40 protein-coding genes are annotated in these 41,901 nt (G+C 66.2%); 15 read left to right on the top strand and 25 right to left on the bottom strand.

Going from position 1 to position 41,901, the window contains the following annotated elements:
* The coding region (locus H289_RS0129065) for a glyceraldehyde 3-phosphate dehydrogenase NAD-binding domain-containing protein (protein WP_020101593.1) at positions 1–461 on the bottom strand (461 nt) is incomplete at its 3' end.
* A gap of 142 nt (positions 462–603) precedes the next feature.
* Between H289_RS0129065 and H289_RS0129060 the strand changes: the two genes are divergently transcribed.
* Positions 604–1,803 carry an ROK family transcriptional regulator gene (locus tag H289_RS0129060; protein WP_029105905.1) on the top strand — a complete coding sequence of 400 codons (1,200 nt, stop codon included), beginning with the start codon at positions 604–606 and terminating at the stop codon, positions 1,801–1,803.
* Here H289_RS0129060 and H289_RS0129055 read toward each other — a convergent pair.
* A complete protein-coding gene (locus H289_RS0129055; protein ID WP_020104383.1) occupies positions 1,792–2,817 on the bottom strand; it encodes a DNA topoisomerase IB in 1,026 nt (341 codons plus the stop codon). The genes H289_RS0129060 and H289_RS0129055 overlap by 12 nt on opposite strands.
* Positions 2,818–3,156: 339 nt before the next feature.
* On the opposite strand from H289_RS0129055, the gene H289_RS0129050 reads away from it, so the two are divergent.
* Positions 3,157–3,390 carry a hypothetical protein gene (locus tag H289_RS0129050; RefSeq protein ID WP_020104382.1) on the top strand — a complete coding sequence of 78 codons (234 nt, stop codon included), beginning with the start codon at positions 3,157–3,159 and terminating at the stop codon, positions 3,388–3,390.
* 75 nt (positions 3,391–3,465) lie between these two features.
* Here the strand turns inward: H289_RS0129050 and H289_RS0129045 are convergent, their stop codons facing one another.
* The 3 genes from H289_RS0129045 to H289_RS0129035 form a co-directional block, all read right to left on the bottom strand.
* Complete coding sequence (locus H289_RS0129045; RefSeq protein WP_020104381.1) at positions 3,466–4,347, bottom strand: universal stress protein; 882 nt, start codon at positions 4,345–4,347, stop codon at positions 3,466–3,468.
* On the bottom strand, positions 4,344–6,170 hold the full coding sequence (locus H289_RS0129040; protein WP_029105903.1) for an amino acid permease: 1,827 nt from the start codon (positions 6,168–6,170) through the stop codon (positions 4,344–4,346). The genes H289_RS0129045 and H289_RS0129040 overlap by 4 nt, the downstream gene beginning before the upstream one ends.
* Before the next feature lie 203 nt (positions 6,171–6,373).
* Positions 6,374–7,606: a PucR family transcriptional regulator gene (locus tag H289_RS0129035; RefSeq protein WP_020104379.1), complete on the bottom strand. Its 1,233-nt coding sequence runs from the start codon at positions 7,604–7,606 to the stop codon at positions 6,374–6,376.
* A gap of 116 nt (positions 7,607–7,722) precedes the next feature.
* Between H289_RS0129035 and H289_RS0129030 the strand changes: the two genes are divergently transcribed.
* Positions 7,723–8,472 (top strand): hypothetical protein, encoded by a 750-nt coding sequence (locus H289_RS0129030; protein WP_020104378.1) that lies wholly within the window; start codon positions 7,723–7,725, stop codon positions 8,470–8,472.
* Positions 8,473–8,475: 3 nt separating this feature from the next.
* Here H289_RS0129030 and H289_RS31630 read toward each other — a convergent pair whose 3' ends face one another.
* The 3 genes from H289_RS31630 to H289_RS31625 all read right to left on the bottom strand — a co-directional run bounded on the left by H289_RS31630 (position 8,476) and on the right by H289_RS31625 (position 10,968).
* Complete coding sequence (locus H289_RS31630; RefSeq protein WP_020104377.1) at positions 8,476–9,297, bottom strand: cutinase family protein; 822 nt, start codon at positions 9,295–9,297, stop codon at positions 8,476–8,478.
* Positions 9,298–9,490: 193 nt separating this feature from the next.
* On the bottom strand, positions 9,491–10,225 hold the full coding sequence (locus tag H289_RS0129020; RefSeq protein ID WP_020104376.1) for a sulfite exporter TauE/SafE family protein: 735 nt from the start codon (positions 10,223–10,225) through the stop codon (positions 9,491–9,493).
* Positions 10,226–10,287: 62 nt separating this feature from the next.
* A complete protein-coding gene (locus H289_RS31625; RefSeq protein WP_020104375.1) occupies positions 10,288–10,968 on the bottom strand; it encodes a cysteine hydrolase family protein in 681 nt (226 codons plus the stop codon).
* A gap of 113 nt (positions 10,969–11,081) precedes the next feature.
* Between H289_RS31625 and H289_RS0129010 the strand changes: the two genes are divergently transcribed.
* The 3 genes from H289_RS0129010 (at position 11,082) to H289_RS0129000 (ending at position 16,350) form a co-directional block, all read left to right on the top strand.
* Positions 11,082–12,536 (top strand): aldehyde dehydrogenase family protein, encoded by a 1,455-nt coding sequence (locus tag H289_RS0129010; RefSeq protein ID WP_020104374.1) that lies wholly within the window; start codon positions 11,082–11,084, stop codon positions 12,534–12,536.
* Between the two features lie 181 nt (positions 12,537–12,717).
* Positions 12,718–14,547 (top strand): acyl-CoA dehydrogenase, encoded by a 1,830-nt coding sequence (locus tag H289_RS0129005; protein WP_020104373.1) that lies wholly within the window; start codon positions 12,718–12,720, stop codon positions 14,545–14,547.
* Positions 14,548–14,736: 189 nt separating this feature from the next.
* Positions 14,737–16,350: a CocE/NonD family hydrolase gene (locus tag H289_RS0129000; protein WP_020104372.1), complete on the top strand. Its 1,614-nt coding sequence runs from the start codon at positions 14,737–14,739 to the stop codon at positions 16,348–16,350.
* On the opposite strand, the gene H289_RS0128995 is transcribed toward H289_RS0129000, so the two are convergent.
* Together H289_RS0128995 and H289_RS0128990 are read right to left on the bottom strand one after the other, a co-directional pair.
* Positions 16,337–17,308 carry an NADPH:quinone oxidoreductase family protein gene (locus H289_RS0128995; protein WP_020104371.1) on the bottom strand — a complete coding sequence of 324 codons (972 nt, stop codon included), beginning with the start codon at positions 17,306–17,308 and terminating at the stop codon, positions 16,337–16,339. The two genes, H289_RS0129000 and H289_RS0128995, sit on opposite strands and share 14 nt — an antisense overlap.
* Before the next feature lie 63 nt (positions 17,309–17,371).
* Positions 17,372–18,226, bottom strand: coding sequence for an EamA family transporter (locus tag H289_RS0128990; protein ID WP_020104370.1), 855 nt, complete (start codon positions 18,224–18,226; stop codon positions 17,372–17,374).
* Positions 18,227–18,295: 69 nt separating this feature from the next.
* Here H289_RS0128990 and H289_RS0128985 point away from each other — a divergent pair, with 69 nt between their 5' ends.
* The 3 genes from H289_RS0128985 to H289_RS0128975 are packed head-to-tail and all read left to right on the top strand — an operon-like array spanning position 18,296 to position 21,928.
* Positions 18,296–19,387 carry an NAD(P)-dependent alcohol dehydrogenase gene (locus H289_RS0128985; protein WP_020104369.1) on the top strand — a complete coding sequence of 364 codons (1,092 nt, stop codon included), beginning with the start codon at positions 18,296–18,298 and terminating at the stop codon, positions 19,385–19,387.
* Between the two features lie 59 nt (positions 19,388–19,446).
* Positions 19,447–20,403 carry an alpha/beta fold hydrolase gene (locus H289_RS0128980; RefSeq protein ID WP_051128631.1) on the top strand — a complete coding sequence of 319 codons (957 nt, stop codon included), beginning with the start codon at positions 19,447–19,449 and terminating at the stop codon, positions 20,401–20,403.
* A gap of 55 nt (positions 20,404–20,458) precedes the next feature.
* Positions 20,459–21,928: a flavin-containing monooxygenase gene (locus H289_RS0128975; protein WP_020104367.1), complete on the top strand. Its 1,470-nt coding sequence runs from the start codon at positions 20,459–20,461 to the stop codon at positions 21,926–21,928.
* Between the two features lie 10 nt (positions 21,929–21,938).
* Here the strand turns inward: H289_RS0128975 and H289_RS0128970 are convergent, their stop codons facing one another.
* The 5 genes from H289_RS0128970 to H289_RS0128950 form a co-directional block, all read right to left on the bottom strand.
* Positions 21,939–22,277, bottom strand: a complete 339-nt coding sequence (locus tag H289_RS0128970) for an MmcQ/YjbR family DNA-binding protein (protein ID WP_020104366.1) — start codon at positions 22,275–22,277, stop codon at positions 21,939–21,941.
* An 89-nt stretch (positions 22,278–22,366) separates the two neighbouring features.
* Positions 22,367–23,278, bottom strand: coding sequence for a LysR family transcriptional regulator (locus H289_RS0128965; RefSeq protein ID WP_020104365.1), 912 nt, complete (start codon positions 23,276–23,278; stop codon positions 22,367–22,369).
* Positions 23,279–23,289: 11 nt separating this feature from the next.
* Positions 23,290–25,674, bottom strand: a complete 2,385-nt coding sequence (locus H289_RS0128960; RefSeq protein WP_020104364.1) for a CaiB/BaiF CoA-transferase family protein — start codon at positions 25,672–25,674, stop codon at positions 23,290–23,292.
* A gap of 5 nt (positions 25,675–25,679) precedes the next feature.
* Positions 25,680–26,873, bottom strand: a complete 1,194-nt coding sequence (locus H289_RS0128955; protein WP_020104363.1) for an acyl-CoA dehydrogenase family protein — start codon at positions 26,871–26,873, stop codon at positions 25,680–25,682.
* Between the two features lies 1 nt (position 26,874).
* A complete protein-coding gene (locus tag H289_RS0128950) occupies positions 26,875–27,978 on the bottom strand; it encodes an acyl-CoA dehydrogenase family protein (protein ID WP_029105900.1) in 1,104 nt (367 codons plus the stop codon).
* Between the two features lie 193 nt (positions 27,979–28,171).
* On the opposite strand from H289_RS0128950, the gene H289_RS0128945 reads away from it, so the two are divergent.
* The 3 genes from H289_RS0128945 (at position 28,172) to H289_RS0128935 (ending at position 30,413) form a co-directional block, all read left to right on the top strand.
* A complete protein-coding gene (locus tag H289_RS0128945; RefSeq protein WP_029105899.1) occupies positions 28,172–29,644 on the top strand; it encodes an acetyl-CoA acetyltransferase in 1,473 nt (490 codons plus the stop codon).
* A 140-nt stretch (positions 29,645–29,784) separates the two neighbouring features.
* Positions 29,785–29,967 carry a hypothetical protein gene (locus H289_RS0128940; protein ID WP_020104360.1) on the top strand — a complete coding sequence of 61 codons (183 nt, stop codon included), beginning with the start codon at positions 29,785–29,787 and terminating at the stop codon, positions 29,965–29,967.
* Positions 29,968–30,044: 77 nt separating this feature from the next.
* Positions 30,045–30,413: a DUF4345 family protein gene (locus H289_RS0128935; RefSeq protein ID WP_020104359.1), complete on the top strand. Its 369-nt coding sequence runs from the start codon at positions 30,045–30,047 to the stop codon at positions 30,411–30,413.
* Between the two features lie 83 nt (positions 30,414–30,496).
* Here H289_RS0128935 and H289_RS0128930 read toward each other — a convergent pair whose 3' ends face one another.
* Positions 30,497–31,612: an Rv3169 family protein gene (locus H289_RS0128930; protein WP_020104358.1), complete on the bottom strand. Its 1,116-nt coding sequence runs from the start codon at positions 31,610–31,612 to the stop codon at positions 30,497–30,499.
* Positions 31,612–32,769: a phosphotransferase family protein gene (locus H289_RS0128925; protein ID WP_020104357.1), complete on the bottom strand. Its 1,158-nt coding sequence runs from the start codon at positions 32,767–32,769 to the stop codon at positions 31,612–31,614. The genes H289_RS0128930 and H289_RS0128925 overlap by 1 nt, the downstream gene beginning before the upstream one ends.
* Before the next feature lie 44 nt (positions 32,770–32,813).
* Between H289_RS0128925 and H289_RS0128920 the strand changes: the two genes are divergently transcribed.
* On the top strand, positions 32,814–33,422 hold the full coding sequence (locus H289_RS0128920; protein WP_020104356.1) for a TetR/AcrR family transcriptional regulator: 609 nt from the start codon (positions 32,814–32,816) through the stop codon (positions 33,420–33,422).
* Positions 33,423–33,799: 377 nt separating this feature from the next.
* Here H289_RS0128920 and H289_RS33260 read toward each other — a convergent pair whose 3' ends face one another.
* The 5 genes from H289_RS33260 to H289_RS0128895 all read right to left on the bottom strand — a co-directional run bounded on the left by H289_RS33260 (position 33,800) and on the right by H289_RS0128895 (position 38,005).
* The gene (locus tag H289_RS33260) at positions 33,800–34,672 is read right to left on the bottom strand and encodes an LppU/SCO3897 family protein (protein ID WP_020104355.1); all 873 of its coding nucleotides are present in this window, start codon (positions 34,670–34,672) and stop codon (positions 33,800–33,802) included.
* A gap of 16 nt (positions 34,673–34,688) precedes the next feature.
* Complete coding sequence (locus H289_RS0128910; protein ID WP_020104354.1) at positions 34,689–35,090, bottom strand: hypothetical protein; 402 nt, start codon at positions 35,088–35,090, stop codon at positions 34,689–34,691.
* A gap of 17 nt (positions 35,091–35,107) precedes the next feature.
* The gene (locus tag H289_RS33255; RefSeq protein ID WP_196810104.1) at positions 35,108–36,082 is read right to left on the bottom strand and encodes a hypothetical protein; all 975 of its coding nucleotides are present in this window, start codon (positions 36,080–36,082) and stop codon (positions 35,108–35,110) included.
* Between the two features lie 58 nt (positions 36,083–36,140).
* Positions 36,141–37,295 carry a hypothetical protein gene (locus H289_RS0128900; protein ID WP_231388152.1) on the bottom strand — a complete coding sequence of 385 codons (1,155 nt, stop codon included), beginning with the start codon at positions 37,293–37,295 and terminating at the stop codon, positions 36,141–36,143.
* An 83-nt stretch (positions 37,296–37,378) separates the two neighbouring features.
* Positions 37,379–38,005, bottom strand: coding sequence for an MspA family porin (locus H289_RS0128895; protein WP_225433650.1), 627 nt, complete (start codon positions 38,003–38,005; stop codon positions 37,379–37,381).
* Between the two features lie 353 nt (positions 38,006–38,358).
* Between H289_RS0128895 and H289_RS0128890 the strand changes: the two genes are divergently transcribed.
* Positions 38,359–39,027 carry a Crp/Fnr family transcriptional regulator gene (locus H289_RS0128890; protein WP_036421790.1) on the top strand — a complete coding sequence of 223 codons (669 nt, stop codon included), beginning with the start codon at positions 38,359–38,361 and terminating at the stop codon, positions 39,025–39,027.
* A gap of 120 nt (positions 39,028–39,147) precedes the next feature.
* Here H289_RS0128890 and H289_RS0128885 read toward each other — a convergent pair whose 3' ends face one another.
* The 3 genes from H289_RS0128885 to H289_RS0128875 are packed head-to-tail and all read right to left on the bottom strand — an operon-like array spanning position 39,148 to position 40,651.
* On the bottom strand, positions 39,148–39,555 hold the full coding sequence (locus H289_RS0128885) for an SdpI family protein (protein WP_020104349.1): 408 nt from the start codon (positions 39,553–39,555) through the stop codon (positions 39,148–39,150).
* Positions 39,556–39,589: 34 nt separating this feature from the next.
* Entirely contained in the window at positions 39,590–40,255 is a 666-nt protein-coding gene (locus H289_RS0128880; protein WP_020104348.1) for a hypothetical protein, read from the bottom strand.
* Between the two features lie 60 nt (positions 40,256–40,315).
* Positions 40,316–40,651 (bottom strand): Imm51 family immunity protein, encoded by a 336-nt coding sequence (locus tag H289_RS0128875; protein ID WP_029105895.1) that lies wholly within the window; start codon positions 40,649–40,651, stop codon positions 40,316–40,318.
* Between the two features lie 460 nt (positions 40,652–41,111).
* Here H289_RS0128875 and H289_RS33250 point away from each other — a divergent pair.
* A partial coding sequence (locus H289_RS33250; protein ID WP_051128630.1) for a PLD nuclease N-terminal domain-containing protein occupies positions 41,112–41,901 on the top strand: 790 nt, incomplete at its 3' end.

The raw sequence follows: 41,901 nt of genomic DNA, 5'->3' as shown, positions 1-41,901 counted from the left end.
GAGATGATGTTCTGGCTGCCGTCGTACTTGTCGTCGTTGACACCCATCACGATGGTGATGTCCTCACCGGTCGCCGGCGCCGAGATGACCACCTTCTTGGCCCCGGCCTCCAGATGCCCGCGGGCTTTGGCGGCGTCGGTGAAAATCCCGGTCGACTCCACCACGATGTCCACCCCCAGATCGCCCCAGGGTAGCGCCGCCGGACCCTCCTTGACCGCCAGCGCCTTGATCTTGGTCTCACCCACGATCAGGGTGTCCCCGTCCGCGCGCACGTCATAGGGCAACCGGCCCAGGATCGAATCGAACTTCAACAGATGCGCCAACGCATCGGTGGAAGTCAGGTCGTTGACCGCGACGATCTCCAGATCGGCGTTCTTCCCCGCTGCTTTTTGCGCATCCAGGGCCCGAAAGAAGTTACGCCCGATACGCCCGAAACCGTTGACGCCGATCCGAATAGTCACCGCTGATACTCCTCGCTTGATCGTTTCAGAACGAACCATACACCCATTGGGATTTTCTGCAAGCTAGTTATGTACTTCAAATACCTAACTAACCCTGACTTACGCTTGCGTCGGCGTGTGTCGCCTTGCTTCAATGGCAGCCATGGCGCTCAGCGGCACGTCGGTGTCACCTACTGCCGGCGAAGTGCTCGCCGTGATCAGGGATCACCGGGCTACTACCCGCAGCGAGATCGGCCGAATCACCGGCCTGTCGCGCACCGCGGTGACGGCGCGAATCGCAGCGCTGGAAGCCGACGATCTGGTGATCGAGCCCGAGCACGTGGCGTCGACGGGCGGACGTCCGGCCGCGCAGCTCATGTTCAACGTCGATGCGGGCATCGTGTTCGCGGTGGCCATCGGGCGCAGCCGGACCCAGCTGGCTTTGTGCAACCTCGCCGGCGACGTCCTTGCTACCGCCGACATAGATCAGGAGCCCGGGATGGGCCCGGACGACCTGATGCCCGATCTGGTGAAGCGGCTCGGAGAGCTACTCGACGACTCCGGTCGCGGCGGCGACCGCATTTTCGGCATCGGTCTGAGTCTGCCCGGCACGGTCGATCGGCAGCTCGGAGCGAGTCTGGACTCGCCGAACATGAGCGGTTGGGACGGTGTGCCATTGGCGCCGTACTTCCAGCACCTCGCCGACGCGCCGGTGGTAATGGACAACGACGCCAACGTGATCGCACTGGCCGAACGCCGGTTCGGATTCGCCGATGTGCAGGACATGCTGGTCGTCAAAGCGTCCACCGGACTGGGCGCCGGCATCGTGATGGGCGGCCAACTCCGGCGCGGCGCGGTGCAGGCCGCCGGGGACTTCGGGCACAGCAAGATCGCGGCGGCTGCCGGTATCTCGTGCCGCTGCGGTGACACGGGTTGTGTCGAGGCGGTGGCCGGCGGCTGGGCGATCGTGCGCGATCTGCGGCGTGAAGGGTACGCCGTGGGCCATCTGCGTGACGTCGTGGCATTGGCGCACAGTGGAGATGCCAAGGCCCGCAGCAAGATTCGCGACAGCGGCCGGCATGTTGGCGAAGTGCTCGCGGCTGCGGTCAACCTGATCAACCCTGCGGTGTTGGTCGTGGCGGGCGACATGGTCGGTGCCTACGACGTGTTCGTGGCCGGCCTGCGCGAGACGTTGTACGGCAACGCCAGTACCCTGGCCACCCGCACGCTGCAGGTGGTCCCGTCGGTGCTTCAGGAGCGCGTCGGCATCATCGGCTGCGCGACGACGGCGCTCGATCACATCTTGAGCCCGCGGATGATCGATGCCTCCCTGCAGACCGGGCTTCAGCACTCAGGCGCCTGACGTTCGTGCCATGCGGCGGATGAGTTTTCGGGTGGCTCGTTCCAGGATCTCCTGAGCCGCAGTGTCATTCCGCTGCTTCTCGGCCCGCCCGACGGCCGCGGAAATCGTCAGACCACGTTCGTACGCTGTCGCGACCCTCGGATCGACATACGAACTACGCGCCACGGCAGGGGTGTTGCCGAGTTCTTCGGCAACCTCGCGGAAGACCGAAGTCCGGGCGCGGCGAATAGCTGCCTTCGTATCCGCCGGCGCGACGGCGGCGAAGCTCGCGGCGGCCAGCACGGTGCCGTGCCACGTGCGCAGGTCCTTGACGCTGTACTCCTCGCCGACCAGCTCTTTGAATCGGGCATTGAGGTCGTCGGCATGCAGCTCTACGCACCCCGAACCACTGCGGCAGTACAAGAACCGCTCGGTGGGGCCTCGTCCTCGGCGTAGCGCGCGGACCGCTCGGACCACCTGCTGGTCGGCCAGTTCCAGGTGGCGCTGTACGCCGCTCTTCGCCGGGTAGTCGAATATCACTGTGCCGCTGCGCACCTCGACGTGTTCGCAGCGCAGCGTGGCCAGTCCGCACGAATCGTTGTCCTGCGCGTATTCCTCGCCACCGGCGCGGAAATACCCGAGGTCGATCAGGTGCAGGGCCAACGCGAGTACGCGCTCGCGGTGCAGTCCGCGGCCGGTGAGGTCAGCTGCGATCCGGTCTCGCCAGTCGGGCAGCGCCGTGGAGAGCTGGAGTACGCGGTCGAACTTCTCCTCGGTGCGTTCCTGTTGCCACACGGCGTGATAGAGGTACTGGCGGCGGCCCGCGGCGTCGATCCCCACTGCTTGGATATGCCCGTTGCGGTGGGGGCTGATCCAGACTTTCCGCCACGCCGGTGGTATCACCAGGTCCCGAATCCGTTGCAGCGTCTCTTCGTTGGTGACGGGTGCGCCGGTGGCGTCGTAGTAGGAGAAGCCGTTACCGCGCCGCCTCCGCGTGATCCCGGGCGACGTGATGTCGCTATGCCGCAGCCTCATGGCAGACCTGCGCGGTGTCTGTGTCGCACCGTCGGTCCTTACCCCGGATCGGCTCCGGCGACACCTCTGCGACGCCGGTGTCAACCCCAGCGGTACCGGACAAAATGATGCGTGGGTCACAGTGTCCTGCGTCACACCCTGAGCAGTCTGCTCAACATTTCCGCTGGCTGTTGACGTAGCCCGCACGTCACGGCAGATTCTGCGGCACCGATTGCTTGTGGTTCGGCTTTGCCGTTCCCGGTCTGCCTTGGAGATTGCGGGACACAAGGGTCGGAGGTGCGAGTGGCTCGGGGCTGCGGGCACCAATCCTGCACACGCAACAACACACTGAGGAAATTGATGTCTCGTTCACGTCTGACCAATGCCGCCACCATCCGCCGCATCGCGGCCGCCGTCGGAGCCGGCGCGCTCGTGGCCATGGGCGCCGCGACCACCGTGGCGGGTGCCGAACCGGCGCGGGAGAACCCAGCCGGCGCGAACGGTGCGACGACGACCCAGGCCGCCCCGCCGACCGTGCCACTGACCCCGTCGGCCAGCCCCGTCGTCAAGGCTGCGCCCTACGGCAAGAGCTAGCCCACAGACATCGAAAGGCCAACTATTGCAGGCTTTTTCGTCAAGCGTGCAATAGTTGGCCCTTTGGTCGAGAACTCAGGCGCGCGGCATGATCATCACCGGGACCGGTGAATGGCGCAGGATTTTCGCCGCTGCCGATCCGAGGAACACCCGGGCGGACTGTCCGGCCGCACCCGATCCGAGCAGCAGCACGTCACCTGAGGTCCAGCCCGTGTTCTCCACGGCCTGCTGCCAATCTCGCCCGCTGCTGACGACCATGTCCACGTCGGGCACGGCCAGATCTTCGCGAACTCTGTTGAGCTGCTTGGTGACATCGTCGGCGGTGCGCTTCGACCACTGCGCGACCACCATGTCCTCGGCACCCGCCTCGAGCGAGGGCCCACCGAACGCCCACGCGGGCCGCACGGTGTACGCCACGATCCGCAGCTGGGCATTCCAGTCCTTCGACAGCTCCGCAGCCGCCCGGATCAATCCATTGGTGTCGGCCTCGCCGCCGTAGGCCGCGGTGAGGCGGCGGATCGGCTCGTGACTGAAGGCGTATCCGCGCGGCGCGATCGCAACCGGCACCTGCGCGGTGTGCACCAGCCGCTCCGTCACGCTGCCGAGCGCCACGCGTCCCAGTAGGCCGGACGACGACGACCCGAGCACCACCGCGCGGGCCTCGAACTCCTGCGCGAGCTCGAGCAAACCGGTTGGGATGGAACCAGATTCGTGAACCAGCGTGGGTACGTCCGGTCGCCCGGGGAGGCCGTTGACGACGGCCTGCAAGGACTGGGCCGTCTGCGCCTTCACGTGGCGCAGGTATTCCTCCTCGACGGGGTCGTTGCGCGGCGGCCACGAGCGCTCGAGAACCGCTGCCGCGATGACCTTCTCGCCGGTGGTCCTCGCGATCTGCACGGCGAGGTTGATCGGGGCGCTGCCCTGCCGGGACGCGCTGAACCCGGCGATGATCGTCACGCGACAGGCTCCTCGGCGGGTGTCATCGCGATCACGTTGGTCACCGGGATGTTGTAGTCGGACCGGGCGCGGTCGACCACATCGAAGCGGTGCCAGATCGACTGTTCCGGTGGCTCTGTCGCGATGACGATCTGATCCGGGTGGAATTCTTCGACACCGGCTGCCAGCGCGCGCAGCGGGCGGTAGTCGCCCAGCTTGCCGTCGGCCTCCAGGTTCGCCGAGTGCAGCGCGGCCAGCGTCTGGTCGAGACGTTGCTGGGCAAGGACTTTGGTGGCCTCCCAGACGTCGAGGGGGCTGTGTGAGGCGGCGGCGCCGGTCTCGATCGGGCTGACCGGCACGACGACGTGATAGGTCGTGGCGTTGTCGGCGCCGATGGCGCGAAGTTCGTCGAGCAGTTCCTCGGAGCCGACGGTTTCGTTGGCCAGCACCAGCACTCGGTGCGGCCGCTCGGTCGCGGTGACGGGCTCCGGGACCGGCCGGCGGGAGTTGAACCAGCGGTTGGCGAAGAACAACCCGATCACCACAGCCCAGGACAGCAGGCTCAAGGTCAGGGCCCTGCGGTTGTCTCCGCCTTGGACGTACATCTGCACCAAGATGGCGGTCATCGCCAGCGCCGTGATGATCGACAACACGGGGAACAGCCACATTTTGACTTTGAGCTTGTCGCCGCCATTGCGGTACCGCAGCACGATCTGGGAAATGGCGATCAACAGGTAGACGAAGAGGATGACCGCACCGCTGGAATCCAGCAGGAACTTGAAGATGAAATCGGGCGAGAAGGCCGAGGCTATGACACCCAGGAACCCGATGACCGACGACGTCAGAATGGCGGCTGCCGGAACGCCGCGACGCGTGACGGCGACGAGCTGGGCGGGTGCCTCCCGGCGGGCGGCCAGCACGAACAGCATGCGCGAGGCGGTGTACATGCCCGAGTTCAGGCAGCTCAGGACCGCGGTCAGGACAACCGCGTTCATGATGTGGTCGGCGTAGGGGATACCCATCGCGGTGAAGGCCGAGACGAACGGCGACGCGGCGAGCTGCTTGCCGTTCCACGGCAGGATGGTCACCAGCAGGAACGCCGAGCCGACGAAGAAGACCGCGATGCGCATGATGACCGAGTTGGCGGCCTTGGCGACAGCGCGCTCAGGGTCGGTGGACTCGGCGGCGGCGATGGTCGCGATCTCGGCGCCCACCATCGAGAAGATCACGGTGACGACACCGACGGTGACCGCTGACGGGCCCAGTGGGAAGAACCCGCCGTGTGCGGTCAGGTTGGAGAAATCCATGGATTTGTGCGGCCACAGACCGAGCACGAAACAGGAGCCCAGTCCGATGAACACGATGATGGCCGCGACTTTGATGCTGGCGAACCAGAACTCGAACTCGCCGAACGATGACACCGAGAACAGATTCGTCGCCGTCATCGCGATGAGCAGCAGTAGGGCTGTGAGCCATATCGGTGCCGAGGGCAGCCAGTACCGAATGATCTTGGCGCCGGCGATCGCCTCGAATCCGACGACGATCACCCAGAAGTACCAATACAGCCAGCCGATCGAGAAGCCGGCCCAGTTGCCCAAGGCGTTGCGGGCGTAATCGGCGAACGAGCCGGTCGACGGATTGGCCACCGCCATCTCGGCGAGCATCCGCATGATCATGATGATCAGCACGCCGGCGAGGGCATAGGTGATGAATGTGCCGGGCCCGGTGTCTTTGATGACGACACCTGAGCCGACGAACAGCCCGGCACCGATCACGCCCCCGATCGCGATCATGGACAGTTGGCGTTGGCTGAGTGCCTTGTTGAGGGTCGGTGTCCCGCTCACGTCGTCTCCTTCGCGCTGCCCCGACGGCGTTTGTCAGGGCGTTTTCAGCCCACGCCCAGCGACAGATGTGAGCTGCACCACTATTTGGTGTGTGCGAATACTAAGCCGGTCACGACGGCATGTGGGGGCCAATGCAGGCGCCATCTTGTCGGAACATCCGGCCGTTTTTCCGACAGCAGTCGGAAGGTCGCCGGCGCCCGGCATCAGTGCCGGCGCAGCCGGGCCAGCCGGATGCTGAGCATGAGATCGAAGCGGGCTTCGCCGTCGGTGAGGTCGGTGACGTCGTCACCGAGGGCCTGGGTGATCTTCTCCAAGCGGTAGTACAGCGTCGAGCGATGCAGGTGCATGGTGTCGGCCGCGCGCCGGGCGTCGCCGCCGGAGGACAGATAGGCCTCGAGCGTCTGGATCAGGTCGTCGCGTCCCTCGGCCAAGAGCGCGGTGACGCCCGGATGGATCAGCGCGTCGAGTTCGTCGGGAGCGTCGGCGAGGCTGTCGGTGAGTAGCGCGACCGCCCGCCACGACCCGGCCGCGGTCCAGTCGAGCGCCGCGTCGACCGGGCCGGCGCCCGCGGCGGCCAGCGCGCAGGCCAGCCGGGCATCCCGAAACGACTGGGCGGCCTGGGCGAGGGGCAGCCGGCTACCGGACCAGCCGATGACCGGGGCGTCATCGAAGGTGGCCCGGATCGACGAGGTCACGGTCTCGGCGAGGCGCTGCGGCGGGACCCGCACGTGCGCGGGGCAGAAGGCGAAGACGCTCACGGGACTGCCCGGCAGGACGAACCAGTTGTGCGTTCGCTCGACGGCGGACAGCCGCAGCCGAAGTGCGGTGAGACGCTGCTCGGTCTCCGCGGCGTCCCCGGTCGGGACGAACGCGAAAACGGTGAGCAGGCTGTCCGGCTGCGCCATGTCCTGGGCGCTGAGCTCGAGTTGCACCGCGTTCAGCGGCTCGCCCACATCGGCCGACAACAGGCGGCCCAGCAGAGCCTGACGCGCGGACTCGACGGCACGCTCGGTGGTCTGGCGCCGATCCAGGACCGCCACCAGATCCGCGCCGGCCTGGTTCGCCAGGGCACGCTCGGCCGCGCTCAGTGACTGCTCCGGGTCGATCACCCACAGGTAGCCGAAATGATGGGCGGCCGATCGGACCGGCACGCAGTACCGCGCCACCATGGCGTACTGGGGCAGCGGTGGAATCGCGACGCCCGGGTCGGCGTCGTCGATTCCCAAGGCCTGAAGCTCCGCGATGACTTCGGGTTTCGTGGCCCGCTCGAGGAGGCTGTGCATCCGCACGTCGTCGACGGTCCCCAGCTGGCGGCTGAAGGTCATGGGCGTCATCGCCGTGTCGTCCAGCAGCACCGCGCGATTCAGCGATCGGGCCAGCAGGTCGACGATCAGCTGAATGTGGGCACTGGGATCGGTGCCGTGCGGTTCCGCCATGCGCTCCCATTCAGATCTGTGTCGGCGGCACTGCGCTCACAGGAACCGCAACGATTGTTGCCGGTATCGTCGCACGCACTCCGCGGCGGACGGGGCGTTGACGGTGGAGATGGACGATGTTGCCCGCAGTGTGGTCGGAAGTGCGCTGGGCCTTCACCCCGCCGCGCACCTGGCTGCTGGGCGTGGCGGCCAACGTCGTGCTCGCCGTGCTGTGGCTTGCCGTGCAGCCGTTGACCTCCGGGGGACGGCATCACCACGATTGGGTGATCCTGGTCGGCACGTACTTCTCGTCGTTCGTGCTCGCCGACACCACGACAACCAATGTGCTTGGTGCCGACCATGATCGGGTTCAGCAGCGGCTGGCCGAATCGGTGGCGCCGTGGCGGATCCTGCTGCACAAGAACCTGGCGCTGCTGATTCTCGTCGGACTTCCGACGCTTGCCGCCGCCGCGGTGCTCACCGTCTGGTTCGAAAGCCCGGCCCGGCTCGGTGTGACGATCCCGAATGTCGCGGTGCCGATCGTGTCGTGGCTGGGCGTGGGCAATGCGGTGTCGGTGCTGCTGCCGGTTGCTGAAGTTCGGTTGGTGCAGCGGTGGGGCCAGCGCCACGACCGGCGCCGGATCGCATTCTGGTTGTCGTCGCTGGTGCTGCCGTACGTCCTGTATTTCGTCGCCGACCCGATCGGCGGCGTCGAACACCGTGAATTGTGGCGGACGCTACCGAACGCCGTCGCCCATGTCTTCGGTCCCGTCCTCGGCCGCGACACCAAAAGTGCTGTGCACCTTGGTATCGCGGTCGGCGTGTGGATCGCCGGGACACTGTTTGCCGATTGGTGGGTGCGGCGCCGGGGCGTGCAGTTCCGGTAACGACTACTGGGGTGGCGCTGCGTCCGGTGCCGGTGCCGTCTGCTCCGGTCCCGGGAGCCACGGCGCGCTCGCCGGCATGTGGGCCGGCGCCGCGGTGTTCGGCGGGGTCGCGGCGGGCGCGGACTGACCGCGCCCGGCCTGATCGGCGGCCTGCACCGTCGTCGATGACCACGGCGCGGGTCCGGCCAGTGCATCGGCCGCCCAGCCCGCCTGCAATTGGCTCACCGTGAAGTTGACGCCCTGGGTGATCAATCCGCTGTCGATGTAACTGTTGTGCGCGTCGAAGCTCGACCCGTGCGCGTCGCACACCAGGTCGTTGTTCGCGCAGATGTCGGTGGTCTTGGGCTGGTACACCGGGCCGACCGTGACGGAGGGGGAGCCGATGGCGCGCATGAACCGTGCGGAGGGCTTGCCGAACAAGGCAACGGCCGCAACATGATCCGCGACGTCCGGCGGCATGGGGGCCGGCACCTCGGCGGCGGAGATCCCGTCGGGAATGGTGCCCGCGGTGACGAAGCCCGCAACGGCAGCACCCTGCGAGAACCCGCCGAGCACCATCTTGGTCCGGGGGCAGGCCGCCGCCGTCGTCACGATTTGCCTACGGGCGTCACGGATTCCGTCGACGGCGGTGGGGAAGTCGGTGGTCGCGGGATAGTCGACCGCATATACGTCAAGGGTTTTCGGGCTGATGGCGGTACGCAGTGAATTGATGAACGCCGTCCCGACCCCGCCGGGTCCAGGCGCTTCGTCGGTGCCGCGGGCGAAAATGACTTGGGCATCGGGGCAGTCGGCTGCATGTGCTGCCGGTGGTAGCGCGGCGGACATCAATCCTGGTGGTACCACCAGGATTGCGACCAGGCTTCTGATTCGGCTTCTGCTTTTGCTTGGCCTCACCGGTCCATGCTGACACACCGGCACCCCATCCGCGCGTTAGCTGGGCCCGTCGCGTTCGAATCGTGACATACCAAAAGTCCGCTATTGCGTGTTAGCGGTGACGAATTCGGCAATGGCGGGCCGGCTACCTGAGCATCATGACGGTGAACGCGACGACACTGACGACGACGATGCAGGCGCGTAAGGCGTTGGGTGGCAGGCGGCGTCCGATCCTCGCCCCGATGTAGCCGCCGACTGTGGAGCCGACGGCCAGCAGCAGCGCCGGCAGCCAGGCCACCTGGCCCACGACGATGAAGATGAGGGCCGCGACCGAATTGACCAGTCCCACAGCGATGTTTTTGACGCCGTTGAGGCGCTGCAGATCTTCCGAGACGAACAACCCGAACAACGCCATCATGATGATGCCTTGCGCCGCACCGAAATAGCCGCCGTACACCGCGCATCCGAACACGCCCGCGTACAGCGGCGCGGCATGGTCGGTGGACCGCGGCGCACCGCGGCGCGCATCCAGCGCGCGGCGCAACAAAGGCTGCACCAGCACCAGCGCGCCGGCCAGCAGGATGAGCCACGGCACGACCGCGGTGAACGCGCCGGGTGGCAGTTTGAGCAGCAACACCGCACCGACTATCGCCCCGGCCAGTGAGACCGCACCGAGGCGGAGGATGCGGGGGCCCTGGCCGCCGAGCTCGTGCCGGTAGCCGTAGGCGCCGGTGAAGTTGCCCGGCACCAGTCCCACGGAGTTGGACATGTTGGCGACGAGCGGTGGATAGCCGACGGCCATCAGCACGGGGAAGGTGATCAGGCTGCCGGAGCCGACCACGGCGTTGATGATCCCCGCAGCGACGCCGGCGAGCAGCACCGCGGTGATCGCGAGGGCGGTCAGGAGCGCGGCTTACTGTGCGGTCTCACCCGCTGAATTCTTCACTGGCCTTCCTGTGGACTTGCAGTGGGCTGGAAGAACCGCTCGATGTCCGCGGTGGTCAGTGTCTCGACGCCGATGAGCGCCAGGTCGGCGAGCCGCTCGGGCGTCACCTGGGAGGTGGCGTCGGCGACCAGCGCGGCGCGGTAGTCCCGCTCGGAGGCGTCGAACAGGGTGGCGCGCGGGCAGTTCGGCAGATTGCAGCCGGCCACCACGACGGTGTTCACCGCGAGGTCGCGCAGGTGCTCGTCCAACGCCGTGCGATAGAACGCCGACCACCGTGGTTTGAACATCACGACCTCGCCCGGCGCCACCTGCTGGATACCGCCGGCCAGCAGTGAGTCGTAGTCGAGGGGGTGCGCCAGCAGGTCCGCGGGCACCGCGGCGCCATCGGTGTGCGGGGCGGCGATCTGCCTTCCGGACTCGATGGCGGCCCGGCGCGGTGGGTCGGCGTCGCTGCCGCCGGGGACGTACAGCCGCACGATGTGCACGATCGGCCGGTGCGCCGCGCGGAATGCCGCGAGCAGCCGTGCCATCTCGGGCATTCGTTCGGCGGTGCCGTCGACCTGCGACGGGCCCGAGACGAAATCGTTCTGCACGTCGATCAGCACCAGGGCGCTGCGTGCCAGGTCAGGGGAGGTGTAGTCGTGGCCGGCAGACACGGTCCCGATCTTTCCAGACATCCCGCCGGTGCGAGCCACTCTTGACGACCCGACGACGGCAATGCTAAGCAACTGCACAGCATTTGTTGCGCGTCCACCCCGGGGCGCGAGCTGCTGACGATGAGAGGCACGCGATGACGCTGCAGTCGGTCTTGGAGGACATCCAGAAGCGCCCGGGTACGGGTGAGCTCATCCCGATCATCGATCCGGTGAGCGAGGAGCAGATCGGCGAGTTCACCGATTGCGGCCCCGAGTTCGTCGTCGAGGCCGTCGCGCGCGCCAAGTCGTCCTTCGAATCCGGTGTCTGGTCCGGTCTGCCCGGCCGGGAACGCGCCAAGATCCTGTGGCGCATCGCCGACCTGATCGACGAGCACGCCGCCGAGTTCGCGGCCATCGACTCGGCGAACACCGGCATGATGAAGATGCAGTCCGAGCTCGTCGTCCCGACCTGCGCCGAGTTCTTCCGCTACTACGCCGGCTGGTGTTCCAAGATCAACGGCACCGCCTACGACATCCGCACCAGCGGCATCGCCTCGGATGCCTACGTCGACCAACACGGCTACACGCTGCGTGAGCCCTACGGCGTCGTCGGCCTGATCTTCCCGTGGAACGGCCCCATCTTCAATGCCTGCGCCAAGGTCGCGCCTGCCCTGGCCGCCGGCTGCAGCAGTCTGGTGAAACCCGCTGAGGAGACACCGCTTTCGGCGCTGCTACTGGACCGGCTGATCCACGAGGCCGGCGTCCCCGAGGGCGTCGTCAACCTGATCACCGGGTACGGCCACACCGCGGGCGCCGCCATCAGCGCACATCCCGACGTCGAGAAGGTCGCCTTCACGGGTTCGACCGAAGTCGGCAAGGAGATCGTCAAGGCCTCGGCGGGCAACCTGAAGAAGGTCATGCTGGAACTCGGTGGCAAGTCACCGGTGCTGATCTTCGACGACGCCGAGCTGGACAAGGCCATCTTCGGGGCGGCCATGGGCATCTTCATCCACTCCGGCCAGGGATGTGTCTGCGGCTCAAGGATTTTCGTGCAGCGCGGAGTCTACGACCAGGTGGTCGAGGGCATCGCGAACGTCGCCAATTTCATGAAGTACGGCGGGCCGGAGGAAGAGGGCGTGATGAGTGGCCCGCTGATCAGTGCGAAGCAGCTGAATCGGGTTCTGGGCTTCATCGACGAGGGCAAGAACGACGGCGTCGAGATCGTCGCCGGCGGGTACCGGCTGGATCGCAAGGGCTACTTCGTGCACCCGACGGTGCTGACCAACGTCGACCCCGGCATGCGCCTGTACCAGCAGGAGATCTTCGGGCCGGTGGTCAGCATCCTGCCGTTCGACACCGAGGACGAGGCCGTCGCCATGGCCAACGACACCAGCTACGGCCTGGCGGCCACCGCGTGGACCACCAACGTCAGCCGGGCGCACCGCATCGTCAAACGTCTGCAGGCCGGCAGCGTTCAGGTCAACTGCCAGTTGGTCTTTGACCACGACCTGCCCTTCGGTGGCTACAAGCAGTCCGGCTGGGGCCAGGAGTTCGGCCGGGAAGGGCTCGAGGCCTACCTGAAGAACAAGAGCGTGATCGTCCAGTTGTAGTCCGCCCCGGGATTTGTGCACGTTTTTCCGCGCCGACCGCGAAGAATCGTGCACAAATCCCAGCCAGGCTGCATGTGACGCAGGTCACGGCACGGCGTGACCTCGCACCCTTCGGCTACGCAACCGTAGGTTGGCGCAACCTACGGTTGCGTACGTTCTGGTCGCCGCCAATCCTTGGTGTGTGAGCCACTACATCGCCAATCTGCGCGATATCGAATTCAATCTGTTCGAAGTGCTGCCGGTCGGTGCGGCCCTGGATGCGGGTGGCTACGGCGACCTCGATGCCGATACGGCGCGATCGATCCTCGACGAGATCTCGAAGCTCGCCGAAGGCGTTGTCGCCGAGACGTTTGTCGAAGCCGACCGCAACCCGCCGGTGTTCCTGCCCGACGAGCACCGCATCACGGTGTCCGAGGAGCTGGCCAAGACCGTGCGGGTGGTCAAGGAGGCCGAATGGTGGCGCCTGGGCCTCGATGAGCGCGCCGGTGGGACGCCGGCGCCGGCGGCATTGGTGTGGGCGACGCAGGAAATGCTGATCAGCGCGAACCCGTCGGCGACCTTCCTGTACGGCCTTGGGCCGGCGATGGCGCACACGCTGGCCGAGGTGGGCACCGAGGAGCAGCAGCACTGGGCGCGGACGGCAATGGACAAGGGCTGGGCGGGCACCATGGTGCTGACCGAGCCGGACGCCGGGTCCGATGTCGGGGCGGGACGGGCCAAGGCCATCGAACAGCCCGACGGTACCTGGCACATCGAAGGCGTCAAGCGCTTCATCTCCGGCGGCGATGTCGGTGACACCGCCGAGAACGTCTTCCATCTGGTGCTCGCCCGGCCCGAAGGCGCTGGTCCGGGCACCAAGGGACTCAGCCTGTTCTTCGTGCCCAACTTCCTGTTCGACCCCGAGACCCTCGAGCTGGGCGAGCGCAACGGCGTGTACGTCACCGGCCTGGAACACAAGATGGGCATCAAGTCCTCACCCACGTGTGAGCTGACGTTCGGCGCCCACGGAAAGCCCGCCGTCGGCTACCTCGTCGGTGGCGTGCACAACGGCATCGCGCAGATGTTCAAGGTCATCGAGAACGCCCGGATGACGGTGGGCGTCAAGGCCGCCGGTACCCTGTCCACCGGCTACCTCAACGCGCTGGCCTACGCCAAGGAGCGCATCCAGGGCGCCGACCTCACCCAGATGGCCGACAAGACCGCGCCGCGCGTGGCGATCATCGAGCACCCCGACGTGCGACGCAGTCTGATGACGCAGAAGGCCTATGCCGAAGGTCTGCGCGCGGTCTACCTCTACACCGCCGCCTACCAGAACGCTGATGTCGCGCAACTCGTTTCGGGTGCCGACGCCGATCTGGCGCACCGGGTGAACGATCTGCTGCTGCCCATCGTGAAGGGCGTCGGATCCGAACGCGCCTACGAGATGCTGTCCGAATCGCTGCAGACGCTCGGCGGTTCCGGCTTCCTGCAGGACTACCCGATCGAGCAGTACATCCGCGACGCCCGCATCGACGCACTGTACGAGGGCACCACGGCCATCCAGTCGCTGGACTTCTTCTTCCGCAAGATCATCCGCGACCAGGGTGCGGCGCTGGCCCACGTGTCGAGCCAGATCACGGCAACCATCGACAGCGCCGGGCCGGAGTTGAAGGCTGAAACCGACCGGCTGGCAACGGCTCTGGCCGATGTCCAGGCGATGGCCGCCGCGCTGACCGGTTATCTGATGGCCGCGCAGGGCGATCCCGAGCAGCTGTACAAGGTGGGCCTGGGTTCGGTGCGGTTCCTGCTCGCGGTCGGCGACCTGGTGATCGGCTGGCGGCTGATCCTGGCCGCCCAGATCGCGCACGCGGCGCTCGACGGCGCCACGGAACGCGACCACGCGTTCTACACCGGCAAGGTGGCGGTGGCGAAGTTCTTCGCCAAGAACGTGCTGCCGCTGCTGACCGCGGTGCGTGAGGTGATCGAGACGCTCGACACCGACGTCATGGAGCTGGAGACCTCGGCCTTCTAGGGATTTTTGTGCACGATTTTCCGCGCTTGCCGCGGAAAATCGTGCACAAATCCCCGGCTGGTCGGAGGCGTTGGCGCGCAACACTTCCTTTCCGTCGAACAGATCACAGTTCCGGCCCTCGATTGCTGTGGATCTGGTGCCGCCGTGGAAAATGGTCCAAGGCCCACGACCGGACGAGGAGAGTGTGACGTGCGACGCGACACCCTGGCGTGGCTCGGTGCCCGCGCGCTGACCCGCCGCCTGGGTTTGCCACGGGCCATGAGCTTCCAGGTGGAACGGTCGCTTCCGGTGCCGACGCGCGACGGCGCCGTCCTGTTGGCCGATCACTACGCGCCGCGGACCCGTAAGCCCGCCGGCACATTGTTGATGCGGGGGCCCTACGGCCGCGACGGCCTGCCCAACCGGGTGTTCGCCGGGCTGTACGCGGGGCAGGGCTTCCACGTCGTGCTGCAGAGCACCCGCGGCACCTTCGGGTCCGACGGTGCGTTCGAGCCCGGCCGTCACGAGGTCGACGACGGTGCCGACACGGTCCAATGGCTGCGTGAACAGCCTTGGTACGGGGGCGAATTCGCCACCGTCGGGGCGTCATACCTGGGGTTCACCCAGCTGGCGCTCCTCGTCGACCAACCTGACGACCTGACCACCTCGGTGATCACGATGGCGCCGCACGATTTCGGTCACTCGGTATGGAGCACCGGATCATTCGCGCTCGGCGACTTCCTGGGGTGGAGTTATCAAGTGGCGTGGCAGCACCGCGGCGGCTGGATCCGTCAGATCCTCCGCGGCATGGCGACGCCGCGCACCCTCAAGCCGGTGCTGGAGACGCTGCCGCTCGATCCCGCCGCAGCCGAGCTGCTGGGCGGACGGACCCCGTGGTTCAACGCGTGGCTCGAACAGCCGGATCCGTCGTCGCCGTACTGGGCCGAGAACGGTGTGGCGGCCGCACTCGACAACCTGCGCGGCCCGGTGTTGCTGATCACCGGCTGGCAGGACGTGTTCGTCGACCAGACCCTCGAGCAGTACCGGCGGCTGCGGGCCCGCGGTGTCGAGGTGGCTCTGACGGTCGGACCGTGGACGCACGGATCCGGTGGTACCGAGGCCATCAAGGAATCCGTGCTGTGGCTGGACGGATCTCGCCGCGCAGGGGCTCCCGTGCGGATCTGCGTTGCCGGCGGTGACTGGCTCGACATGCAGGAGTGGCCGCCGGCGGCTGCCGAACAGGTGTGGCACCTGCACCCCGGCGCGGCGCTGGCCGAGACGCCGCCCGACAGCGGGGCGCCGTCCACGTTCATCTATGACCCGGCCGATCCGACCCCGAGTATCGGTGGGCGCCTTCTGGTTTCCGGTAAGTCGGGCTACATCGACGACACCGCGCTCGCCGAGCGATCGGACGTGCTGACCTTCACCAGCCCGGTGTTGCCGGCCGACCTCGACGTCATCGGAACGCCGTACGTCGAGCTGGACCACCGGACCGACAATCCGCACGCCGACGTGTTCGTGCGCATCAGTGACGTTGGGCCCGATGGACATTCGACCAACGTCACCGACGGCTACCTCCGGCTCACCGCGGCCGATGCGCCCGAGGCGCTGCTGCGCCTGGAACTCGACGCCACCGCCTACCGATTCGCAGCCGGCCACCGAATCCGCCTGCTGGTCGCCGGCGGCTGTTTCCCGCGGTTCGCGCGCAATCTGGGCACCGGCGACCCGCTGGGGACCGCAACCCGGATGGTGCCGTCGGTGCACACCGTCGCGCACGGCGACGGCGGGCAGTCCCGGCTGGTGCTGCCGGTCAGCGCAACGTGACGACCACTTTGCCCTTGGCGGAACGGTTTTCCAGCGAGGCGATGGCGTCCGCGGCGCGCTCCAGCGGATAGACCTCGGGCGCGGGCGGGGTCACGGCGCCAGAGGCCAGCAGCGGCTCCAGCTCCTCCCACTGCTCGGCGAGATAACCCGGGTGCGTCATGGCCCACGCGCCCCAACCGACACCCACCGCGTCGACGTTGTTGAGCAGCAGCCGGTTCACCTTGACCGTCGGGATATCGCCGCCGGTGAATCCCACCACCAGCAGCCGGCCGCCGGGTGCCAGCGACCGAAGGGAATCGGTGAACCGGTCGCCGCCCACCGGGTCGAGGATCAGGTCGACGCCGCGGCCGCCGGTCAGCTCGCGCACCGCGTCCTTGAAACCGTCGGCCAGCACGACATCGGAAGCGCCGGCGGCACGGGCGATTTCGGCCTTGTCCTGCGAGCTCACCACCGCGATGGTGCGGGCGGCGCCGAACGCCGGGGCCAGCCGCAGCGTTGACGTGCCGATGCCGCCCGCGGCGCCGTGCACCAGCACCGTCTCGCCGGGCGTCAGGCGGCCGCGGGTACGCAGCGCGCAGTGCACCGTCAGATCGTTGAACAGCAGTCCCGCGCCGGCCTCGAACGACACCGAGTCGGGCAGCTTGAAAACCCGATCAGCCGGTAGCGCAACGACTTCCGCCATGGCGCCGGACAACATGGTCAACGCCGCCACCCGGTCGCCGGCCGCCACGTGTGCGCCCTCGGGTGCGCTGCGGACCACGCCCGCGAGCTCGGCGCCGGGGGTGTACGGCAATTCCGGCTTGTGCTGGTACAGACCGCGGGACTGCAGCGCGTCGGGGAAGGCGACGCCGGCGGCGTGCACCTCGATCACCACAAGGCCGCTGCCGTCAGGTTCGGGGATGTCGTTCAGTTCGGCCGCCGAAGGGCCGTCCAACCGGGCGATCTGAATGGCGCGCATGGTGCTCTTCTCCTGTAGGCGTTGCCGGTGGGTCACTGTCACTGTCACTGTCGCATGTCCGTCTCACGGTGCGCCGCGGGCACCGAGTAAGAGGCCGGTCACCACCAGCCCGATGCCGGCGATCTCGCCGATCGTCGGAACCTGATGTAGCACCGTGAGCCCGATGAGGGTTGCCGTTACGGGCAACAGTGCCAGCAGGATCGCGAACCTCGCCTGGCCGACCTGGCGGAGGACGATCTGGTCGAGGGCGTAGGGGATGGCCGTCGACAGCAGGCCGACGCCCAGGCCGAGCAGCCAGGTGCGTGGGTCGACGAACACCGCCGAGTTCGTGTGGGCCTGAAGACCGATGATCACCGGGCCCAAAATGGCTGCGGCGGTCGACATTCCGAGGGCGAGCGTGTCGAGACCGCCGTGTGCGTCGGCCACCCGTTTGCCGACCATGATGTAACCGGCCCACAGCGCGGCGGCGGCCAGTGCCCATGCCACGCCGGCGAGCTCTGAGGTGAATTCGATGCCGGCCAACAGCACAACCCCGCCGGCGGCCAGGGCGGCAGCCAGAAGATCGCGCGGCCGCCGTGAACCGAGCGTGGCCACAAGCGTCGGCCCGATGAACTCCACCGCGACGGCGGTGCCCAGCGGGATGCGAGCCAGCGCCTCGTAGAACGCGATGTTCATGCCGACGGTGATCAACCCGAACAGGGTCGCGATCGCGACGCGGCGGCGCGTCAACGGCATTCGCCACGGCCGGCGCCAGGCCATCAGCACCAGCGCGCCGGCCGCGGCCCGGAGCCACGCCACGGTGGCCGGTTGGGTGGTCGAGAAGAGAAACACACCGATCGCGGCACCCAGGTACTGCGACGCCGCACCGGTGACAAAGACGAACGGGACGGACCATCGGGGCAACTGGCGGTTGGTCATCCGCGCGGCACCCGGCAGTTGTCGATCCCGGTCACCCGGCGCAGATTACCGTCGACCTACCATCCGTGAATGATCGACGCACGTGCCGCGGTGTTGCTTCGCCCGGGTTCGGCCCCCGAACTGACCGACGTCCAGATTCGCGAGCCGCAGGGCGCCGAGGTACTGGTCGGCATCGATGCCGTCGGCATCTGCCACACCGATATCAGCACGGCCGCACGCTGGCCGGAGAAGCGCCTGCCCATGGTGTTCGGCCATGAAGGCGCGGGCACGGTCCTTGCGGCCGGACCGGACGCCCGCATCGACGTCGGCCGCCAGGTCGTCCTGACGTTCGCCAGCTGCTCGCAGTGCGCCGCATGTTCGTCCGACACGCCCGCCTACTGCGACAACGCCACCCGCCTGAACATGGCCGGCGACCGCGGTGACGAGGCGAGCGCCCTGCGGCTGGACGGTCAGCCCGTGCGCGGTGGATTCTTCGGGCAGTCCAGCTTCGCCACCCACGCGCTGGCCAACACGTCGAATGTCGTGGTCCTGCCCGACGGCATCGACGCCCAACTGGCGGCGCCGCTGGCCTGCAGTGTGCAGACCGGGGTCGGCGCGGTGCTGAACACCCTGTCTGCGGGACCCGACGATGTGCTGGTGGTGTGGGGCGCCGGCGCGGTCGGTCTGTCGGCGGTGATGGGTGCCCGCATCGCCGGGTGCCGCACTGTCGTCGCCGTCGACCCGATCGCCGAACGGCGCTCGCTGGCAATCGAATTGGGTGCCACCGGGGCCGTCGACTCGGCCTCGGAGACCCTGCCCGCCGAGATCATGGAACTCACCGGCGGTGGCGCGACGCTCGCCGTCGACACCACCGCGCGCGGCGACGTCATTAGCACCGCGCTGACGCTGCTGCGCAAGTGCGGCACGCTCGCGCTCGTCGGCCTGGGCGCGCTGACCGCGGAGCTGCCCGTCGGGCTGATCCTGGCCAACGGGCTGCGGGTGCAAGGTGTCATCGAAGGTGACAGCGAGCCGCACAGCTTCATCCCGCGGCTGGCCGGGCACGTCCTTCGGGGCGAGTTGCCCGTCGACAAACTGGTACGGACCTACCCGTTCGACCGCTTCGCTGACGCCTGGTCGGACGCCACCGCCGGTTTTACCGTCAAACCAGTGCTGGTTATTTAGGTAGGCTCGCGGTACGGGATGTCCCGCCGGCAACGTCGCCGAACCCGAAACGGAGCAGCATGACCGCCTTCACTCAATCCCAGCTGGTCAAACCCGGGCGTCCCGCGGCGCTGCCACCAGGCCGTTCCATGGAAATCAAGGCCGTCGACGGCACCCGGCTGCACGCCGAGGTATTCGGTCCCGAACACGGGCAGCCGATCGTGTTCGCCCACGGCATCACCTGCGCCATCGGCGTATGGGGCAACCAGATCGCGGATCTGGCGACGGACTACCGGGTCATCGCCTATGACCACCGCGGGCACGGCCAGAGTGAGGCGCCCAAAGGCCGCTACAAGTACAATCTGGACTTTCTCGCGGCCGACCTCGACGCGGTGCTGAGCGCGACACTCAGGCCAGGGGAGCGGGCCGTCATCGCCGGGCATTCGATGGGCGGCATCGCCATCACGTCGTGGGCGCAGCGCTATCCGCAGCGCGTCACCGAGTGCGCGGACGCCGTCGCCCTGATCAACACCACCACCGGTGACCTGCTGAAGCTGGTCCAGCTGGCGCAGGTCCCGAACTCGCTGGCGAAGTCCCGGGCCTACGCCGCCGGCCGCATCCTGAAGACCTTCGGCGGGGCGCCGTTGGTGCCGGGTTCGCGTAAGGCGGCGCGTCAGTTCGTCGCCATGATCGCCGTCGGGCGTGACGCCGAGCCCGCGGTCGCCGACTACGTCTACGAACTGTTCATGGGCACCTCCGCCGCGGGCCGCAGCGGATGGGTAAACGCGCTGGTCGACAACCTCGATGCGCATCACATCGGCCTCGACAACCTGACGGTGCCGGCGCTGGTCATCGGCAGCACCAAGGACAGGCTGCTGCCCATCGCGGCGTCCCGCCGGATTGCCAGGAACGTGCCGAATCTGTGGTCGTTCGTCGAACTCGGCGGTGGTCACTGCGCGAACCTGGAGCGTCCCGAGCAGGTCAATCAGCATTTGCGGGCGCTGCTCGCCGGAGCTGCCCACAGCTCGACGGCCTAGGATCATCATGTCCTAAGGTGAAACCGGCGGTACCGGATTTGATCAAGGGAGATTCATGACGGCCAGCGACGGCGAGTTCTTCGATGTGCTGATCATCGGTGCCGGCATCTCCGGCATCGGCGCCGCGTACCGGCTGCATCAGCGCAACCCGCAGCTGACGTACCGGGTCCTGGAGCGGCGGACGCGCATCGGTGGCACCTGGGATCTGTTCCGCTACCCGGGTATTCGATCGGACAGCGACATCTTCACGCTCAGCTTCCCGTACCAGCCGTGGGAGCGGCCGGAGAACATCGCCGACGGTGATCACATCCGCGAGTACCTGACCACCGCGGCACACACCCACGGCATCGACCGTCACATCACCTTCAACACGCATGTGCGGTCGGCCGACTGGGATTCGGCGACCGACACCTGGACGGTGCACGCCGTGGAGAACGGCGAGGCCAGGTCCTACCGTGCCCGATTCCTGTTCTGCGGCACCGGCTACTACAACTACGACCAGGGGTACACGCCGGATTTCCCCGGCATCGACACCTTCGCCGGCGACGTCGTCCACCCGCAGTTCTGGCCGGAGTCACTGGATTACGCCGGCAAGAAGGTCGTGGTGATCGGCAGCGGTGCCACGGCAGTCAGCCTGGTACCCGCCATGGCGAAGACCGCCGCCAAGGTGACCATGCTGCAGCGGTCGCCCACCTACCTGATGTCGCAGTGGCAGATCGACCCGATGGTCAGCCTGATCCGGAAGGTGTTGCCGGACAAGATCGCTCACCGCATCGTGTGGTTCCGCAACGTGCTCATCAGCGTGCTCAGCTACAACCTGCTCCGGAAGTTCCCCAAGGGTGGCCGGCGGCTCATCCGTAGTCGGGCCGTGGCGGCACTGCCCGCCGGCTATCCCGTGGACGTGCACTTCAACCCGAAGTACGACCCGTGGGATCAACGTCTCTGCGCGGTGCTCGACCGTGACATCTTCACCGCCATCGGTGACGGCCGGGCCGAGGTCGTCACCGACCACATCGACCACTTCGATGCCAACGGCATCGTGCTGAAATCCGGTGCGCGCCTTGACGCCGACATCGTCGTCACCGCGACCGGGCTGGAGCTGCAGGCCCTCGGCGGCATCTCCCTGTCGGTCGACGGTGTCGCGATCACCCCGTCCGACCGCTACGTCTACAAGGAGTTCCTGCTCGAGGACGTGCCGAACATGGCATGGTGCCTCGGCTACACCAACGCCTCCTGGACCCTGCGCGCCGACATGACTGCGCGCGCGTTCGCGAAGCTGGTGGCGTACATGGACGCTCACGGCTACACCCACGCCTATCCGCATCTGGGTGACGTCCCGATGGACGAGAAGAAGACCTTCGACCTTGACGCCGGCTACATCAACCGCAACCCGCACGCGCTGCCCAAATCCGGCACGCATCGCCCGTGGCACGTCCGGCACAACTACGTGCTCGACGTGATCGACCATCGCTTCGACCGCATCGAGGAATCGATGGTCTTCGGCCGAGTGCGGCAGCGGGTCTGAGCTTTCGGAATCAGGACTCCGGCTGCTCAGTGAGTCTGGGCGGCGCAGCCAGTCGCCAGGAGTCGACCAGAATGTCGGTCAACTCCTGCTCGTCATCGAGGGCCTCCAGCCGGACCCGAACCCACGACGACGCCGCCTCGTGCCGCGGCACCCAGAACTTGTGCGGCTCGGCCGCGATCAGCTCTTCGCGGTCGAATCGGGGGCAGCGCACCGCAAACGAGGTCTCATCGTCGGGCACCGTGACGAACATCTTGCGTGCCACGTCGAAAGTCGGGTGGCCCCAACGCTCTTTCTCGGTGGTCTCCGGAAGGGACAGCGCGATGCGGCGCACATCATCGGCATCGAGCACGGGGTTGATCCTTCCGGGGCTGCGTTGACGGAGTTTGTCGGTCGAGGCAGCCTACCGCCGTGCGGTGACACCCAACTCGCTCGCGGGGGTCATGCCAGGGCAGTGGCGAGCTGCTCGACGACGGCCTCGATCTCGGCCGGGTCATTCAGCCGGTCCGGCGCCCATGCCAGCGCGATTTTGGCCGGGGCCCAAGTGCTTTCGTCGATGGGGATCAGCTTGAATTCGGGCGGTGAGAAAATCCGGCCCAGCGTCGAGGCGGGCGCATAGCTGACCAACGCGACGAGATACCGGTTGAACACGTGGCTGGCCATCTCCAGCTCGCCACCCAGCTGACTCACGGCCCGCACGATGCGGGTGATGCCCCGCTCGTTGAGTCCGCGCGTCATCTGCGCCAGCACCACCGGATTGGGCCGGGCGAAGTCGATCACGACATCGCGGTCCCGCAGGTCTTCGATGGCGATGATGTCGTTGGCGGCGAGTGGGTCGTCGAACCGCACCGCTGCCGCGCCCGGATAGGTGGCCACCACCCGGTGCCGGATGCGCTTGTCGGCGGCGGGCAGGTGGATCAGGCCCAGGTCCATGTGACCCGAGACGAGCTTGGCGATCACCTCCGCCGCTGACCCGGGCACACTGAACTCGGTAGGCATGGCGAGCCCGGCCACCGCTTGTTCGAATCTGGCCAGGAAATCCGATGGCGCGTAGGCGGTCGCGCCGATGCGAACAGGGTTGATCTCCTGCGTGATTCGTGACGCGGTCGCCTTCAGCTCCTCGACCTGCCGCAGGATGTCGCGTGCCGGTTCCAGCAGCTGCAGGCCCAGCGGCGTCAGGCGGACGTCGTGGTAGGTGCGCTCGAAAAGTTCCCCACCCAGTTCGCGCTCGAGCAGCTTGATCTGCTTGCTGAGCGGCGGCGGCGTGATCATCAACCGGTCGGCGGCGCGCTTGAAGTGCAGCTCTTCGGCGACAGCGACGAAGTAGCGAAGGCGGGTGAAATCGATCTCCATGGAAGGGGCGGTTACCGTCCCGAATGCGCAGCTGCCGCAGGTACTTCGAGCACGGCGCGGGCGATCAGCTCGTCGATTTTCTGGTCGTCCAAGCCGAGCAGTTCGGCCGCGACCTCGCGGGTCTGCTCCCCGAGCAGCGGCGCCTGCCCCAGCGGGGGATCGGGAATGAGGTCAGCATGGATCTGCACGTTCTCCATCATGAACGGTGCGGTCCCATGCGGATGCAGTTCCTCCCGGAACGCCCGTCGCTCCACGTAGTAGTCCCAGGTCGGGACCTCGACGGCGTGCAGCACAGCCCCGGCCGGGACGCCCGCGGCCTGCAACTGCACCATCGCGTCTACCGGTGCGTGCCGGGATGTCCAGGCGCTGAGCGCCGCGTCGAGCCGCGCCCGCTGACGGTCCCGCCCGGCGCGCGAACCCAGCTCCGCATCGGCAGCGAGGTCGGGCCGGTCGATCACCGCGCACAGGGCCGACCAGTCGGCGTTGTCGCGGACGGTGACCGCGATCCACGCGTCATCGCCAGCGCCGGGAAACAGGCCCCACGGTGCGTCACGAGCCGGCTGGTTGTCGCGCGCATGACCGCGACGGTTCAGCACCTCGCCGGCGATGTCGTCGGCCAGGTGGCTGAGCATCACCTCGGCTTGCGCGACGCTCGCCGATCCACCGCCACCGCTGCGTTCGCGGCGCAGCAGGAGCGCGACGGCACTCAACGCGCCGATCCGCGCCGCCACGTGATCGGGGTACACCGTGACCGTGTCGCAGAAGGCATCCGGGTTATCCGGGTAGGTCCACAGCTCGGTGAAGCCCGCCGCGGCGCGGACCAACGGTCCGTAGCCGAGGCGCTTCGCCCATGGGCCGGTGGCTCCGTACGCCGAGCTGTCGACGACGACAATGCCCGGATTCACCTGCTGCAGGGTCGCGTGGTCCATGCCGAGCGCCGCTGCCACACCGGGTTTGAAGTTGCTCAGCACGACGTCGGACTGGGCCACCAGCTGGTGTGCCAGCGCCCGGCCTTCCTCGGACCGGAGGTCGATTCCGATCGACCGCTTGTTGCGGTGACCGGCGGCGTAAGCCTGCGTCATCCGGGTGAGGCTGATGCGCAGCCCGTCGGGGAAGGCGGAATTCTCGATCTTGACGACGTCGGCGCCGAGGTCCGCGAAGAGGCGACCGGTGTCGCTGCCGACGACGATGACGCCGAGGTCCAGTACGCGCAGCCCCTCCAGGGGCAGTCCGAGGTCGCTGCGGGCGCGCGCGGTGAGAGTGGGTGCGTCACGGAGTCGTCGGTGACCCGGTGCCGTGATGTTCAGGTTGCTCGCCCGGTGCCCGTCGATCTCCACGACGCCGACGGGTACGGGTGCCGTCAGACCGGGGGAGAGCTCGGTCTCACGGAAGAAGCCGCGCGCGGCAACCTGTTCGGTGGACAGGGCCTCGGCCAGGCTCAGCACCGCGGCCGTCGGCACGCCGTGCCGTTGTCCGGCCAGTTCCAGCTCGGCGCGGGTCTTGTCGGCACAGAACTGCTCGATGGCTCCGAAGAGTGTCGCGGACGCGAAACGCTCGCGGAGGCTGTTGAACTTGGGGTCGGCGAATTCCGCCGGGCGTCCCATCCACTCGAACATGCCCTGCCACTGGCGTTTTGCCAACACGCACATGCGGACGTGGCCGTCCTTGCAGCTGAAGATCGGATAGCGCTGCTGCTCGGCGATCCAGTCGCGCTGCTGTTCGCTGATGGGCACACCGGCCGCCGCGCTGCCCGCGGTGCCGAATGGCGGGTCGAGGGTCTGCATCGCACCTTCGAGCACCGAGAAATCGATGAGATCGCCTGTGCCCGTGCGCAGCCGATCCAGGAAGACGGCGAGGGTGAAGAAGGCGGCCTGGGCGGCGGCGACGTGATACGGCAGGTCGGCACTCGGTGGCACCAGCGGTGGCTGTCCCGGGATGCCCGAGCGGGACAGCTCGCTGGTCAACGCGTGCAGCACGGGAGTGGTTGCCTGCCAGTCGCGGTAGCGCGTATCGCGACCGAAGTCACTGATGGACAGGATGACCAACGCCGGATGGTCGGCGTGAATCTGCTTGACTGCCAACGACTCCTCGGCCGCCGACCCCGGGCGCGTGTTTTCGATGAGAATGTCGGCGGTGGCCACCAATTCGGCCCATGCCTGTTGCCCGGCCGGGGTCGACGGATCGATCTCGGTTGGCGGGATGCCGTGGCGGTTGATGGCGGTGCCGATGCGCACCCCGTCGATACGTGGTCCGGTGGTGTCGGCCGCGGTCACACCGGCCAGGTGCACCGACGTGACGTGGGCACCGAGATCGGCGAGGAGCCGGCCGACGGCCGTGATGGGTCCGGCGGTCAGGTCGAGAATCTCGATGCCCGACAGCGGTGGGTCGTAGGCCATGCTCGTCAACTGCGTCGCGCCTGGCGGAACGGGATGTCGCGGTCGGTCTCGGGTTCCTTCGCCAGGCCCAAGACGCGTTCACCGATGATGGTGCGCTGAATCTGGTCGGTGCCGCCGCCGATGGAGGTGAAGAATGCGTTGAGGGACAGGAAGTTCACGTCGTCGGCCTCAGGGTTGTCGGGACCCGCCAGCAGTGATTCGGTGCCGATGATCTCGGTCTTCAACGCTGCCTCCGAGTGCAGGATTCGCGACATCGCGAGCTTACCCAGCGACATGATCGAACTCGACGTGCCCTGGCTGGTCGACGCCTTGGCGCGAAGATTGTTGAGACGGTTGAGTTCCCGCAACGCCAGCACGTCCGCGAGCCGCTCCCGCAGGGCGGCATCGTCGAGGCGGCCGTGCTCGCGAGCCAGTTCCACGAGGCTGTCGGCCTTGGACTTGTTGCGCGATCCGCGTCCGCCGTCACCCATGATGGAGCGTTCGTACGCCAGGGCGGTCTGCAGGACGCGCCAGCCGTTGCCTTCTCCGCCAATGAGATTGGCGTGCGGCACGGTGGCATCGGAGATGAACACTTCGTTGAAATGCGCCTCACCGGTGATCTGGACCAGTGGCCGTACCTCGATGCCGGGCTGCCGCATCGGGATGATGAAGTAGCTCATGCCCTTGTGCTTGGGTGCATCCCAGTCGGTGCGCGCGATCAGCAGACCGTATTCGGACGTCGCCGCTCCGGAGGTCCACACCTTTTGGCCGTTGACCACCCAACGGTCGCCGTCGCGCACCGCTGTGGTGCTCACCCCGGCCAGATCGGATCCGGCGCCGGGCTCGCTGTAGAGCAGGCAGGTGCGGGCGGCCCCGGTCAGAAAGTCCCGTAGCAGTTCATGTTTCAGCTCGTCCGAGCCGAACGCGAACAAGGTGTTGGCCGGGATGTTGTGCTTGTCCTGACAGGCGCCGGGGGCCTTGAGCGCGCGGAACTCCTGCTGGATCACCGCGGCGAGTTTGCTCGGGTAGCCGCGGCCGAACCAATCGGGCGGATACGTGGGCACGGCGTATCCGGCTTCGAGAACCTTTTCACGCCAGGCGATTTCCGCCGGCGAGCTGACCCACGGGTCGTCCGCCGGTGGCAACGCGGTCCAGTTCTGTGTGAGCCAGTCGCGGACCTCGGTACGGAGGTCATCGGGATTCGTTGCGGTGGTGGTCATCTCAGGCGCCCTTTGCTGCCAGGTAGCGCTCACGATGGTCACGTGAGCTGCCGAACAGTTGACGGCCGGTACGCGCCCGGCGCAGGAACAGATGCGCGGGGTGCTCCCAGGTGAAGCCGATGCCGCCGTGCATCTGGATCGATTGCATGGCGGTGGTGTGATAGGCCTCCGCACAGGCGAATCCGGCCAACGCCACAGGACCGTCAGAGCCCGCCGGGTCGGTATCGAACTGTGCGGCGGCATGCTGTGCGGCCGAGGTGGCGGATTCGACTTCCAGCAGCAGGTCGGCCGCCATGTGCTTGATCGCCTGGAAGCTGCCGATGGGCCGCCCGAACTGGATCCGGGTCTTGAGGTATTCGACGGTGACATCGAACAGGTGGCGAGCACCGCCGACCTGTTCCCCGGCCAGGGCGATCACCGTGAGGGACAACGCGTTTTCCACGGCATCCCAGCCGCTGGTGCCGAGGCGACGGCCCGGGGTCTGGTCGAACGTGTACGTCGACAGCCGGACGGTCGGGTCGAAAACCGTTGCGGCGGTGCGGTCGAAGCCGGGTGCGTCCGGGGCGACCTCGAAGATCGCGATGCCCTCGTCGGTCTTCGCGACGGCGATGACGACGTCGGCGATCTGTCCGTCGAGCACGTAGTGCGCGGTGCCCGTGAGTTGGTACTGGTCGCCGTGCCGAACTGCCTGAACCGCAACACCATCCGGTGCCCACGTGCCGCGGGGCCCGGTGGCTGCGACGGTTGCGATCGACGAACCGTCGGCCAACGCAGGCAAGAGCCGTGCCTTGTCGTCGTCGGTGCCGGCGGCCTGGATCAAGGCCGTGGCGAAGACCGCACTCGACAGGAACGGGGCAGGAAGCAAGGCTGCACCCGTGACCTCGGCGACCGCCTCGAGCTCCTGTGCGCCCAGCCCGACGCCACCGTATTCCGGATCGATGATCAGGCCTGCCACGCCCTGGGCGGCCAGCTTGTTCCAGAGGTCGCGATCGAATCCGGTGTCGGTGCTCATCACCCGGCGGACGTCGGCTTCGGTGCAATGCTCACTGAGCAGGTCTTTGACGGCTGCGGCGAGTTCGGCCCGTTCGGCCACGCTCATCGTCATGTGTTCACCCTTCTGCATGTGAGGTCCATGCAATGCTGTCGGCGCCGCCCTGTAAATCGCATTGTGCGACACCTATACGTTTCCTCATGCGACATCTGCGGGACCTGAGGGCAAACAGATGTCCCGAACGCTCATGTGCGGGTTTCCGCGCTGGTCGTTTACAGCGCAGGGCGGGTGCCACCAAGGTGGATGTATGCCCCTTGATCCCAGAACCCCGGTGCTTGTCGGCTATGGCCAGGTCAACCAGTACGACGAGAACCCGGGCGGCGAGCCCGTCGACCTGATGGAAGCGGCGGCCCGTGCCGCTGCTGACGCCCGTGTCCTCGAGGCGGTCGACGCGGTCCGGATCGTCAACCTGTTGTCGGTGCGCTACCGCGACCCGGGGCTGTTGCTGGCGCAGCGCATCGGCGCGCCGGGCGCCGTCACCCGGTACACCCCGGTCGGTGGCAATGTGCCGCAGTCGTTGGTGAACCAGGCGTGCCTGGACATCCAGCAGGGCCGCAATGACGTGGTGTTGATCGCCGGCGGGGAAACCTGGCGGACGCGGACGCGGTTGAAGGCGCGCGGTGAACGGCTCACCGGAACCGAGCAGGACGAGTCGGTGCCACTCGCACCCAGCGACCCCGAATTCACCATGGCCGGACCCGCCGAACTGCGGATCGGTTTGGTGGCGCCGTCGCATGTGTACCCGATGTTCGAGCAGGCGCTGCGGATCGCGGCGGGGGAAGCTCCCGAGGAGCATCGCCGTCGGATCGGGGAACTGTGGGCGCGATTCAGCCAAGTGGCAGAAGGCAATCGGCATGCCTGGAGCCGGGAGGCGGTGTCTGCCGAGCAGATCTGGCAGCCCGGTCCGGACAACCGGATGATCAGCTGGCCGTACACCAAGCTGATGAACTCCAACAACATGGTCGACCAGGGCGCCGCCCTGATCCTGACCTCGGTGGGCAAGGCCGAACAACTGCAGATCCCGAAGGAGCGGTGGGTTTTCCCGTACGCCGGCACCGACGCCCACGACACCTATCTGATCGGGGAGCGGGCGAGCTTCTCCGGGTCGCCGGCGATCCGCATCGCGGGCCGTCGCGTGCTGGAGCTCGCCGGCCTCGGCATCGACGACATCGACGCGGTCGACGTGTACTCGTGCTTCCCGTCGGCAGTGCAGGTCGCCGCCCGAGAGCTCGGTCTGGCCCTCGATGATCCGGCGCGGCCGCTGACGGTGACCGGTGGCCTGACCTTCGCCGGCGGGCCGTGGAACAACTACGTGTCGCATTCGATCGCGACCATGGCCGAGCGGCTAGTGGCCCATCCCGGCCAGATCGGGCTCATCACCGCCAACGGTGGCTATCTGACCAAGCACAGCTTCGGCGTCTACAGCACCGAGCCACCGGCAAACGAATTCCGTTGGGCAGACGTGCAATCCGAGGTCGATGCCGAGCCGACCGTGGTGGCCGAGGATGACTGGTCGGGCACCGGCACGGTGGAAACCTGGACCACACCGGTGACCCGCGAGGGTACGCCCGAGAAGGTCTTCGTCGCCGTCCGTACACCCAGCGGCAGCCGCGCGCTGGCCGTCATCACGGATGCGGCGCAAGCCGAGGCCAGCACCCGCGAGGACCTCGCGGGTGCCAAGGTCACCGTCAGCGCGGACGGCACCGCCGGGCTGGAGTAAGCCGACAGCGAACAACAGCGTGCTGCAGGGAATAGATGAGCGACGTCCGTCGCTGAACCTGTGCACTAGTGCCGACGTTGCCGTCGCCGAGGGTTGTGCGATCTCAAAAGCATTGTCGGAGTTCGTGAAGGGATACCGCGATGGCTACCAACTCTGCGTCAGTTGGCTTCCACCCCGCCGCGGCCGCGATGCATTGGTGGTCGGACAAGACCGCCGCGTTCGTGACACGGCTGCATCTGGCTGCGAAAGTGCGCCAGCCGGAGACTTTTCGCCATAAGGCGTTCGAGCAGGCCGCCACTGAGCGCGAAATGTGGCGTCTCTGAGTCGTTTCGCCTGACGACATGACTCACGTCCGTCATGCTGGTTGGTTCAGCGTCGTCGTCAGGAGGTAGCGGTGTCAGTGACTACCAACGTCGTCGTCGCCGTCAACGCGGTGTTCTTTGCCGGCATGGGCCTGCGGGCCCTGACCGCTCCGGCGGAGATGTTGCGGCCATTCGGAATCACCTTGGGCGAGGCGGCATCTCGGGCCGAGGTGCGGGCGGTCTACGGCGGTTTCGGGTTGGCCATCGCGGCGATCCTGGGATACGCCATCGCGGCGCCGGAGCAGGTGCGTTTCGGCATCGTGGTCACTGTGAGCGTGGCGTTGCTCGGCATGGCCTTCGGGCGCATCGTGTCTGCAATCGTCGGTGACCGAACGTCGTTCTACCCCAACTGGTTCTACGGCTTGGTCGAAGTTCTGCTCGCCGCCTCCTTGTGGTGGGCCGGCTAGCGTCACCAAAGACAAATGTTCCCCGATACGCCGTTGTATCGGGGAACATTCCTGTTTGCCCGGCCGGGGGACGCCGCGCAAAACTAGGGGGCCATGGTCAGCCAGTCCGGGAAGCCCGACGGATCGTGGCGGCCGAGCGCGCCGTGCTCGAACAGGCCCCAGCCTTCGGCCGGCGGCTTGTTGCCCTCATGGCACACCGCACGGCCGACATGGTCGATGACGCCGAAGCCGGAGCGAGCGATGATGCCGGGATCAGTCATGTCGTAGGTGAGGCGCTCGGTGAACTTCTCGCCCTTCCACGTGCCGTGCAGCCAGTCGGCGTCACCGCCGTAGCCGCCGCCCACATGGATCGGCACGGGCAGCTTGGATTCCACGTCGAAGCGGACCGGTGTGCCGTCCAGCGCCGTCGCCTCGATGGTGGCGCCGGTGGGAATGCGGGTACCGGAGACGTAGTGGATCTTCACGCGCGGCCAGCCGAGCTGCTCGACGCGGCCGTCCTTCCAGACGCGGCTGCAGTCGTTGAGCGAGCGGAAGCCGTCGGGGGCCTCCTGGATGATCATCACGAGCGAGAACTCCTCGAACGCGAGCGGCACGTACAGCCACCACATGCCTTCGAAAGGCGGATCGGCCGGCCGGCCAGCCGGCTCGGCCTCGCCGACCGGGCGGATGCCCCAGGACCGGTCACGCGAACCGATCCATGTGTCCGGGCTGACCTTGATGTCCTCGCCGTCGATGGCGAGTGTGCCGCTCCAGGAACCCAGTTGCGCGAAGCGCTGCGCGTTCAGCGTGACGCGGTTGCCCTGGCGCATGATGTGCGGCTGCTCCTGGACGACGTCGAACAGGCCGTTCCACGTGAGGTCAGCCGCGATCCCTTCCGTCTCATCGAGCACGATGCGCACCTGGTGCAGCGGGTCGGTGACCTCGATGCGGTAGCCGACGACGTGCTGGTTCAGCCGGTCCTGGTCGATGGCGTCGGACAGGTGGACGGCGGTCTGGGTATCGCCGCGGCGCACCAGGAAATAGGCGTCCTTGACCCCGAGGTTGGGGTAGTAGCCCATGCCGGTGATGACGAAGATGTCACCCGTGCGGTCGTGGGCATTGAAGTAGCAGCGGTCGTAGAAGTTCCGGTCGCTGGAGCCCGGCCACGCGATGGGCTGGGGGACCTGGTGGATCGGGTATTCGTCCATGGGGCCGAGCATCAGGCGGTTCCTTCCAGGAGCTTCTCCAGCAGAGACTTGTGGTAGAAGAGCGACTCGAGGTCGTCGGGCTGTTCCATCTCCCCGAAGTGCACGCGGCGGGCACCGGTGCGCATGAACACGCAACACCACACGACGCCGGAGTAGATGTAGAACCAGCGCAGGTCACCGACCTCGACGCCGGTGAAGTTCTTGTACGTCGCGCGCACGTCCTCTTCACGCAGCACGTCCGGCAGGCCGGGCAGCCCGGCCAGGCCGCCCAGCTCTTGGAAAACCTTGTGCGCGAAGATGATCCACGAGACATCGAACTCACGCGGGCCGACTGTGGCCATCTCCCAGTCCAAGACCGCGGACGGCCGGAAGTCCTGGTACATCACGTTGCCGATGCGCGAATCACCCCACACCAGAACGGATTCGGAAGCCGCGACGTCCTCGGGGAAGTTCTCCTCCAGCCAGACGAGGGCACGCTCGACCAGCGGCGAGCGGCCCAGGCCCGACGCCGCGAACTGGTACCAGTCCTTGAGCCAGCCGAAGTGCCGGCGCAGCGCGGTGTCGCCTGGCGGGTCGATTTCCTGGAGAAAGCCGAAGGTCTTGTCCGCATCGGGGATCGAGTGCAGCTTGGCGATGGCCTCCACGGTGCTGTCCTGCAGCGTGCGTTGCTGCTCCGGGGTGGCATCGGCGAACCAGTTGCCGCCGAAGGTGTACGGCATGACGTCCGGTGGGACCACGCCGTCGACGCAGTCCATCAGGAAGAAGGGTGAACCGAGGACCTCGCCGGTATTCTCCAGCCAGCGCACCCGGGGGACGGGGACGTCGGTGAGTTCGCCGGCCAGACGCATGACATCGAACTGGTGGTCCAGGCGGTACGACGAGAAGACAGGGACGTCCTCGGTGGTCGGCGCGACCCGGACAACCCACTTCTGCTCCACCGGCGCGCCGCCCTCGGTCCACCGGCCGGTGATAATGATTGTCTCGGAAGACATTCCGTTCGAGTCGACGCCGCTCTCGACAGTGATCTCGGGCTTGACGCCGTCTTCCATCACCGTGGACAGCCACTGTGACAGGATGTCTGGAACTGTTGTCACGTCACGGCTGGAGCGCTGAATATGGTCGACCTTCGTTTCGACCGTGACGGAGCTGTCCGCCGGTTGGTTCGGCACTGAACCTTCCTTCCCGAGATAATTACGATACGATGCGTAGCGTTATGAAATCAGACCTGCAAGCGGTTGACAAGCCCTCTGGCGCCGGTCGGCCACGCGATCCCCGGATCGACGCCGCGGTGTTGACCGCTGCCGCCGAACTGCTGCCCGAAGTCGGCTACGCCAATCTGACGATGGCGGCGATCGCCGAACGTGCGGGAACGACGAAGACGGCGCTCTACCGCCGCTGGTCGAGCAAGGCCGAGCTGGTGCATGAAGCGGCATTCCCCACGACGCCGACCGCACTGGCAACCCCGGAGGGGGACATCGTCGGCGATATCCGCGCCATGATCGCCGCGGCACGCGACGTGTTCACCAGCCCCGCGGTACGGGCGGCGCTACCCGGGCTGATGGCGGACATGAGCGCCGACGAGGAACTCAACGCGCGGGTCGTCGCACGCTTCCACGGGCTGTTCGACGTGGTGCGGGTCCGGCTGGAACACGGCATCGAGCGCGGCGAGGTGCAGGCTGACGTCAAGCCCGAACGGCTCATCGAGATCATCGGTGGCGCAACGATGTTACGGATGCTGCTGCATCCGGAGAGCGAGCTCGACGAGCTCTGGGTCGACGAGACAGCGGCCATCGTGACGCACGGGGTGATCAGCGGAGTTTGACGTGCTAGCGGCCACTGATCCATGCAGCGCGAAGCGCCTCGTACGTTGACGCGACGAACACGCATTTGTAGGGACTAGAGCTTTTCAATCTGATTGATAAAGCAGCCTCGTCCAGGTGAACTCACCGCCCGAATTCATCGCCAGCTGTCGAGATGAACGCCGGAGATTCCTACCGCGAGAGTCATCAAACAATCTGCCGATGCTGCGGCGAGCTGCGGTCCGGGATTAGCCGTGCTTTACCATTTGGCTTCGGTCGAATGGCACCGTCAGCCGGAAAACAGCTGTGCAGAAGACGATCTCGGCGAGAATCGCTTGCGGGGCGGAGTGGACCGGACGGCAGCAGTGCCGATGCGGACCAAAACGGATGTTTGGCGACGCTACCCGGTCGCGGCGGTACAAACCGCGAACTTACGCACGTGGTGGGCGAAGCCGCCGTGTGGGCAGTTTTTTGCGTCGTCTGCCGGCGTGATGATTGACTCGACTCGCTCAGCGCCGGCTAGCGCGCAATCTACTTTTCGTACGGGCTCGCTAGGGGAAATTCGTAAGCATCTGACGACCGACCAGTCGTAATCGAGGCACGCGGCGTAGTTGTGCGTAGCCGACACGTACACAAGGTCGGAGTCGGCGATGCAGTCACTGCGTTTGTCGACGACCTGGATGACCCGGAAAGTGCTGGAGTCCCCACACGCGACTTTGACGAGACTTGGACTTCCTTGCATTTGGTCGACGCGGACGCAGTCATGTTGTTTCAGCTCTGCCCGGTTTGTGGTTGCGGCTGGAAATTCGCCCGGAATCTGATCTGTGGCTGCGGGGCTCAGCTGTGTCTGATCTTCGCGCAAAGGAACCGGTCGTTCGGCTGCAGGATATGCCGTTAACGCGGTCAACACGACGCCTGCGAGGACGCAAATGGGAGCAGCGCGTCTGCAGCATCTCGTGTAGACGGCCTGAGGATGCGTCTGAAACGTGAATTCGGCAGCCAAAATGCTCAGTGACATGATCGCCCACAAGCCGATATGGAAGACAATCTCCGTAGTGGACGATATGAAAATGAGGGCTATCGCGCCGACGAGGGCAATGCACGCTACTGCGATCAGGCCCTTGGGGTCAATCTGGTTGCGGATTGTTCTGATACTCGACTGCTTGCGGGCCACTTTGACTGCCCGCTTGCCGAGATAGGCGAGCGGCGGCAGTGTCAGCGCGATATAGAGGCAGAGCCAAGCAATCAATGAAAGGGACGAAACCGAGGTCACAAGGTACCCGCATCAGCTACTTGTGCTTGGCTTCATGCCAGTCGAAGTTCATCACCAGGAGGCTGGCGCCCATTAGCACGGCATACGAGAAGACCTCGATCGGGACCGCCATATAGATCGACTTGACCGGCAGTAGAGCATACAAAGCGCTGTCTGCGATGTTTGAGGCAGTGATCCCCACGACAACCGCGATGATGAAGCGCTGCTTATCGCGGTTGATTGGCCCATTCACTATTCGCCAGCGGACGGCCCACACCGCAAGTCCGACAAAAACAAGGGCGCACAACAAAAATCCAATAATTACCCAGAGCGGGAGGCCCGGAGAATCAAACCTGAGCGGTTGAAACAGTGCCTGAATTGCAGTCATTACTACGACGTAGAACGGAAACACTATGAGTATTCTGCGCCAGTTTTCCATGCGTCTCTCCTTCGCAACTATCGGCAATGCCAGGCTGACTTTACAGCGGTTTTTACAGGTGCCATTACCAGCGCTCTGACAAACCCTTCCATGAAACCGATGACGAAACCGCCGGCGGCGCCGCCGACGCAGCCAGCTTCGACCGTCACCCCACACCCAGCGGCCGCACCCTTAACTCCATCCGTCAGGGCAGACTTGAAGCCACCCTCAACCATATTCTCGCCGATGTTGTCCTTGAAGTTCTGGCCGAAGCAATTGCCGAAGTCTTTCTTAGGACTCGTGGTCGTCGACGGCGGTGAAGTGACCGACGACTGCGTCGATGTCGTCAGCTCGGTTGACGAGATGAACGTGGTCGTGGGTGTGTCGGTCGCTCCGGTAGTTGTCGGTGTCGCCGAAGTTGTCGAGGTCTTGCGGGGTGTCGTTGTTGGCGTTGTCGACAATGTTGTTGTTGGCGTTGTCGATAAGGTCGTCGACACAGTGGTCGGGGTCTGCGTCTGCGTGGGGGTGGCGGTCGGCGCCTGGCTCTGTTGGGGAGCCGATGATGCGCGGGGCGCCGGTTGGGTCTGTTGGGGAATGTGATCGTAGTCCGGTGGCTGAGTCCCGTTGGCAGGTTGTTGCTGCTGCGGGTAGTTCGGCGCGGAGCTGTAGCCACTTTGGCTGCCATAAGGGTACTGGTCTGTGGTGTAAATCGAGACGCCGTTGTTCTGATCAGGTGCCGGATATGAGCCGCTGTTGTACGCGCCTGGGCCATCAGGCATTCCAGGGGGCTGCATCGGAAACGGCGGCCCACCCAGACCGCCTCCGGAATCGGCTCCGCCGGTAGGACCCGTTGGCTGCGCGGTCGCGCCGGCAAGTACAGAAACCTCAATTCCGTGTTCATCGTGGGTGACGGTGAGCACGGACGCGAGCAACACGGTCAGGATTGCAGGAATCGAGAGCAGGCGCGCGTACCGCCCGAGTATCGGCTTGAAACGGGGTTTCATCGCTGCCACCCGCTAACTGCTTTCGCTTTCGCGGTTCCAGATTCGCGGCATATTGCGCTGGGTACGGTCATTCGGGTCCGCCGGCCATATTGGCTTTAGCCCAGGCAACTTCGTCAGAGGCTGTGCGGATGCAGGCGTCGTAGTCGTCGCCGGTTTGGCCGAAGACGGTCACGCACTGGATCGACATGTGGGCCAGTAGCCGATCGTTGCAGGAGTCGGCGCTGGTGCGCGCGGGAGTTGTTGCGAGGCAGAGTTGTTGGGTCTGGCAGGCGGCCACGAAGTTCGCGGATCGTCCGTCGGCACTGCCGTAGGTGTCGGGTCCTCCTTGGCAGTGGCCGGAGTGGCGCTGGGCGTAGGTCGTGGGATCGACGCCGTCGGGCCGGTGTGCGCCGGTCGGGTCGGTCACGTATCCGGCGGGGTTTGGCGGGGTCACCGCGCCAGCGGGTGTTCCAGCGGGCAGGCCGGCCCAGTTCGGGGTCGGTGCTCCGGTAGTTGCCGCGTCGGAGGCCCGGTAGGACACGGTGATGGTGACCGGGAACGCGAAAATGCTTGTCGGGCCCAGATCAACCGTGAGATTGGATTGTCCGGGCGGGAACCCGGGCCCCAGCGTTGGGGTGACGCCGACGAGGGCTTGGTTGGCGTCGGCGGCGGCCGGGATGCTGAAGGTGCCGATGATCCGGGACGGATTCCCCGGCGCGGCATCGGTTTCCACCAGCACCACGTTGTTGCCTTGCCGAAGATGTGTTGCTGCGGGCATCTTTATGCCGAAGGGGATCGTCGAGGACGAGAACACCGTCTTGCGGGTGACGGTGATGTCGACCCCGCCGCCGGCGTACGGAATGACCTGGTAGTCAACGTCATTAGAGCCGTAGATGGCGCCGCCGCCGGGTAGCCACGCCGCCGGGCCCAGGGTCACCTCGCCCGGGAGGTGGATCGCGATCTGGCGGTTGGGGTGCGCGGTGGGGGCGAAGATGCCGTCCTTGGCCCACATCGGTACCGTCGCTGCGCCGCGTTCGACCTGGGCGGCCAGCGGTCGTTCCATGCCGGCGGTTTCGCCTTGCGGAGTGGTAGAGGAAACACGCGCGCCGCCAATAGGGTTCACGCGCGCGGGGTCCTCAGGCATGGGCCGCGGCACCGGCACCGGTACGGGGGTCGGTGCCGGTGCTGCGGGGTCCGCGCCGGCGGTGCCGGCGACGCTGACGACACCACCGACGCTGGTCATGGCGAGCAGCACCGCCGCGGTAACCACCGCTCGTCGGCCAACTGATGGTCGCGGGTGTCCTGAACGCAATGCGGGTGCCACGATCACAGGTCCTTCGGTTCGCCGTAGAGGGTCTGGGTGTCGTTGCCGTTGTCCGTGCGGACCCGGATCGTGGTGTAGGACTGGATTTTCACCTGACCACCGCACCCATCGGCTTCGATGTTCTGCTCCCGCAGATTCGACACCGCGTGCATGCTGCGCAGGCTGATTCGGTCCATCGGAACTTGCGCCAGCCCACCGGGCTTGAGTAACACCCGGATGTAGCCGCCGAGATGTTCCTGCACACCGAGGGTGGCTCCGGCCGAGGCCCCGGCGAAACCGCCTCCGCCGCCACCACCCCCGCCGGCGCCGCCTTGGCCCTGTCCGTAGCCGCCGCCGTAGACCTGGCCGTTGATCTGCTGATAAGGCGTGATGCCGATATCGGCGCCGACCTCGACACCGGGGGAGGAGTCCGTGCGGCACCCCACGAAATACCCGGATTCGAGCTGGGCATCCTGAATCACGGCGCCTCCGGTGCCGCTGATCCGGGCTTCCGAGCGCAGCGTCACCCGCGCCTGCCAAGAATTCGATGCCCCGGCCAGGTTGTCGATGTGATTGATCACCTCGTTGGTGGTGTTGACGTCCACCACCCAGCCGTCGTCGGTGACGAACTGTGTCCACCGATCGGGCATCGGCTGCGGATCAGCGACCGACACTGCCACCGGAGATGCCCATGCAGTGACAGATATAGCGAACACCGCGGCCCCTGTTCTGAAGCGTCGCGACGACAAGCCAAATTCGACCATGTATGAATCCCCCTGTGAAGACCAGCCCCAAGCCCCCCGGCTCGCTTGGTCTTTCACTCAATAACGCGAACAATCGCATAAGCTGACTGGGACGTCAACCCGTACGTGTGCCGGCTAACGTCAGCAAACCAGATAGGCAACCTACGAAAATGGCCGGTATAGCCGTTTCAGCAAATGGGGGATGACGATGGGCGGGCACTGTGTCTAGTGATGGGATCGGTCCGGATGGGCCTGCTGCGATTGCGGCGTTGGCGCGCGCCAGCATCTTCCACGGCGTCGGTCCGGACGTTCTGGACGCGGCGGTCCGCCAACTTGAATGGGCATCTTTTCCACAGCGGCACAATGTGTTTCGTGAAGGTGACGCCGGCGACCGGCTCTACATCATCACCGCAGGCAGAGTCAAAGTCGCCTGTGCAAGTAAGCAGTCCGACACCTTGATCGCCGTCCTTGGACCGTCGGACGTTTTCGGTGAACTCGCGCTCCTCGACCCGGGTCCGCGCACATCCACCGTCACCACGATCACCGCCGTGCTCGCTGCGACAATGACCCGTACAGCACTGCGTTCCTGGATGAACCAGGAACCCCAAGCTGCCGAGCAGATGCTTCGCGTGTTGGCACGGCGGCTGCGCCGCACCACCAACAAGCTGTGCGACCAGACGTTCAACGATGTCCCCGGGCGCCTTGCCACACTCCTTTTGGACCTCGCGAACCGATTCGGTGAATCGGACAATGGGACTTTGCGTGTCGACCATCAGCTCAACCAGAACGAACTTGCCCAGCTCGCAGGTTCAACCCGCGAGTCGGCCAACAAGGCTCTCGCTTCGTTCGTCGATCGAGGCTGGATTCGTATGCAAAGCAAGACGATCAGCATTGTCGATCCAGCGGCCCTGGCCAGACGCGCGAGATGATGGCCCACGAACGATCACCAGACGTGCACGCGGCGCCGTCTGCTGCGGCGGTGCCCGCGGATTGCCTCAGACCGTCCCCATCGCTACGTTGCGCTGGATCGCAGCTCGACTACGGGTGGTTCAAGTGGCCGGCCGATCATCGGTGTGTGCCATTGTGCGCCGAGCGGCCTTGCCTGCGATAACCGCTGTGTACAACGCCATACCGACGAATACGACGAGGCAACCGATTCCAAGGACTATCACCGGCCCCGCCGGCCATGACCGCATGATGACCGCCAGCAGCAGGCTGCATGCGATCACTGCGTTCGCCCCGTGCAGCGGTGCAAGGCGCCACGCAGCCCGGTGGCCGGCGACCCACGCTTGATCGCTGAGCAACGTCGACGGGGTACGGATGCCCGTCAACTGATTGCGGGCCAGACGCCCGGTGGCTGCTCGCCAGCTGACGACGATCAGAATCGCTGTGATGGCAATTTCGGTGACGATGAAGATCGCAGCGATCGACGCTGCGGCGAGGCGTTCAGGTCCCAATTCTGTTCTCTCGCAATCGCTCTTCCCGGCGCTCTCAGAAGTCGATCAGCCCCAGGGCGTACAGAATCGCAACCGAGGAGGGATCAACCAGGCCCTGCCCCAACACCGCTGTTGCGCCCTCGTCGATGACACGCTGCGCGAGTGCGGCCCGGGTGGCATACCAGCATGTGGGGCATAACTGCCCGAGTACCGCCGCGGCGGAGCCGTCCGCGTTGACCAGGGTGTCGCCGTCGGCGGCTACTGTCACCGAGTCCGCGATCAGAGCGCCCAGTTTCGCGCAGACGAGTTCACGCATCGCTGCCCCGGCCCGGGAAAGATCAGAAAACCCAGCTTGGCCAAGCGCGTTGCGTTCCTCGCGTGCAATGCGCAGCAGATACTCCTGGCCGCGGGTGAGAGTCGCGCTGCAGCCCACGGGTAGGGCGATATTGATCATCGCCAGCATCGATGCCTCTCGTCGCGCAGCGTGGAAGCGCGCGATGTCCGCAGCCATCCGCTCCCTATCCAGCCGGTCAGCCTCGGCCTCAAGCAGGTGCCGGCCTTCGTCTCCGTGCCAGTGCGCGGCAGCGTCACCAGACACGTAGGGTTGCAACGCTTCACTGCGGATGTAGTCCGTGAGTACGTCAGGAAACGACACCGGCGTCCGGGCCGGCAAGAACAGGCCGGCGTCGAAAGCGTCGGTGGTGCGGCGCCGGATCATCATCCACGCCGATCATCCGGGCGTCTATTCGCACGTGCCGGTAGACCTGCCCAGCGTTCGTTGCTAGTCATCGAATTCGTGACCTGCTGCGGCGGCGGTGGTGATGAGCGCGCCGACCACGTCGGAGTCGGTCACTGCGGGACGCATCAAGGCCGCAAGGGTCAGCAGCTGTTCGCGATCGCCAAAGACGGCGAATGTTCCTGCCTCAGAGTCAAATTCGAATTCGCCGGAAAGATCGGGACGGTAGCTGCTGATCAGGTATTCGGCCACTCCCGTCCAGAAGTAGCCGTTGGCCAGATGGCCGTGAGCTTCCACGGCCGAGTCCACAGGTAGGTCGCCGGTGCTCAGCAATAACTGCACCGATGCGGGATCCTCGTCGTCAAGGAAGAACGGGTCCACCGGTGACACCTCTCATTCTCTGTGCTTCTGCTGATCCGACGTCAGTTGGCGGGCAACTGTTCTGCAAGGTGTAGTCGCGAGCCTGTCCCGAAACCGAATGTCGCTCAACGGTGATCTGCCGCACAGTAGATAACGGCGCTGGACACCACGTGCCGGCATCCTCGATCAAACCGACCAAACTCTCATCGCAAATGCGCTCGAACACCTTGGGTCAGGAGGCGATTCGTTCTTCGCGCCGCACCCGCGCACTGAGCGCGGACCCAAGCGCGTAGCCACCGGCAAAAGCGCGGTAATGCGCTCTGACCTGACGATCAGGTTGAGAAGCTCTGTGTGCCAGATCACAGCCGGTGGGCGTTCGGTTGTCGACTGCTCCAGCGACTACACCTTGAACAACGGGCCTGACCACGGGCACGTCACGGGTTGTCGTGTGAATACCAGGCGTCGGGGGAGGCCATCAAGAATGCTGTATTTCGGTGTGCTCGACGTAATCGTGTTGCTGTTCGCGATCGTGGATATCGCCTGCGCCGAGGATCGCGAAGTGCGTGGATTGCCGCGCATACTATGGATTTTCATTGTCCTGCTCCTTCCGCTGGCCGGCTCCATCGCCTGGTTCATTGCCGGGCGCCCGGCCGCTGTGGTGCCACGAAACCGTACGCCCAATGCCCGACGGTTCCCCGAGTACGACAAACCGGGCCGGTTCATTCCGGAGGATGCCGCCGCTGACGAGGAATTCCTGCAGCGCTGCCGGGAACGAGCCGAGCAACAACGCCAGGCCGCCAAACGCCAACGTGCACAAGATGATCCCGTCAACAACGACGCCGCAGATCAGGAACGCCCCGCCGCGGGTCCGGCGCCCCGTACCGTCCCGGAGCCTTCGTCTGCGGCAGGAACCGTCGCGGCGATGACCGGCACCGGCACCCAACACGAAGAGCTCGCCGATCTCGTCCGGGAGCAGCTCGTCTGTGGCTTCTGGGCCTACGACGACGTTCGGGAGTCGGTACTGTCGCAGATCGACGGCGACAGCGACATCACCGCGGACGCGGCCATCGATCTGTTGGACTCGATGTGGGACCAGCGGATTGCCGAGCAGCAATCTTGGCCGGACACCGGCGATTTCGGGCGACTGCAACAGATGTTCGCGCAACTGGAGGCGGAGGGCATCCTTGGCCGGATGTGCTTCATGTGCTGCAACAACTGCGCGTTCGACGCCATCGATGACGAACGCACGCCCACCGATGACGCCGGTGCGG

The sequence above is a fragment of the Mycobacterium sp. 360MFTsu5.1 genome, assembly GCF_000383495.1.
Taxonomy (GTDB): Bacteria; Actinomycetota; Actinomycetes; order Mycobacteriales; family Mycobacteriaceae; genus Mycobacterium; species Mycobacterium mucogenicum_B.
The sequence above is the reverse complement of the archived record's forward strand: the minus strand, read 5'-3'. Positions and strand labels throughout refer to the sequence as shown.

Coding starts and splice junctions, on each gene's coding strand:
- H289_RS0129010 (WP_020104374.1), top strand. CDS start 11,082: ATGACGCTGCAGTCGGTCTTGGAGGACATCCAGAAGCGCCCGGGTACG.
- H289_RS0129055 (WP_020104383.1), bottom strand. CDS start 2,817: ATGAGGCTGCGGCATAGCGACATCACGTCGCCCGGGATCACGCGGAGG.
- H289_RS0128990 (WP_020104370.1), bottom strand. CDS start 18,226: ATGACCAACCGCCAGTTGCCCCGATGGTCCGTCCCGTTCGTCTTTGTC.
- H289_RS0128955 (WP_020104363.1), bottom strand. CDS start 26,873: ATGACCACCACCGCAACGAATCCCGATGACCTCCGTACCGAGGTCCGC.
- H289_RS0128960 (WP_020104364.1), bottom strand. CDS start 25,674: ATGGCCTACGACCCACCGCTGTCGGGCATCGAGATTCTCGACCTGACC.
- H289_RS0128930 (WP_020104358.1), bottom strand. CDS start 31,612: ATGCTCGGCCCCATGGACGAATACCCGATCCACCAGGTCCCCCAGCCC.
- H289_RS0129060 (WP_029105905.1), top strand. CDS start 604: ATGGCGCTCAGCGGCACGTCGGTGTCACCTACTGCCGGCGAAGTGCTC.
- H289_RS0129035 (WP_020104379.1), bottom strand. CDS start 7,606: ATGGCGGAACCGCACGGCACCGATCCCAGTGCCCACATTCAGCTGATC.
- H289_RS0128980 (WP_051128631.1), top strand. CDS start 19,447: ATGACCGCCTTCACTCAATCCCAGCTGGTCAAACCCGGGCGTCCCGCG.
- H289_RS0128895 (WP_225433650.1), bottom strand. CDS start 38,005: ATGCCCGATCGGTGGACACAGTTCGTCACCGACGACGGCTGGGTGGTG.
- H289_RS0128950 (WP_029105900.1), bottom strand. CDS start 27,978: ATGACGATGAGCGTGGCCGAACGGGCCGAACTCGCCGCAGCCGTCAAA.
- H289_RS0128945 (WP_029105899.1), top strand. CDS start 28,172: ATGCCCCTTGATCCCAGAACCCCGGTGCTTGTCGGCTATGGCCAGGTC.
- H289_RS0128975 (WP_020104367.1), top strand. CDS start 20,459: ATGACGGCCAGCGACGGCGAGTTCTTCGATGTGCTGATCATCGGTGCC.
- H289_RS0128900 (WP_231388152.1), bottom strand. CDS start 37,295: ATGACCAGCGTCGGTGGTGTCGTCAGCGTCGCCGGCACCGCCGGCGCG.
- H289_RS0128940 (WP_020104360.1), top strand. CDS start 29,785: ATGGCTACCAACTCTGCGTCAGTTGGCTTCCACCCCGCCGCGGCCGCG.
- H289_RS0129050 (WP_020104382.1), top strand. CDS start 3,157: ATGTCTCGTTCACGTCTGACCAATGCCGCCACCATCCGCCGCATCGCG.
- H289_RS0128985 (WP_020104369.1), top strand. CDS start 18,296: ATGATCGACGCACGTGCCGCGGTGTTGCTTCGCCCGGGTTCGGCCCCC.
- H289_RS0128965 (WP_020104365.1), bottom strand. CDS start 23,278: ATGGAGATCGATTTCACCCGCCTTCGCTACTTCGTCGCTGTCGCCGAA.
- H289_RS31625 (WP_020104375.1), bottom strand. CDS start 10,968: ATGTCTGGAAAGATCGGGACCGTGTCTGCCGGCCACGACTACACCTCC.
- H289_RS31630 (WP_020104377.1), bottom strand. CDS start 9,297: ATGTCCGCCGCGCTACCACCGGCAGCACATGCAGCCGACTGCCCCGAT.
- H289_RS0129030 (WP_020104378.1), top strand. CDS start 7,723: ATGTTGCCCGCAGTGTGGTCGGAAGTGCGCTGGGCCTTCACCCCGCCG.
- H289_RS0128880 (WP_020104348.1), bottom strand. CDS start 40,255: ATGATGATCCGGCGCCGCACCACCGACGCTTTCGACGCCGGCCTGTTC.
- H289_RS0128995 (WP_020104371.1), bottom strand. CDS start 17,308: ATGCGCGCCATTCAGATCGCCCGGTTGGACGGCCCTTCGGCGGCCGAA.
- H289_RS0128920 (WP_020104356.1), top strand. CDS start 32,814: ATGAAATCAGACCTGCAAGCGGTTGACAAGCCCTCTGGCGCCGGTCGG.
- H289_RS0128910 (WP_020104354.1), bottom strand. CDS start 35,090: ATGGAAAACTGGCGCAGAATACTCATAGTGTTTCCGTTCTACGTCGTA.